At 40.1% G+C, this 57,671-nt stretch carries 45 protein-coding genes, 1 tRNA gene, 1 pseudogene and 1 riboswitch (1 of these 48 only partly in view); of the genes and pseudogenes, 17 read left to right on the forward strand and 30 right to left on the reverse strand.

What is annotated here, in order from left to right; genetic code table 11:
- Together WSC_RS0100875 and WSC_RS0100880 are read left to right on the forward strand one after the other, a co-directional pair.
- A protein-coding gene (locus tag WSC_RS0100875; RefSeq protein ID WP_016954026.1) for a type II toxin-antitoxin system YafO family toxin crosses the window boundary here: on the forward strand, positions 1-82 show its end. The gene continues 290 nt to the left of window position 1, outside the view; the window shows 82 of its 372 coding nt (coding positions 291-372); its start codon lies off the left edge, out of view; its stop codon occupies positions 80-82.
- A gap of 76 nt (positions 83-158) precedes the next feature.
- Complete coding sequence (locus WSC_RS0100880) at positions 159-866, forward strand: nucleoside-binding outer membrane protein (protein WP_026016593.1); 708 nt, start codon at positions 159-161, stop codon at positions 864-866.
- A 512-nt stretch (positions 867-1,378) separates the two neighbouring features.
- On the opposite strand, the gene WSC_RS0100885 is transcribed toward WSC_RS0100880, so the two are convergent.
- Positions 1,379-2,443, reverse strand: coding sequence for an MJ1255/VC2487 family glycosyltransferase (locus tag WSC_RS0100885; RefSeq protein WP_016954028.1), 1,065 nt, complete (start codon positions 2,441-2,443; stop codon positions 1,379-1,381).
- Between the two features lie 4 nt (positions 2,444-2,447).
- The gene (locus WSC_RS0100890) at positions 2,448-2,951 is read right to left on the reverse strand and encodes a phosphatase PAP2 family protein (protein WP_016954029.1); all 504 of its coding nucleotides are present in this window, start codon (positions 2,949-2,951) and stop codon (positions 2,448-2,450) included.
- Positions 2,952-3,139: 188 nt separating this feature from the next.
- Here WSC_RS0100890 and rraA point away from each other — a divergent pair, with 188 nt between their 5' ends.
- Together rraA and WSC_RS23805 are read left to right on the forward strand one after the other, a co-directional pair.
- On the forward strand, positions 3,140-3,640 hold the full coding sequence (gene rraA, locus WSC_RS0100895; protein ID WP_016954030.1) for a ribonuclease E activity regulator RraA: 501 nt from the start codon (positions 3,140-3,142) through the stop codon (positions 3,638-3,640).
- A gap of 106 nt (positions 3,641-3,746) precedes the next feature.
- Complete coding sequence (locus WSC_RS23805) at positions 3,747-5,114, forward strand: ATP-binding protein (RefSeq protein WP_050996070.1); 1,368 nt, start codon at positions 3,747-3,749, stop codon at positions 5,112-5,114.
- On the opposite strand, the gene WSC_RS0100900 is transcribed toward WSC_RS23805, so the two are convergent.
- Positions 5,074-5,149 (reverse strand) — tRNA-Arg (locus WSC_RS0100900). The genes WSC_RS23805 and WSC_RS0100900 overlap by 41 nt on opposite strands.
- A gap of 271 nt (positions 5,150-5,420) precedes the next feature.
- Here WSC_RS0100900 and trpS point away from each other — a divergent pair.
- From trpS to WSC_RS0100915, 3 genes are all read left to right on the forward strand, one after another.
- A complete protein-coding gene (trpS, locus tag WSC_RS0100905) occupies positions 5,421-6,431 on the forward strand; it encodes a tryptophan--tRNA ligase (RefSeq protein WP_016954031.1) in 1,011 nt (336 codons plus the stop codon).
- Positions 6,432-6,492: 61 nt separating this feature from the next.
- A complete protein-coding gene (locus WSC_RS0100910; protein WP_016954032.1) occupies positions 6,493-7,782 on the forward strand; it encodes a hypothetical protein in 1,290 nt (429 codons plus the stop codon).
- A 1-nt stretch (position 7,783) separates the two neighbouring features.
- A complete protein-coding gene (locus WSC_RS0100915; RefSeq protein ID WP_016954033.1) occupies positions 7,784-8,209 on the forward strand; it encodes a hypothetical protein in 426 nt (141 codons plus the stop codon).
- Here the strand turns inward: WSC_RS0100915 and WSC_RS0100920 are convergent.
- From WSC_RS0100920 to WSC_RS0100990, 15 genes are all read right to left on the reverse strand, one after another.
- On the reverse strand, positions 8,206-9,777 hold the full coding sequence (locus tag WSC_RS0100920) for a diguanylate cyclase domain-containing protein (RefSeq protein ID WP_237716261.1): 1,572 nt from the start codon (positions 9,775-9,777) through the stop codon (positions 8,206-8,208). The genes WSC_RS0100915 and WSC_RS0100920 overlap by 4 nt on opposite strands.
- Positions 9,778-10,050: 273 nt before the next feature.
- Positions 10,051-11,985 carry an oligoendopeptidase F gene (gene pepF, locus WSC_RS0100925; protein WP_016954035.1) on the reverse strand — a complete coding sequence of 645 codons (1,935 nt, stop codon included), beginning with the start codon at positions 11,983-11,985 and terminating at the stop codon, positions 10,051-10,053.
- Positions 11,986-12,012: 27 nt separating this feature from the next.
- Positions 12,013-13,731, reverse strand: a complete 1,719-nt coding sequence (locus tag WSC_RS25465) for an ABC transporter ATP-binding protein (protein ID WP_016954036.1) — start codon at positions 13,729-13,731, stop codon at positions 12,013-12,015.
- A gap of 15 nt (positions 13,732-13,746) precedes the next feature.
- Positions 13,747-14,658, reverse strand: a complete 912-nt coding sequence (gene oppC / locus WSC_RS0100935) for an oligopeptide ABC transporter permease OppC (RefSeq protein WP_016954037.1) — start codon at positions 14,656-14,658, stop codon at positions 13,747-13,749.
- A gap of 12 nt (positions 14,659-14,670) precedes the next feature.
- Positions 14,671-15,594 (reverse strand): oligopeptide ABC transporter permease OppB, encoded by a 924-nt coding sequence (gene oppB, locus WSC_RS0100940; protein ID WP_016954038.1) that lies wholly within the window; start codon positions 15,592-15,594, stop codon positions 14,671-14,673.
- A 53-nt stretch (positions 15,595-15,647) separates the two neighbouring features.
- The gene (locus WSC_RS0100945; protein WP_016954039.1) at positions 15,648-17,279 is read right to left on the reverse strand and encodes an ABC transporter substrate-binding protein; all 1,632 of its coding nucleotides are present in this window, start codon (positions 17,277-17,279) and stop codon (positions 15,648-15,650) included.
- Between the two features lie 111 nt (positions 17,280-17,390).
- Positions 17,391-17,945: a TMEM165/GDT1 family protein gene (locus tag WSC_RS0100950; RefSeq protein ID WP_026016595.1), complete on the reverse strand. Its 555-nt coding sequence runs from the start codon at positions 17,943-17,945 to the stop codon at positions 17,391-17,393.
- A gap of 82 nt (positions 17,946-18,027) precedes the next feature.
- Positions 18,028-18,138, reverse strand: a riboswitch (yybP-ykoY riboswitch).
- 490 nt (positions 18,139-18,628) lie between these two features.
- Positions 18,629-19,378, reverse strand: a complete 750-nt coding sequence (locus WSC_RS0100955) for a phosphatase PAP2 family protein (protein WP_016954041.1) — start codon at positions 19,376-19,378, stop codon at positions 18,629-18,631.
- Entirely contained in the window at positions 19,375-20,892 is a 1,518-nt protein-coding gene (locus WSC_RS0100960) for an ArnT family glycosyltransferase (RefSeq protein WP_016954042.1), read from the reverse strand. Before WSC_RS0100960 ends, WSC_RS0100955 begins: the two co-directional genes overlap by 4 nt.
- Complete coding sequence (locus WSC_RS0100965) at positions 20,892-21,680, reverse strand: phosphatase PAP2 family protein (RefSeq protein ID WP_016954043.1); 789 nt, start codon at positions 21,678-21,680, stop codon at positions 20,892-20,894. Before WSC_RS0100965 ends, WSC_RS0100960 begins: the two co-directional genes overlap by 1 nt.
- Positions 21,652-23,268, reverse strand: a complete 1,617-nt coding sequence (locus tag WSC_RS0100970) for an ArnT family glycosyltransferase (RefSeq protein ID WP_016954044.1) — start codon at positions 23,266-23,268, stop codon at positions 21,652-21,654. The genes WSC_RS0100965 and WSC_RS0100970 overlap by 29 nt, the downstream gene beginning before the upstream one ends.
- Positions 23,243-24,265, reverse strand: a complete 1,023-nt coding sequence (locus WSC_RS0100975) for a glycosyltransferase family 2 protein (protein WP_016954045.1) — start codon at positions 24,263-24,265, stop codon at positions 23,243-23,245. The genes WSC_RS0100970 and WSC_RS0100975 overlap by 26 nt, the downstream gene beginning before the upstream one ends.
- Before the next feature lie 70 nt (positions 24,266-24,335).
- Positions 24,336-25,226 (reverse strand): lysylphosphatidylglycerol synthase transmembrane domain-containing protein, encoded by an 891-nt coding sequence (locus WSC_RS21535; protein WP_016954046.1) that lies wholly within the window; start codon positions 25,224-25,226, stop codon positions 24,336-24,338.
- 316 nt (positions 25,227-25,542) lie between these two features.
- On the reverse strand, positions 25,543-26,655 hold the full coding sequence (locus WSC_RS0100985; RefSeq protein ID WP_016954047.1) for a DUF3083 family protein: 1,113 nt from the start codon (positions 26,653-26,655) through the stop codon (positions 25,543-25,545).
- Between the two features lie 75 nt (positions 26,656-26,730).
- Positions 26,731-27,876 carry an oxidoreductase gene (locus WSC_RS0100990; protein ID WP_016954048.1) on the reverse strand — a complete coding sequence of 382 codons (1,146 nt, stop codon included), beginning with the start codon at positions 27,874-27,876 and terminating at the stop codon, positions 26,731-26,733.
- On the opposite strand from WSC_RS0100990, the gene WSC_RS0100995 reads away from it, so the two are divergent.
- The gene (locus WSC_RS0100995; protein WP_016954049.1) at positions 27,875-29,116 is read left to right on the forward strand and encodes a malic enzyme-like NAD(P)-binding protein; all 1,242 of its coding nucleotides are present in this window, start codon (positions 27,875-27,877) and stop codon (positions 29,114-29,116) included. The genes WSC_RS0100990 and WSC_RS0100995 overlap by 2 nt on opposite strands.
- Before the next feature lie 460 nt (positions 29,117-29,576).
- On the opposite strand, the gene smpB is transcribed toward WSC_RS0100995, so the two are convergent.
- Positions 29,577-30,059 carry an SsrA-binding protein SmpB gene (gene smpB / locus WSC_RS0101010; protein ID WP_016954051.1) on the reverse strand — a complete coding sequence of 161 codons (483 nt, stop codon included), beginning with the start codon at positions 30,057-30,059 and terminating at the stop codon, positions 29,577-29,579.
- Positions 30,060-30,233: 174 nt separating this feature from the next.
- Here smpB and WSC_RS0101015 point away from each other — a divergent pair, with 174 nt between their 5' ends.
- Genes WSC_RS0101015 through WSC_RS0101025 form a run of 3 tightly spaced genes read left to right on the forward strand, consistent with a single transcriptional unit; the run spans position 30,234 to position 32,603 of the window.
- Positions 30,234-30,665, forward strand: a complete 432-nt coding sequence (locus WSC_RS0101015) for a type II toxin-antitoxin system RatA family toxin (protein WP_016954052.1) — start codon at positions 30,234-30,236, stop codon at positions 30,663-30,665.
- Positions 30,665-30,991 (forward strand): RnfH family protein, encoded by a 327-nt coding sequence (locus WSC_RS0101020; protein WP_016954053.1) that lies wholly within the window; start codon positions 30,665-30,667, stop codon positions 30,989-30,991. Before WSC_RS0101015 ends, WSC_RS0101020 begins: the two co-directional genes overlap by 1 nt.
- A 46-nt stretch (positions 30,992-31,037) precedes the next feature.
- The gene (locus WSC_RS0101025; RefSeq protein WP_016954054.1) at positions 31,038-32,603 is read left to right on the forward strand and encodes a SulP family inorganic anion transporter; all 1,566 of its coding nucleotides are present in this window, start codon (positions 31,038-31,040) and stop codon (positions 32,601-32,603) included.
- A 114-nt stretch (positions 32,604-32,717) separates the two neighbouring features.
- On the opposite strand, the gene WSC_RS0101030 is transcribed toward WSC_RS0101025, so the two are convergent.
- On the reverse strand, positions 32,718-33,026 hold the full coding sequence (locus WSC_RS0101030; protein ID WP_016954055.1) for a hypothetical protein: 309 nt from the start codon (positions 33,024-33,026) through the stop codon (positions 32,718-32,720).
- 219 nt (positions 33,027-33,245) lie between these two features.
- Here WSC_RS0101030 and WSC_RS0101035 point away from each other — a divergent pair, with 219 nt between their 5' ends.
- On the forward strand, positions 33,246-34,316 hold the full coding sequence (locus WSC_RS0101035) for a potassium channel family protein (protein WP_016954056.1): 1,071 nt from the start codon (positions 33,246-33,248) through the stop codon (positions 34,314-34,316).
- On the opposite strand, the gene rrtA is transcribed toward WSC_RS0101035, so the two are convergent.
- Both rrtA and WSC_RS0101045 read right to left on the reverse strand, forming a co-directional pair.
- Positions 34,304-34,936, reverse strand: coding sequence for a rhombosortase (gene rrtA, locus WSC_RS0101040; protein ID WP_016954057.1), 633 nt, complete (start codon positions 34,934-34,936; stop codon positions 34,304-34,306). The two genes, WSC_RS0101035 and rrtA, sit on opposite strands and share 13 nt — an antisense overlap.
- Positions 34,937-35,038: 102 nt before the next feature.
- Positions 35,039-36,319 carry a hypothetical protein gene (locus WSC_RS0101045; RefSeq protein WP_016954058.1) on the reverse strand — a complete coding sequence of 427 codons (1,281 nt, stop codon included), beginning with the start codon at positions 36,317-36,319 and terminating at the stop codon, positions 35,039-35,041.
- Positions 36,320-36,406: 87 nt separating this feature from the next.
- On the opposite strand from WSC_RS0101045, the gene ggt reads away from it, so the two are divergent.
- Entirely contained in the window at positions 36,407-38,194 is a 1,788-nt protein-coding gene (gene ggt / locus WSC_RS0101050; protein ID WP_016954059.1) for a gamma-glutamyltransferase, read from the forward strand.
- 214 nt (positions 38,195-38,408) lie between these two features.
- Here the strand turns inward: ggt and WSC_RS0101055 are convergent, their stop codons facing one another.
- The 3 genes from WSC_RS0101055 to WSC_RS0101065 form a co-directional block, all read right to left on the reverse strand.
- Positions 38,409-38,852, reverse strand: a complete 444-nt coding sequence (locus tag WSC_RS0101055; RefSeq protein WP_016954060.1) for a hypothetical protein — start codon at positions 38,850-38,852, stop codon at positions 38,409-38,411.
- 163 nt (positions 38,853-39,015) lie between these two features.
- Complete coding sequence (gene cysK, locus WSC_RS0101060; protein WP_016954061.1) at positions 39,016-39,981, reverse strand: cysteine synthase A; 966 nt, start codon at positions 39,979-39,981, stop codon at positions 39,016-39,018.
- Between the two features lie 202 nt (positions 39,982-40,183).
- A complete protein-coding gene (locus WSC_RS0101065) occupies positions 40,184-40,498 on the reverse strand; it encodes an isoamylase early set domain-containing protein (RefSeq protein WP_016954062.1) in 315 nt (104 codons plus the stop codon).
- Between the two features lie 316 nt (positions 40,499-40,814).
- Between WSC_RS0101065 and WSC_RS0101070 the strand changes: the two genes are divergently transcribed.
- Positions 40,815-41,978: an efflux RND transporter periplasmic adaptor subunit gene (locus WSC_RS0101070; RefSeq protein ID WP_016954063.1), complete on the forward strand. Its 1,164-nt coding sequence runs from the start codon at positions 40,815-40,817 to the stop codon at positions 41,976-41,978.
- Between the two features lies 1 nt (position 41,979).
- Positions 41,980-45,111 carry an efflux RND transporter permease subunit gene (locus tag WSC_RS21540; protein ID WP_016954064.1) on the forward strand — a complete coding sequence of 1,044 codons (3,132 nt, stop codon included), beginning with the start codon at positions 41,980-41,982 and terminating at the stop codon, positions 45,109-45,111.
- Positions 45,112-45,325: 214 nt separating this feature from the next.
- On the opposite strand, the gene WSC_RS0101080 is transcribed toward WSC_RS21540, so the two are convergent.
- From WSC_RS0101080 to priC, 3 genes are all read right to left on the reverse strand, one after another.
- On the reverse strand, positions 45,326-45,661 hold the full coding sequence (locus tag WSC_RS0101080) for an outer membrane protein assembly factor BamE (protein ID WP_016954065.1): 336 nt from the start codon (positions 45,659-45,661) through the stop codon (positions 45,326-45,328).
- An 88-nt stretch (positions 45,662-45,749) separates the two neighbouring features.
- Positions 45,750-46,244 carry a hypothetical protein gene (locus tag WSC_RS0101085; RefSeq protein WP_016954066.1) on the reverse strand — a complete coding sequence of 165 codons (495 nt, stop codon included), beginning with the start codon at positions 46,242-46,244 and terminating at the stop codon, positions 45,750-45,752.
- Positions 46,245-46,273: 29 nt separating this feature from the next.
- A complete protein-coding gene (gene priC / locus WSC_RS0101090; RefSeq protein WP_016954067.1) occupies positions 46,274-46,762 on the reverse strand; it encodes a primosomal replication protein PriC in 489 nt (162 codons plus the stop codon).
- A gap of 687 nt (positions 46,763-47,449) precedes the next feature.
- On the opposite strand from priC, the pseudogene WSC_RS25560 reads away from it, so the two are divergent.
- Positions 47,450-48,319 (forward strand): annotated as a pseudogene (locus WSC_RS25560) (TyrR/PhhR family helix-turn-helix DNA-binding protein); the annotation flags it as partial.
- 4 nt (positions 48,320-48,323) lie between these two features.
- On the opposite strand, the gene WSC_RS0101100 reads toward WSC_RS25560, so the two are convergent.
- Both WSC_RS0101100 and WSC_RS21550 read right to left on the reverse strand, forming a co-directional pair.
- Positions 48,324-49,424, reverse strand: a complete 1,101-nt coding sequence (locus WSC_RS0101100) for a GGDEF domain-containing protein (protein ID WP_026016597.1) — start codon at positions 49,422-49,424, stop codon at positions 48,324-48,326.
- 154 nt (positions 49,425-49,578) lie between these two features.
- Positions 49,579-54,120, reverse strand: a complete 4,542-nt coding sequence (locus WSC_RS21550) for an alpha-1,6-glucosidase domain-containing protein (protein ID WP_169315449.1) — start codon at positions 54,118-54,120, stop codon at positions 49,579-49,581.
- 246 nt (positions 54,121-54,366) lie between these two features.
- Here WSC_RS21550 and WSC_RS0101110 point away from each other — a divergent pair, with 246 nt between their 5' ends.
- Positions 54,367-57,567 (forward strand): TonB-dependent receptor, encoded by a 3,201-nt coding sequence (locus WSC_RS0101110; RefSeq protein ID WP_016954071.1) that lies wholly within the window; start codon positions 54,367-54,369, stop codon positions 57,565-57,567.
- Positions 57,568-57,671: the final 104 nt, after the last annotated feature.

Below are 57,671 nucleotides of genomic sequence, written 5' to 3' on the forward strand. Positions count from 1 at the left end.
AGACGCGCATCAGAAGTGCAGAGACATGAATAAAATGCGTGATTATGCCAGTGTCGCTGCGCTATTTAGAAATAAATACTAGATATCTTTTTTCTTCAAGTTTTTGTATATGAGCTAAACTTAACTCATCATTGTTTTCTTTAGGGAATCATTCCCACATGCGCTTTGTATTAACTTTCCTAATTGTTCCTCTATGTTGTTTTAATCTTCACGCCAAAATGTTGTGGTCGGACGCAAGTTTTACTTATTTAAATGGCAGTAATTACCAAGTGGGCGATAACAAGCGTGAGGTTTATACCTTTGAGCATGCGGCTAAAACCAGTTGGGGTGATAGTTTTTTATTTATTGAGCAGTTGCAAAGCAATAATGGCGATAAACAAATTTATGGTGAGATAAGCCCTAGATTTGAGTTGTTACAGTTGGATAATAGTGTTGCTGACGGTTTGTTCGTTGCGACGACTGTGGAGTTTAGTCAGCAGAATTTGCATGACGGAGCTGGGAGTGAATTTACTCATTATTTGTTGGGGTTGGGCACTAAGTTTACCCCGGAATATTTTACCTTTGTTAATTTGAATTTGTACAAGCGTTTTAATGATTCTGGTGATAGTAATTACCAACTTACTCTTGCGTGGGCGTTGCCGTTCGATAATTGGTTGTATGATGGTTTTATAGATTATGCGAGTGCGGTCTCGGGTAAGTCGCCAACTATGAATTTTACTTCGCAGCTTAAGTATAATTTAGCTTCTTTGTTGTCGGTTGATACTAAGGTGTTTTTGGGCATTGAGTATGTGTTTTGGAATGATAAATTTGGCATTGATGGGGTGAACGAGCGTAATGCGAATTTGCTTGTTAAGGTGCATTTTTAGTTTTTTGAAATCGCTGCTGGTTTAATGCGCGGCTAGATTTGTGGCAGGGAAGTCGAGTTGTTTGCGATGTATTTCTCAAAACCGCTGCAAGGCCATCCATGGCCCGCTCTCAAACGGTATCCCTACCGATTGGAAGTTTTGAGAAACACTATCTCAACCATCTCTCCTGACTATTGTATTGTGTGCCCACACAATGTTTGAAAAAGAGATTTTGCTCTAAGTTATTGCTCTAGCACTTTCCTGATAAATATATTGCTAGTTATTCAAACTCTACTAACAGCAATAAATAAGTTAGATAAAAGCGTACTTGAATGCTGGTTTTCTAAAACTTCAAAAGATAGGGACATCTTTTGGGAGCGGCCAGGGACTGGCGAACAGCGTTTTTAGAAAATCATGCTTCGAGTATGCTTGTAAGCACTGAGTTTAAAGCGCTGCCGATTGTATTCACAGCGGTTTTGCGAAAGTTATGGTCTGCCTATGCAACGTTTATATAGCTCTATCTTGGGTTGCTACTACGCCACTTTGCGACTTAATTTATTTTCAACTTGCTCGGGAAATTGCACTTGCGCCCACAGTGATTTAAGCAAAGGTTGAGTGTTATGGTAGTCGCCAGCCATAATCCAATTGATTAATGGTTGGGGATCTGACGGAAATATCACTCTGCCGCCAGTATTTTGCGCCAGCCAAGTTTCAACACTATCAAAATTTAAGCTAGGCATAACCGAAGCTAATCCCATAAGTTCAAGCGTATACGCGTTGCTAGCTTGCTCAAATTGACCATTTAATGGCTTAAGCAAAATACGTTTGCCATAACACAAAGCTTCGCTTGAAAGTTCAAAACCAGCGTTGGCGATTATGCCTTTGCTGTCGCATAAGTCTTGTTTAAAACCACTGCGGCTGAGTTTGCGGAGTTTTATATGTTCTTCGTCTTTATCTTCAGTGATGTCTGGGTGGTAACAATAAAATTGATAGTCACAAAAGTCAGCGAGCAACAGCTTAATTTGTTCAAGCGATTCAAATGGTAAATATACCATTATTTTATTGTCTTTACACTCAAGCTTTTCCGGTGCTTCAATAAAGGGCGGTATAATGTTGGCGCCAAAGTGATACCAATGCACACCTAAGTTGTGCTGACATGGCGCAAAGTATTTTAGGATTTTTTTATCTGCCCATTTTGCACCTTTGCTTGGAATATCCTGCATAAAAGCTGCTTGGTGAGAGATGTTGATGCTGGGTATGCCTTGGCGTTTTGCTGCCCATGCACTTATTGGCTCAAAGTCATTTAATACAACATCGTAGCTAGATAGATCTAAGCTTTTTACGTCTTTCCAAAATTTTCTAATTTCAACTTGTTTAAGGGTTGAAAATAAAGCTAAGTCGCCGTCTTTACTACTAAAAGACATACCTTTGCGAATTTGGTAGTCGCCAAACGGTTCCATATCAAAAAACTTGTCGGCTTCGCGACCTGAAAACAAATAATCTACTTTAATACCTAGTTCGTTAAAGCGGTTTGCCATGATTCTTGCACGGCTAATGTGACCATTCCCTGTACCTTGTACACCATAAAAAATCTTCATATATCTATAATATCCATCCTAAACTTAACCAAGCGCTGACCATTCCAAGTAAGGCGCCTGCTAAAATATCTGTCGGGAAATGCACACCTAAAAGTACACGAGATAAACCAACCATTGACGCCCAACTGTAGGCTAATAATGTGAAGCTTGGGTAAAATGCGCTAATTAAGGTAGCCATTAAAAACGCGGCTGCTGTGTGGCCTGAAGGCAAGCTAAATTTATCGCTTGGCTCTATATGAGCTGATACCAATAAGTCACTTGGGCGTGTGCGTTTAAAGGCTTTTTTCAGCATAAAGTACGATGGCAGCTCCATTAAAAATGCAACTAAACCTACGGCTAAAAACCAAATACCTTCTTGTTCAAGTAAGGCTAAAATAATGGCTAATGCAATATAAAAGTGTCCGTCACCGGTTTTAGAAATTAGGCGCACCCATTTCATATCGCGATTGTGCGTGTGCGAGAATATCCAGCCGAATAATTGTTGGTCTTTTTGGGTAATGATGTTCATAACACAGTGCCTAAATATTGTACTTTACTTGGCAAATATTATGATTTTTGTGTGACCTTATTTTGAACCAAATTGGTCAAAAATGTGACAGTGGTACTTGTTGATTTTTAACTGACTTTTTACATTGGATCTCACCCTATGTGCTGTTTATAATAGACGAAATTTCTTTTCCAATAAGGTAGTTAACCATGGAATTCAGTACCTCTTTATTATGCGACACCTACACAGATATGATTGATGTGGTTGAGCCAATTTTTAGCTCTTACGGCGGCATTACTAGCTTTTATGGTGTTATCACTACAGTTAAGTGTTTTGAGCATAATGGCCTTATTCGCCAAGTATTGTCGGAAGATGGCAGTGGTAAAGTATTATTGGTTGACGGTGGTGGCTCAAAACGCCGTGCGTTAATTGATGCTGAATTGGCTGAGTTAGCCGTTGCAAATAATTGGGAAGGTCTAATTGTTTATGGCGCTGTGCGCGACGTAGATGAACTAGAAGAAATTGATTTAGGCATTCAAGCAATCGCGTCTATTCCTGTTGGCGCTGATGATGAAGAAAGTGGCGAGCTAGACGCTGCAGTTAATTTTGCCAGCGTAACCTTTTTACCTGAAGATTATGTTTATGCCGACACCACAGGCATTATTTTATCACCAGAGCCGCTTGAGCTTGATGATTTAGTAGAAGAATGAGTTTAATGTAATTTTAATTACTGTAATTATTTTTACAGTAAGTTTGTTTACACTAACTCCTTTCTGTTTTATAGTTAACCTTCAATGCGCAAAAATTGGAGGTTAAATGCACAAATTTTATAACAGAGAAAATGAGCTCTTAACCCTCAAAAAAGTTTCTGAAAATCTTGAATATAGCAAAGGCCAACTAAGTGTAATGGTTGGCCGTAGACGGGTTGGCAAAACTCGATTGCTTAATGAAGCTTTTGCCCAAGGCTCACATCAATATTTATATTTCTTTATCAGCAGAAAAACTGAAAGTTCGTTAGTGGATGAATTTGCTCAGGTTATTCGCAGTGAACTGTCGGCCAAATTTTTTCACCCACAATCACTAAAAGATATTGTTGAGTTTTTGCTTGAGTATGCAATATCTCAGCCGTTAACTGTCATTTTTGATGAATTTCAAGATATAGATAAAGTAAATCCAGCTTTGTTTTCTGATATACAAAACTTATGGGACAGTTATAAAAGCAAAGCTAAGATGCATTTAATTTGCTGTGGCTCTTTATTTAGCATGATGGTAAAAATCTTTAAGGGCAAAGATGAACCTTTATTAAATAGAGACGATAGGTTTTTTAAAATTCAACCTTTGCAGCCTTCTTACATTGCCGCTGTAATGTGTGATCATAATCAATTTAGCCCTGAAAATTTGTTAACTTGGTGGTGTTTATCAGGTGGAATACCTAAGTACCTTGAGTGGTTAACTGTATTTTCTCAAGAGCGCAATGATATATTTGAAGCTGTCATTTCTGAATTCTCCCCCTTTGTAAAAGAGGGGACTCATAGACTTGTTGAAGACTTTGGCGCTGAACACAGAGTTTATTTCGATATTTTAGGTGCAATTGCTAAGGGTAATACTAGCCGCAATAAAATAGAAAATTATCTGGGAATGGGGGTTGGTGTGCATCTTGAACATTTAGATGTTAACTTTGATGTGATTAGCAAAAACCGCCCTATTACTTCAAAAGAAACGTCCCGAGACGTGCGCTACAGTATTACTGATCCATTTTTAAAATTTTGGTTTAGATTTATCCATGCCAACAAAAGTGCTGTTGAAATGGAAAACTATGCTTACATTCAACGCCATATTCAGCGAGATTTTGAAGTTTATTCAGGCGGCGAACTAGAAGCTTTGTTTAAAGCTATTTTGGTTGAGTCGAAACAATTTGGCCGTATTGGTGGCTATTGGGATGCAAAAGGCCAAAATGAAATAGATATTGTTGCCATCAACGATTTAGACAAACATATTTTAATTGCTGAAGTTAAACGCCAGCACAAGAAATATAATCAGCAAAAGTTAATTGAAAAGTCTCAAGGTTTGTTACAAAAGCTTAAGCTGAAAGATTACACGGTGAGTTATCACGGATTTTCATTAGATAACATTCAAGAGGTAATGGCAGCCCCACCAGGACTCGAACCTGGATCGGTCGCTTAGGAGGCAACTGTTCTATCCTGTTGAACTATAGGGCCATTTTGTGCCCTTTAGTATACTTATTTTTCCACAGTGTTGAACCCATTGTTTAACGAATTTACTTGGTGTTTGGGCTAATTTTTACTTTACCATGTTAGCCATATAGCTAACTTTGGGTTTTTTTATGACTATGTTAGCCATATGGCTAATGTGGTTTGTCTAAATGCTTTTTATCTCTTGCTGAAATCTCGCATCTTCAAGTAGCTTGGGTATATAATGCCTTTCATAACTTGCAAATTTCAGTACAAGATTCAGATTATAGAGGAAAATATGACTAAACCTGTGGTTTTTAGTGGTGCGCAGCCAAGTGGTGAGTTAACAATTGGTAATTACATGGGCGCGTTGCGTCAATGGGCCAGTATGCAGGGTGAATACGATTGTTTATTTTCAATTGTAGATTTACACGCTATTACTGTGCGCCAAGAGCCAGAAAAGTTACGTAACGCTTGTTTAGATGGTTTAGCTTTATATTTGGCCTGTGGCATTGACCCTGAAAAAAGCACCATATTTTTGCAGTCACATGTGCCTCAGCATACTCAATTGGCGTGGGCGCTTAACTGTTATACTCAAATGGGTGAGTTAAATCGTATGACTCAGTTTAAAGACAAGTCAGCGAAAAATGAGAATAATATCAACGCAGGTTTGTTTGCTTATCCAACTTTAATGGCTGCAGATATTTTATTGTATCAAGCTGACCAGGTGCCAGTGGGTAATGACCAAAAGCAACATTTAGAGTTAAGCCGTGATATCGCTACTCGTTTTAATAACGCCTATGGTGAGGTATTTAAGGTGCCTGAGCCTTATATTCCTGAAACCGGTGCGCGTATTATGAGTTTGTTAGAGCCGACGAAAAAAATGTCTAAGTCGGATGATAATCCGGGTAATTTTGTTGGTTTGTTAGAAGATCCGAAAAAAATCACTAAAAAAATTAAACGTGCGGTCACTGATTCAGATGAACAAGCGCGTATATATTTTGATGTGGAAGAAAAAGCTGGTGTGTCTAATTTATTAACTTTGTTGTCATGTGCAACAGGTAAGAGCATTGAAGCTTTAGTGCCTGAATATGAAGACAAAATGTATGGTCATTTAAAGAAAGACACAGCAGAAGCCGTCGTGGCATTATTAGAGCCAATTCAAACAAGATTTGCAGAAATGCGCAGCCAGCAAGATTTCTTAAATAAGGTGATGGCGCAAGGTGCTGAGCGAGCGTCAGAGCGCGCGCAAGTTATGCTTGATAAAGTTTATGACGCAATCGGCTTTATAGCAAAACCAAAAAACTAAGCTAAGCTTTAAGTTAAGCCACCGCACATATGGTGGCTAGATTAATTTATAGAGCACAATTATGTTAGTTAAATGCTTGCGAACTGATCTTCTGGTCATTTTGTTAATTTCTATTTTTTCTGCAGAAATCACAGCTAAAAGCAATACCCATATCTCTGGATTTGGCTCTATCGTTGGATATCATGCTGATGGCAGCGAACTGGCTTTTCGCTCAAATATTGCCTCAAGTCATAGTGGTCAGCGTGGAGAAATTGAGTTTTTAGATTTGAGTTTAGTGGGGTTTCAGCTCAATCATCAATTTAATGCGAATTGGGAGCTTGTTGGCCAACTTGTTGTGCGCAGTGAACCGACAGAAGATGTAACTGATCGAATAAAACTTTTTACGCTGAATTATAGTCCTAACGCTGACTGGTTAATTAGAGTTGGCCGCTTCTCTCCAAAGTTATACTTATTAAGCGATACGCGCTTTATTGGATATGCACAAGACTCGATTTATCCAGTTCATGATTTTTATGCGCAAATTCCACTCACGAGTATCGACGGTTTTGATATTGGCTATCAAAAACGTTTTGGCAGTATTTTATTTACTGCCAATGCCTACAGCGGTGTAGCTGATATATGGGCCGGCATTGATGGTGCGAGTGTTATTACTTCGTTAAAGGATATTTTAGGCGCTAATTTAGGTTTTGAATATGAGAGTTGGTTGGTTAGGTTTGGTTATACTCAGGCCTCGCATGATGGTTTTGGTGTAGATCAACGTGTTGAGCAATTTCTAACAAGCTTAGCCTTCCCTCCAGCGGAATTTGGTGTTGCAGGCTGGACTGACGCTCTGGCAATGTATGATGCTTATAAGATTAAAGATACTAAATTTTCATACTCATCATTGGCATTTGAGTACAACCACTTTGACGGTTTATTGCGTGGCGAGTTAGGTAAATTGTCGACCGACTCTTATTTAGCGCCGGATACCACTGCTGGGTATTTACAATATTCTTATCGAATTGACAAGTTTGCTCCTTTTATCATTGTATCTGCTATTCATTCTGAAGATGGGTATAAACCACAAACTTTGCCAGGTGCAGAGTTGTTGGCGGTTTGGTCGCAGGTGACCCAATCTGATTTTGCAGCCTCGTTTAATGCGCTGGAGCAATCGCTTAATATAAAATTTGAACAACAAAGTATTGCCTTTGGCGCTCGGTTAGATTTGTTTGCGGACGTGGCTTTTAAAGTGCAGTTTGAACGCAATTGGGTTGGTCAAAATGGTGGTGGTTTATGGATTCGAGAATCTATTTCCAGTAATGCTGCAACCACCATTGATACACTGACTTTTGGTATAGATTGGGTGTTTTAATATGCAAAAGCTTACCCAAAAAATACTAGCAGCTTCTATCTTTTTATCCTGTAGTTATGGTGCGGCTGCAGAGTTGGTGGTTGTGGTAAATAAAGCAAATCCAATCCATGAACTTAGCTTAACTAATGTTGTTGATATATACACAGGTCGTTATATGGCTTTCCCCAATGGAATCTCTGCCGAGCCCGTTGATTTACCAAACGAATCTAGCGAAAAAGAAAATTTCTATTATCAAGCGACAGGTCTATCGCTTGCTAAAATAAATAGTTATTGGGCAAGACTTAAATTTACGGGTCGTTATTTACCACCTATCCAACTAGAAACACCTGAGAATGCCTTGAACTATGTTCAACGAAACACTAACGCTGTCGCTTATGTAGACGAAAAATATGTAACAGGTCAAGTTAAAATTGTTTATCGTTTTTAGTCTTGCCACTGATAAATAGCGTAAGCGTTTTTGCCTTGTTTTTTAACTTGGTACATAGCGTGATCTGCATGATCAAATAATTTGTCGAAATCTTTACCTGATTGTGGATAAAGTGCAACCCCAATACTACAACCTATATACGCGATGTTTTGTTCATCTAATGGAATAGACACGGCAGTTGCTTGTACTAACTTTTCAGCAATAATTTCGACTTCGGCACGATTGACGTTAGTTAAAATAATTAAAAACTCATCACCACCCCAGCGGCAGACTATGTCGGATTTACGCGTCAGTTTACGGTATCTATTGGCAACTTCTATTAATACAGTGTCACCGGCATCATGACCATAGGTGTCATTAACGGCTTTGAAGCCGTCAAGGTCTATCAGCAGTAGGGCAAACTCCGGGGTAAGTTCGTTTGAATCGAGGATTTTTTCGATTATACGCCGTGCTGAGCGACGGTTTTTTAGGTGGGTGAGGGTGTCGTGATCGGCCTCAAATTCAGTTAACAGGAGTTTTTGTCTGGCTTCAGTAATATCGCTGATAATCACGAAAATATTAATTTCGCCGAACATATTCTCTGCTTTGTTATAGGTGAGGTTAAACCATTGTGCTTCCATGTCGGTGTCACTTGGTTTTCGGACTTCGATCTCAATGGTTTGTGAGGTGTTGAGTTTTGGGAAATCGAGAATTTTTTGTTTAATTTCGTCAACTTCAAAAGAAATTTTTTCTAACCAGTGACTATCGTAAATTACTTCGTGGTGGCCGCTATTCTTTAGCCACAGCTCTTTAAATTTAGGGTTAACCGACAGTAAGTTGAGGTTTTCATCGGTTACAACCAGTGCATTGGTTGAAATGTCACAAATCATCTTAAAGTTGCTGGCGAGTTTTTCTTTTTGTGCCGACAAATTGCGCTCGTGTTGTAAACGCTCATCGAGTTTGGCGAGCATTTTATTAACTATGCTACGAATTAGCCCAAGCTCATCATTACGAGATTGTTTTTTTAGCTTGTCTGTTTCTTCGTGTGTAAAGTCTATGTTTTCTAGCTCGTCTGCCAGCATAGCAATAGGGTGCGAAACCAATACATAAGTTGTGAATAAGGTACAAATCGCTATGATAAAAACTATGGTAAAAATATTAATTATGGTGCTGGTAACTTGGGTTAATACCTTGTCTTTGACAGAATTGGTATTTTTGTATATCAGCAAGGTTCCTATTTTTTCGTTGGCATTAAATGGTGAGTACAAAGGCTCAGAATATAGCTGGTTTTGGTTGCAATGAATACCACGCGCTTGTTTAAGTTTTGGGCTGGTAATGTCGGCGCATTCAACCACTGCATTTTTTAATAAACCAGATATAACGTCGTTTGCTAAGGGTTCATCATTTAAATAAGCTGCGGCTGATGCGGTATTGTATACAGTTGCGGCAAGCGACTTTATTGTTTTATCTGCCTCTTGCTGATTGCTTTTTAAGATATGTGAATACGACAGCAAGGAAATAAGTATGCTGGAAACAATTGCGACTAGAGCGACGAGTAGGGTTAGTTTTATGTTTATTTTCATACTCATGATACAGCTTTATAGGTTACCTTCGCTTTATATACAACTGGCATGTACTTAATATAGCCTAATTCAAACAATAGCGGAGTTTAATTTGATGGAATTTATTCACGTATTAAATAGAAAAGCTTTTCATTTTATTCGTTTATTTTTGTAAATTGTTCGTCCTTTGTATCCCTCGATATCTAAAGAGATGAGCTATATGCCCTTGAATTCATTACTGACAACAAGGGCATACTTAGTTGACTATGGCTCAATTTAAAGCCAATAGCAATTATCTTGCTACTTGGCTAAAATTCGTTCCATTTCGTCCATTATATTGTTCATACGCTTGACCAAAGCTCGATAAGGTTCGGCTGTCGCCATATCTACCCCAGCAGTTTTCATCAAATCATACGGATAATCAGAACCGCCTGCTTTTAGCATATCAATATAGGCATCTCGAGCTTGGATATCACCATGACCAATTTTTTCAGCTAGGCCTGCTGCGGCTGCAATTGAAGTCGCATATTGGAACACATAAAAATCGTAGTAGAAATGTGGAATATATGCCCATTCCATTGCGTAGGCATCGTCAATTGTCATTACGCCTTGGTCATGGCCGTGATAACGCTTCAACAGCTCTAGGTACATTTCAGACAATTTAGCTCCGGTTAAGATTTCACCCGCTTCGGCTGCATCATTAATTTTAAGCTCAAACTCTGCAAACATGGTTTGGCGGAAAAAAGTACCACGTAGTGCTTCTAATCCTATACCTAAATAGTAAAGCTTTTCTTGGTCGGTTTGTGCTTCGCTGATCACCATATCTTCCAATAGCATTTCATTCATAATTGAGGCTGTTTCTGCAATAAAGGTTGCGTAACCAGCTGTTTCCCATGGTTGGGTTTTATTACTCAATACAGAATGCACCGCATGCCCATATTCGTGTGCAAAGGTTGACGCACTCTGGAAATCATCATTATGGTTTAATAATACATAAGGGTGAACATCATAAGCTGCGCCAAACATGTATGCACCCGAGCGTTTACCTTCTTGTGGGTAAACATGCATCCAACGTCCTTCTACACCTTTATCGTATGCTGCTAAAAACTCTGCCCCTAGCGGTTTTAGTGCCCGGCGTGTAATGGCAATTGAGTCTTCAATGCTATAAGTTTTGTCTAATTCTACCAATGGTGGGTAAATGTCAAAGTAACGCATATCATCTTCAATATTCAACATGCGTTTTCGCAACTTAAAGTAACGGTGCAAGGTTGGTAAAGCATCATTTACTTCTTTAATTAATGTGCGGTAAACCGTTTCTGGCATATTGTCACCAAACAAGGCTCGGCTTACTGAAGTCTCATGGTTTCTCACTTGTGTATGAAATACTAAACCTTGAATATGCGAGTTTAGAATACTACCAAGTGTGGCTTCATAGTCTTTCCACGTACCCCAGAAAGTTTCAAAGACTTTTTGTCTGTCTTCACGTGAGCTAGCTTGGCGCAATTTTGAGTAACCAGCTTGATTTAGTAACTGGGTTTCACCTGTGCTTAGCGTGATTTCTGGCCAAGGTAAGTTAGCATTGGCGAGCACTGAGTAAATAGAATTTGGTGCACTGGTTAGTTTGCCTGTTTTGGCCAGTACAGCTTCGACTTCTTGGCTTAAAGTATGTGGGCTATTACGGAGAGTATTCTCTAATGAGTGCTGGTGTACTTTAAGTCTTGGCTCTTGCTTAAGAAATTGGCGGATTTTCTTTTCACCAATTGCCAGTATTTCAGGGCTATACCAACTTACTGCTGCTGAAAGATCGCTGAGTAAAGCTTTAGCTAGTTGTCGGCGTTCTTCATTTTCTGCAACTTTTAGATTTTCATCGGCTTTTAATGTTGCGTATACCAATAAGCGCACGGCATCTTTATAAACAGCAGATATTTCATTGCTCGCAATCAGTAAAGATTGAGCATTTTTACCTAAGCTGCCTTGTAGCGCCTTGAGTTTATCTATCTCGCCTTTAGTTTTACTATGGCTTTGCTGCCATTGTTCATCGCTAGCGTATAAATCTGTTAAGTCCCATATATATTTTTCATCTACTACTTTGGCTGATTTTTCTTTTTTGGCCGCCGAGATGGTTTGTTGGTTCGCTGGTTCACTTGCGCTTTCGGAACCTGAAAGCGCACTTGTTTGCGAACAAGCGGTTAATAAGTTGGCGCTGATAATTAAACTAAGGAGCTTAAGTTTCATTGTTATCATTTCCTTGTATTTTGTTTGTTAACCTGAGTAGTCTAAAACCGTTTTGTTTTTTTCTATGTTTGGATCTGGGATCGGCACGGCCGACAATAAAGCTTTAGTATAGTCATGTTGTGGTGCAGCATAGAGTTGTTCGGCATCTTCCAACTCTACTTTGTTCCCTTTATACATGACCAACACACGATCTGAAATATGTTTAACCACAGCGAGATCATGCGCGATAAAGATTAAACTTATACCTAACTCTTGTTGGAGCTGTTTAAGTAAATTAATTACCTGCGCTTGAATCGATACATCTAGTGCTGATACAGGTTCATCACAAACGATCAATTTCGGCTCTAATATTAACGCTCTTGCAATTCCAATACGCTGACATTGGCCACCAGAAAATTCATGTGGATAGCGATTGATAAGGTCGGGTTTTAAACCGACTTTGTTCATCATAGTTTGCACTTTTTGTTTGCGCTGACTACGGGTCAATTCTGGATAATAAGTTTTCAGTGGCTCTGCAACAATTTCCCCAACTGTCATTCTTGGGTTGAGTGAACCGAGCGGATCTTGAAATATCATTTGAATATTCTGTCGCTCAGCTCGCCATGCTTGTTTGTCAAACTGAGTTACATCTTGTCCTTGCCAGATTACTTTACCTGCTGTTGGTTTAATCAAGCCGATAATAGCGCGTGCTAGGGTTGATTTGCCGCTGCCTGATTCGCCAACTATACCCAAGGTTTCACCCGCATTGACTTGGAAAGAAATACCGTCAACTGCTTTTAAGGTTTCAGCTTTGCTCCAAGGTAACGCGTTTTTTGCAGCAATTGAAAAGTGCACTTTAATATCTTGAACATCGAGCAACACAGAGCTGTGGTCGTGTTGTTTTTTCGCTGCGGTTACGTCTAAAGAGGCGTGTTGACTTGCTGTTGTTGCGTGTTCGGTTAATGTTGGTAGAGACGCCAACTTTTTGTCTAGCCTAGGTACGGCTTGTAACAGGCGCTGGGTATATGGATGTTGAGCTCGGTAAAAAATATCATCAGCACTAGCGTACTCTTGCATTTCACCATTGTTCATTACCAATACATTTTGACAAATACCGGCTACTACACCTAAGTCGTGGGTGATCATGATAATTGCAGTATTAAACTCATTTTGTAGCTCGCGCAATAACTGCATTATTTTCGCTTGCACTGTTACATCTAACGCTGTGCTCGGCTCGTCGGCAATTAAGAGTTTAGGCTTACATAATAGTGCCATTGCTATCATTACACGTTGGCACATACCACCAGAAAATTCGTGTGGATATTGACCCATGCGTTGTTTCGCATGCGGAATTTTAACCGCATCTAACATGGCGAGTGCTTCATTATAAGCTTGTTGTTTAGACAAACCTTTGTGCAGTCTGAGTACCTCAATTAATTGTTCGCCTATTTTCATGTAAGGATTAAGCGATGTCATAGGATCTTGAAAGATCATTGAGATTTGTTTGCTACGAATTTGATTTAAGCTGTGTTCGTCTAGATTAAGTAGTTGTTGTTCGCCAAACAGTGCTGAACCAGTGACAATAGCGTTCGCTGGCTGTAAACCCATTAGTGCAAATGCTGTTTGGCTTTTACCTGAGCCTGATTCTCCAACTATGCCTAAAGTTTCACCTTGGTTTATGCTAAAACTTAGATTGTTAACCGCGGTAACTGTACCTTCTGGCGTGGTAAATTTAACGTGTAAATCTGTAACTTTAAGTAGTGACATCTGCTGCTCCTTAGCTTAGTGCTTTTGCTTTGGATCGAGCGCGTCACGTAAACCGTCGCCCAGATAATTAAAACAGAATAAGGTAGCTACCATAAAACTTGCCGGCACTAGTAGTTGCCAAATAGCCAGTTCCATAGTTTGTGCGCCCTCCTGTAGTAGCGCGCCCCACGAGGTCATGGGCTCTTGCACGCCTAATCCTAGAAAGCTTAAAAATGATTCAAATAAAATCATTCCAGGTACAAGTAAAGTAGCATATACAACCACTACACCAAGTACATTTGGCACAATATGCCGTGTGATGATTTTCCAGTTACTTACGCCGCATACTTGTGCTGCTTCGATAAAGGCTTTGCCTTTTAAACTTAAGGTTTGGCCACGCACTATTCGCGCAACATCTAACCAAGAGACACAGCCTATAGCAACAAAAATTAGAAAGATATTTCGACCAAAGAATGTTACTAACAGAATCACCAAAAACATAAATGGCATTGAAGATAAGATCTCAAGTACGCGCATCATTACCCGGTCTGTATTGCCACCAATAAACCCTGAAGTTGCCCCATATAAGGTGCCTATTAACACTGCAACTAACGCACCTAAAATCCCAACTAGAATAGATATTCGCCCGCCAATCAATACCCGCATATATAAGTCACGGCCAAGAGAGTCTGTCCCCCAGTAATGACCATTTTGCCAATTAGGGCCAGTGTGAATATTCGGCCAATCCGCAACATCAAATCCGTGCGCACCAAACAAGGGGCCGAATATAACAGCGCTGATGATAAACAATAGGATATAGGCACTAACCATAGCTGCTTTATTTGCTTTAAAACGCATCCATACATCTTGCCAAATACTGCGGCCTTGCACTTCTAGTTGTTGGCTAAAATTTTCGACTGCTTGGCTATTATTATTTTTAATGACCATAAATTAGTTTCCCTATTCGTAGCGGATTTTTGGATCAATTGCCGCAAGCAAAATGTCGACAATAGCGTTGAAGGTAATAGTTAAAAAGCCAATGAGTATAGTTAAGCCAAGTACCAAGGAGTAATCTCGATTTAAAGCGCCATTTACAAATAATTTGCCTAAGCCGGGCAAGCCAAAAATAGTCTCAATAACCACTGAGCCGGTAATAATACCAACAAAAGCTGGCCCCATATAAGATAACACTGGCAATAACGCAGGGCGTAAAGCGTGGCGTAATACTATGGTTGAATAAGGCAGGCCTTTCGCTTTCGCAGTACGGATAAAATTAGAGTTAAGGGTTTCTATCATAGAGCCGCGGGTAATACGCGCAAACGAAGCAATGTATAATAAAGACATACTTAACATAGGTAATAGAATGTTTTGCCAGTTGCCACCTTGCCAACCACCCGCCGGTAGCCAGCCGAGCTGAATGGCAAATATATATATCAACACAGGTGCTAATACAAAAGAGGGCATAATGACGCCTAGCATAGCGGTAGACATCATACTGTAATCAAGCCAGGTGTTTTGTTTGAGCGCTGCTAGAGTACCAATACCAACACCAACAATTGAAGTAAAAACAAAAGCCAGCAGACCAATGGTTGCAGAAACCGGTAATGCTTGCTCAATTAGCTCATTCACCGAGTAATCTTTGTATTTAAATGAAGGGCCAAAATTACCTTGTAAAATATTACCTAAGTAGGTGAAATATTGCTCGTGCATAGGTTTATCTAAACCATATTCGGCTTCTATTTTTTCCATTATTTGTGGTGGCAGGCCACGCTCAGTTGAAAAAGGGCTGCCCGGAGCTAAACGCATCATAAAAAACGATACTGTGATCAAAATCAGTAATGTTGGTATGGCTTCTAAAATGCGTTTAATAATAAATTTATACATAATTATTTATCTCAACCTTCGGATATATATGGCCAACAGGCTTAGCTTAATTGTTATTGTGCAACTTTGTACATCAATTTACTGGGTACAATATCCAGTGCGTTATTCATTGAATAACCACGAAGTTTAGGGTTAACTAAACGTGCTTTGACATAGTGATACACAGGAATTATCGGCATATCTTCAGCTAATATGGCTTCGGCTTCTTTGTACGCCTGTAATCTATCTTGGCTAGACCTTGCTTGTAGGGCTCTATTTAATACAGCATCGTATTCTTCACTTTTATAGTGGTTGTCATTTGACGAATTGTTCGACATCAACAAAGTTAAAAAGGTGGAAGGTTCGTTGTAATCGCCACACCAGCCTGCGCGTGTAACTTGGTAAGAGCCAAAACGACGGGTATCCAGATAGGTCTTCCATTCTTCATTGATTAACGACACTCTAACGCCTAAAGCTTGTTTCCACAGTTGGCGTGCTGCAGTTGCGATTTTTTTATGATTTTCACTGGTGTTGTAAAGCAGTTCGAATTCCAAAGGGTTGTCTTCGTCGTATCCGGCTTCTTTTAATAAACGCCTTGCTTCAGCATTACGTTGTTCTTGCGTCCAGCTTGCATATTCGGGCAACTCTGCTGCCATATCTGCCGTTTTATCAGGGGTGAAATAATATGCAGGAGCTTCACCTTTACGTGTAATGTAATGTGTTAGGATATCGCGGTCTAATGCGTAAGCTAAAGCTTTACGAACGCGCACATCGTCAAAAGGTGGGTTTGTTACACGGATGCCATAATAATAGGTACACAAAAACGGTGTGATAGTTAAAGCCTCACTATGCTCTTTGGCAAGGCGGGGGAAATGTTCATTTGGTACTTCGTAGGTAATATCAATTTCACCGCTCAAAAAACGGTTCATTTCGGCAACTTGGTTCTCAATAGGCAAGTAGGTAACCGTTTGAATAACAGTCTTATCTGCATCCATATAGTTTGGATTTTTTTCTAGCACAATACGTTCGTTAACTATCCATTCTTTTAATTTGTATGCGCCATTGCCGACATAATTGCCTGGTCGGGTCCATTTGCTACCAAACTTTTCAACGGTTGCTTTGTGGACAGGCTTCACTGGCGTGTGTACGAGCATTTTAGGGAAATAAGGTAGGGATTCGTTTAGTTTAACTTCTAAGGTAAAGTCATCAATTGCTTCTACTCCTAGGGTATCTGGACTTTTCTTTCCCTTTAGAATCTCAGCTGCGTTGAGCATAGTGGTCATTTCTATATACCAAGCATACGGTGACGCAGTATTTGGGTCAGCTAAGCGGCGCCAACTATAGACAAAATCATGCGCGGTAACTTGATCGCCATTTGACCATTTAGCGTCTTTTCGTAGGTAAAATCTAAAGGTTTTGTTGTCTTCAGTTGTCCAACGCTCTGCTATTAATGGAATTAAGTTACCTTCGTCATCTTCTGTCGTTAACCCTTCCATTAAGTCGTATAACACCATAGTGGCGGTTGAGCCTTCGACTTTGTGTGGATCTAAGGTGGCGACTTCGGCACCAGCTCCACGTACTAAGTGTTGCTCTTTGGCAAGTTTTGTCCCTTCTGGAACAGTCGCTGCGTTCAAGGATGAAAGGGGCATGGCCAATAGACTTAATAATACCCAGCGATGAACCCAGTTTAAGCGGTTGGTAGACATACTTGACCTTTGTTTTTATTAAACTTTTTATTTGTTCTAATGAGGTGAGTGACTTACCCCATAGTATTGGCAGAAAATACAGTTAAGGGCAAGTACCAAGGCGGTAAAAAATTAAATAACCAGTTGTAAAACACCAAATAAGATAAACAGTCCACCAGCAACAAAGCGCGTTACGTTTAACGGTAAACGCTCCATTATATAACTGCCGAACCAGATAACCGGAACGTTTGCTAATAACATACCTAAGGTGGTGCCTAAGGTGACTAACAATACATTCTGATATTCAACTGCAAGCAGTACTGTCGCGACTTGTGTTTTATCACCAAGCTCGGCAATAAAAAATAAAATTAGGGTAACAACAAAGGCACCATATTTATCTAATTTGCTGCTTTGTTGTTCGTCTTTATCCGGAATAAATAGCCATAGGCCAAGTAAAATAAAGCTAGAGGAGAGAATGATTTGTCCTGTGCCACTTTGTACATATTGGCTAGCCCACTGCCCTAAGTATGCGGAAGCTGCATGGTTAAGTACGGTTGCAACTAATAAACCTGCGACTATAGACCATTTGTTTTTAAATTTAGCGGCTAGAAATAAAGAGAGTAGTTGGGTTTTATCGCCTATTTCGGCAAGTGTAACTGCAAGGGTTGAGAAGAAAAAAGTTTCCATAAAATAACTCAGGTGGGAAGCTAAAACCAAGGCAAACAATAACCTCCCACCTATGGGGCTATTATTTACCTCAGGTCTTGCCAATACTGTGTTCAGTATGAAATTGCCATAAGCCATTGAGGGCTTAAGTATGTTGACAATTTCGCTTGTTGATTTAAAAAATCTAAGCAGGCTACTCCCCTAAGACTTGGCTATTATAAATGACTCTCCATCAACACACAATGTTTGAATCGAGCAGTCTCATAAATGCGAAGCTTAATGGAATATTATTCGCAAAAACGCTTCGAGCCCATCCTAGGGACGCTCGCAAAAGATATCCCTATCTTTTGAAGTTTTGCTCACAACATTTCCATCAACCTTCTTGGCATTTTTGTTGCTGACACGATTTCTTACAGCAATATCAAAGTTTGATAAAAGCATACTCGAATGCGGCTCAGTTGTTGAGGACTGTGATTAGATTTACCTAAGCAGAACGTCGTTTTCAGGGATGAAAAGGAGAGCGTACATGGAAGTATTTACAGCGATTCTGCGTGGTAAATGTAATTGCAGGCCGATTATATTGCAGTGACTTACAGCGATTTTAGAAAATGATGTTTCGAGTGTGCTTAATTGCACTGTGTTATACAGCGCCACCAATCACCTTTCACCAGTTCGATGTTGCTGCTTAATTGCACAAATCTTGATTAATACGGCTTTGGATTCAACTTATCCTCAACATGTGGCTGGTTTACCGTCGCTTCATTTTCAACCAGCGGATTCTCCAACCTAAACCAATAAGCTAATATCACATTAGTAAAATACACCACCCAAAAGGCAAAAACAGTATCACTCAAGAAGTGGCCACCTTTTGCTATTCGGGTAAAGCTAACCAAAATACCAATGGCTAAACCAAGATAAAACGCATTTTTGCGTCTAAATAACCAAGCTAAACCAATAAAATAAAAACCAACCGCGGCGTGTCCACTAACAAAAGAACAGTTAGTTTGGCAATAACCAGAATAAACAAATGCCGGGGTAAACTGTGCGTCCCCGCCATATTGCTCAATATGCACTGGGCGTGCTCGGCCAACTGAGTTGTTTTTTAAAACTTCATTGACTATTAAACCCGGCCCGACAATAAGTGAAGCCAATAAAAAGGCACAAACGTATTTTTTATGCCGTTTACTGTGACATCTTTTGCGGTAGCGCAGGTAGCAGAATATCGAAAACAAAATGAGCAGTGGTAATAAAACAACTTGAGGTTTGGCGAATAGTTGATAAATGCCATCAACTAACCAATGTTCAGCAAGATAAAAATTTTGCTCAACTGTATCGTAAAACCAGTTAGATACGATTAAGTCTATTTGTGGAAAGATCACAAAAATAAGCGCGAGCAGTAAACAAGCTAATGTATCTTTACGCAGCAATATTTGCTTGGCGCTTATCTCATTCATTTATTGTTCTCCTGCTTGAACCCACCAACTTGGTACAGGCGTACCTCGCGGTCAAAGTTTTTATAAACTTTAACCTTTTGTTGTTTAATTAATTTGACTGATTGAAAGTGCGTTTGTAATTCTTGTTCTGTCCAATCTTGTGTCACAAAAAAGTACTCGTTTGCAGGCTGTTTTGCAATGGCGTATTTTAATTCGTAATGATCACCTATGTGTTCGCTGCCATCTAAGTGTGCGCCCTGAAAGTCTTGGTTGGTTAGGTAATAACCAAAATAGGCCAGCAGTTTTCGTGAATCGCTGGCAAGTTTCATTTGGGGATTTTGCTGAAAATCAGCGTCAAATTGGCGAACTAATTCCGGCCACTTTAAGATGCGTTTGTACGGATCATTATGTTGAGTACGCTCAACACCAATCAGCTGAGTAAAACCATTAAAATGGTAAAAAGCCAGCATCAAGAATAGGTTTATAGCCACAGCGCTGGCGATTACAAGTTTAGTACGCTTGTTTGATTGCCACATTTGCGCAAAATAATAACCAGCTAACAAACTCGCGCCGACAAAAGCAGCGGCTGCCCAGTTCATGTTGGCGCGGGCGGTTAAAGCTTGTAGTGAAATAACAAGCAAAGTTGGTAAAAATAAACACCAGAGTAGTTTTACTGAATCTTTAGTTTGTTGATTTTGTTTAGGTTCTGGCGAGGTTTTTTTACTCAATCCACAAGCTATTAAAATAATTAATGCGATTGGACCAAAAACAATCAGTTGCAGTGCCAAAAACTCAAACATGCGAGCAAAACTTAGCGTGTTTTCAGCGTGTTTGGATATTTCAGATGTATGCTGAAAGCTAATAAAGTCGTGGTGATAATTCCAAATTAAATTGGGTAGTAAAATACTGATGGCTAATGCACAGGCTAGCCAAAATCGACTATTGGTTAATATTGCCCGGCCACTTTGGCTGATAATTGCATACAACAAAAAGGTCACTGGCAATAAAATAAAAGTGTATTTTGACAATAAACCACAACCACCTAGTACACCAGCTAATAACCAGTATTGCCATGCGTTGCTGCTTTGTGCGCGTAAAAAAGCGTAAAAAGCTGCAGCCCAAAAAAATAACTGGGGCGCATCAGTGGTGACAAATAATGAGTTGAGACTGACCAAAGGCATAATCATAAACATCAGTCCAGCCCAAAAACCAGCTTTGTCGTTAAATAGGTGTTTGTTTATTGCAAAACATAAGAGTGCTGTTGCAGCGTACAATACTGGCGCAGAGAGTTTTACCGCCCATTCGGCCATACCAAAAATCGCTGTGGTTGTGGCAATTAACCAAGCAACCATAGGTGGCTTAGAGTAATAACCCCAATCTAAATTTTGTGCCCATGATAAATAATAGGCTTCGTCATAAAACAAAGTAATTGGCGTATTGATAGTTACTGAAATACGGTAGGCAAATACGCAGCTAACGATAAGCAATAACCATTGCCATGCACTTAGTTTATTTGAGTATGCGTTTATTTGCATTAAGCTCTGCCTTGAACAAATTTTAAGTTTTTTGCGTGGACGAAAATAAAGTAGCTGATCGCAAATAATATAATTGCACTGATATAAGGGTGGCCTAATGGGTAGCCACCATTGTGTTCAATAACTTTATAACTCGCGTAGATAGGAAAAACTAACAGGATAGCTTGGCTATATTTGTGTTCACCCAGTTGATATCTGGTTGCTATTTTATACCCGAGCAGTGAGCAGAGTAAACCAATGGCCGCACCAACCATGACATCTATCGGCCAGTGTGCACCGACCATAATTCGGCTTAAACCTGCAAGTAATAACAACACAGCTAAAGTGTAACTAACCCAGTTTTTGCGAATAAACAGCATAAATAAACCAACCCATACAGCTGCTGTCATGGTGTGGCCTGATGGAAAACTGCCCATTTCTAATAGTCTACCTATTTGTACATAACTGTCTTCTGGCAAAACTGAAAATGGTCGGTCGATTGGCATGCCACGTTTAAAACTTTGTGCAACTATGGTCGCGGGTATGGTGGCAATCAGCGCAGCTGGCAATAACTGTTTATGCTGCGATATTAAAAATAAGGTGAGCGCGACTGCAACATGGGTGTCGCCAAGTAATGTGATAACCGACCAAAAAGTAGCAGGAAAATAGCTGCTCGTTGAATTGATAAGCGTAAATCCAAAATGATAGCCAGCAATTACAAATATGCTGGCTGCCAACCCAAGTAATATGACTGCAAACAGGCAAACAAAATGTTCAGTATTATTTAACTTCACTTGAGCCAACTTCATAGTTTGTATCCTTTTGTGCAAGTTTGTTGCCGGCTATTTGGGCTAATACAATGCCACCTTGTTGATAGAAGATATCAACTGCTCCAGCACCAAACTTTTCTTCTAATTGGCTAATGCGATCTGCCCGTGTGTATACATAATCGCCAACTGTGACTTCGCGACGGTGAGTTATTTGCTCTCTATAGACACTAAAACTAGGCATGTGCATTTTATACGCAACAAACTCCTGTTTGATATCTTTGGCAAATTGCGCTGCTTGTTTAATTGGCTGTTGTTGAATTTGTGCAATAGCTGGCAGTAAAACAAGGTAACAAAAAACGCTTTGGCAAAAAGCAAAACTAACCAACTTTTGCCATGATTTGGCTGGCAAAATAATCAGTGTTAGCAGCAGTAAGCTAAGTAGTATGCTGTTAAATAAGTAGCTGTTGTTAAATACTTTATCTGCATTCGCCAGCATTTGTTGTTGGTAGGAATTACTGTTGTTGGCTAAATCGGGCGCTAGGTAAATCAATACAAATTGAATTAAGCAAAACAGCATAGGAAAAAGCAATTGCCACTTACCGGCCAGCAGACTATTGCGGTATTTCGCCATTAATATAATAACGGGTGTCACACCGTATAAAACATAGTGGGGCAGTTGGGTTTGCGAAAACGAAACTAAAATAAACACCACAACAAACCATATGACCAGTAGTCGGTCGAGTGGATCTTTAATTAAACTTTTACTCAAGCTGATTTGTTTAAATAAGCCACCACTAAATGGCAGCAAAATCAGTGGCAATACGTAGATGTAGTAATACCATTGGCCACCATGGCCTTCTTTAGTGTCGGTAAAGCGCTTTAGATTATGCTCAACTAAAAATCCATGGAAAAAACCGCTGCCTTGTTCCAGCCACACCATATATAACCAGGGTGATACAACCGCGAGTAAAATTAACCAACCAACCGGATTAAAAATAGCTTTTAGCCAGAGATTAAATTGTTTATTCGAGACAAACCAAATTAAGCTGGCTGCACCAGGTATGGCGATGGCAACTGGGCCTTTGGTTAATACGCCCAAACTCAACCATAACCAAGCACAGTAACAATGCCATTTATTTTGTGACTGTGCGTAGCGGTAAATATCAAAAAACGTCAGGGCAATAAATAAGTTAAGCAAAGCATCAGCAGTTGCGGCACGGCCAATTAAAGTGATCCATAAAGTAGAACTGAAGATCAAGGTGGCAACAAACGCACTTTTGCGGCTAATAAACTGTTGGCAAAAATAAAATATCGCGGCAGCCCAAAGCAGTGCGCTGGTCACTGAATGCATACGCAAGGCAAATTCATTTAAACCAAAGGCTTTTACAAATAAAGCCTGAAACCAGTAGGTTAAGATAGGTTTGTCGTATCTTGGTTGGCCATCCAAATAGGTCGCCGACCATATACCTGAGGTGAGCATTTCACGGGTGGCTTCTGAAAATGCGCCTTCATCCACATCAAATAAAGGCACTCCCCACACATTTAAGATAAATCCAGCTGCTAAGAATATTGCAAGTGTAGTTGGCTGATAAAATAGCCCACTAAGGTTTTGTTTGGTTAACGTCATGGGTTATTTGCCAAGATTTATCCGTTTCCGGCTCGCAGATATTGCGCACAACAAAGTTTTTGCCTTTGTTGTTTTGAAAGAAAATTCGAGTCAGCATTTCCGCCACGACACCCGTGGTGATAAATTGTAATGCCATCACTAACATGAGTATGGCGACTGACAACATTGGACGATGGCCAATGTCTTCTCCGAAAATAAATTTAACCGCCAATAACCAAGTCATGAGCAGTGCACCAACCGCGCCGGTGAATAGACCGATTGAGCCGAAAAAATGCCCAGGACGTGCTTTGTAGCGCAAAAAGAAGAAAACTGACAGTAGGTCAATAATTACTCTAAATGTTCTGCTAATGCCGTATTTTGATTCACCAAACTGGCGGGCGTGATGGGTTACAATAGTTTCACCAATTCTATGTGGTGCGGTAACACCCGCAACCCACACAGGAATGAATCTGTGCATTTCACCAAATAATCTAACTTGTTTGAGCACATTAGCTCGGTATATTTTTAAGCTACAACCATAGTCATGTAACTTAACGCCAGTAATTCGGGCGATAAGTTTATTGGCTATGCGTGATGGCAATTTACGCTTTAATGCTGCATCTTGGCGGTTTTTACGCCAGCCTTGTAATAAATCTAAATCGCGTTCGAGTAATTCATCAACCATACGTGGAATATCGTTTGGATCGTTTTGTAAATCACCATCTAGGGTTGCAATTAAATTACCGCGTGCTGCATCTATACCTGCTTGCATCGCCGCTGTTTGGCCAAAATTTCTTTGCAATTCGATAATTCTTACATGTTGACCAAAAGTCTGTTGAGCTTGTTTGAGTGCTCTTAACGTGCCATCTGGACTACCATCATCAACACATATTACTTCCCATGGGGCGGTATAATTGGCGAGTCCTTGATGAATGCGCTCAAGCATAAGTTGTGCGTTTTCTTGTTCTTTGTACATAGGAATGACAATAGATAAACTTTTTGGATGACTTGCTGGCATATCTCTGTTTTCTCAATTTAGTTGCAGCAAGGCTAACCTTACTGGCTTAAAAATTTATGACATCTGTGTGTTACTTTTGTTTAAAACACAGTGCGACCGGTACGCTTAATAGGGTTACTACCAGTACGTAAATATGTAGATTGATCGCGGCAGATAAAACTTGCTGTTGATTTATCCCTAGTGGCAGAAGCGCTGCGAGAATGGCTGCTTCAAAAGTACCACTGCCCGCAATGCCATGTATGGGTAATATACTGCTTAAGTCTGCGCTGATAACTGCAAACAATGCTTGTGCCGAAGGCAGCGGGATAAAAAACTGTAAAATTAAACATAAAGCCGAGAGTTTAACTAACCAAATTAATACTGTGAGTAGGTATATTCGAGCCAAGAATTTAGGCGTTAGCTCGGCATGTTCTGTTATTTGTATTAGTTTTTGTTTGATTTTTTCCGGTGCCACTTTGTGCAGATAATCCCAGCAATTGGGCAGCATCAAGGGAACTAGTATAAGAGGTATGAGCAGCCACAATGCATGTTGGCTGATTTGTTGGCTAGCAATAACCACCAGCAGGACTAATAACCAGTGTAAATCCATTAGTCGAATAACCAATAAACCAGCGGTGCTTTTTAGTAGTGGAAATGCAAAACTCTGCTTCATAAACAGTGGAAAAGATGCTTCACCAAGTCGCATGGGTAAAAAGTTGTTGAGTGCATTGTGGAGTAAATTAATGCGAATATATGGTGAAAATGGGTGTTGAGTTTTTTGGCCAAAATAACAGTATACGCGCCATGCCCTTAACCAATAACTGGCAAAAGTAACCAGCGTAAGTAAAACTAACTGGCTGGGTGAGACGTTTTGCCATTGCGCAAATACACTTTTCCAGCCTATGTATAGCTCTATTCCATAGATAACAGCGATAAATATACTGGTGGCGATTATCCAGCGTAAGGTTTTATTCCAATCCATGCTCGACCATTATTGTTGTTAGTTGGCTAATGGTTAGCTTACGGATTAAATGTTACAAAGTAAATTTGTCTACGAAAGATAAAGAGGCGCTAGGCTGGTTCGAAGCATAATTTTCTACAAGTGCAGCGAGACAAGGCGAAAAAAGAAGAATGCGCCAATGTGTTGTAAGGGCGGTGCAATGCAAAGGAAAGGACTAGAGCATAACTTTCGCAAAAACGCTGTAAATACATCCTTGTAAGCTTCGCTTTTTCATCCTTGAAAAAGAGATTTTGCTCTAAGTAATTGCTCTAGTACTTTCCTTGAGTCCATATCGCTGCTAGCGATTAAAACCAACGTGCTGATGTAAGCGAACCGACATAGTTTCAGCTTTGTGTTGATAGTTCAATTTACCAGCAAAGCTGCGCATCGCAGAATGTACTTGGTTTAAGAATTTGCCGTAACCATAACTCGACATATCATTTTTCGCAGCGACAAAAACAAACTGTACCGAGTCAACTAAACGACGGCGAGAGTAGTGCGCTGAAAAACTATTGTCTGGGGCATTTTCATTAAAGTCGATAGTTTGCAATTCACCATTTTCAGAGATTACCGTGTCGCGCTTGCTACGCACAACAGGTACTAAACCATTGGCTATCATAATGCCTTGGTCGATACCATTTTGTTTGGCACATTCAATAAATTGTTTTTCTAAGCTGGTGTATAAATCTTCATACGGGCATTGTGCTTGTTTATCAATATCAAACAAAGCTTGGATGCGTTTGGTTAATGGCATGTCAACAACAGCATATGTTTGTTGATCAAATTCACCTTCCAATGCAACGTCATGTGCTTTGAATCGATTTTCGATAGAACGCAATTTATGCGCTTGTGTACCTTCAACCCCTTTTTCTTTCGCGAATAAATCGTAGGTTAAATGCTGGTGGTCGCATAAACGAATGCTGCCTGCATCTAATTCTAGTAAACGACTAAACTCAGCAACTGCCTTTTCTACTTTAGAATGGAATTTAGCTGAGTTATGACGAATTTCTTCACCGCTTGCTAAGAATAGCAATTTGAGTTTGCGTACACGCTTTTTACTATCAACAAAAGCTTTGTGGCCTGAGTGATATTTAGGGTTGTATAAAAAGATAATTTGTTGGTCTGTCTGTGCAGTGATTTTTTCAGGGCTATAACGTACACGGATAAATTTGTCGTTAGCAACAAATTGGCCACTTTCGATGTCGTGTTTGTCACACACATCAAAAAATAGATTTGCCAGAGTTTGATAGAAATCGTGGTAAGGCTGTTCGCTACCTGAATCAATTTGCTCGGCGAATTTTGCCAACAAAGCATCTGGCAATTCAAACTTAGCTAACAAATACTGATTTTCGCGGGCGTTAGACGGAATATAAACTTTGTGCTGAGCACTTCTATCACGAGTTATGGGCATTTTTCGTACCTTTTATTTATGCGGTTGTTCTTGTAATTTTACAATAAATAACATTGTTATAACTTTACTGCAAATCTAAATCTTAATCGTTTTTTGCTCAAGGCTACTTTGCATCGCCAATTCAATTATTTTTATCGACTTCAATGCGTCGGCAGCATCAACAGGTGGTTGAGCATTTTCGCTTATGGCTAAGTTAAGTTTTTGAAAAAATGCTTGGTAGCCTCCTAGCTCGGTTGGTAACGGTCTGGCGCTGTCGTCTGTGTATAAAGTTCCGTAACTTGCTTCAACTTCAGCCGCCCACTGTGAAGTATTCGGCGTAACACCTGCTTTTAATCTATCTTCTTGTGGGTCTAAACCGAATTTTTCGTAATTGGCTTTGTCACCTTGTACTTTGTAACGCAAATTTGGCCCTGCACAATGCAAACTTGCTTGTAAATTGGCTAGCATGCCAGCGTAGTGCAGTGTAATACTAAAGTAGTCAATATTGTTTGATTTAGGTCTAGTTTTTTCACAAATCGCTGTGATTTTGTCTGGCCAACCAAATAAGTTTAAACATTGGTCAATTAGGTGCGGGCCTAAATCAAACAAAATGCCGCCACCTTCGCTTGCTTGTTCGCGCCAGCGATCTCGTACCACTGGGCGGAATCGGTCAAAATGACTTTCAAAGTATTTTATGTCGCCAAGTGTTTGTTGCTCGATTAATTTTTTTACCGTTAAAAAGTCACCGTCCCAACGTCTGTTGTGGTAGACAGTTAAGACTTTTTGTTGTTTTTCAGCCAACTCAATTAAACTTTGGCCCTGAGCGCTATTGGTTACAAAAGGTTTTTCAATGACCACATGTTTATTGTGTTCTAGCGCCAATTTGGCTAACTCGAAGTGCACATCGTTCGGTGCAGTTATCACAATTAACTCTACATTTGAGTCGGTAATGAGGGCTTGTGCGCTTGCGTATATTTGTGCTTGTGGCAGTTGTTCTTTTACTTGTTCAGGTTTTGAGCTTGAAACTGCGGTAACGGCAAAACCATTATCTTGGGTTAAAAAAGGCAGGTGAAAAGTTTGTGCGGAAAATCCAAATCCTATGAGTCCTGTGTTAATTATTTTATTTGCTTGCATTTTTCCTCCATTGGGGTGGCTTATCTGCCAGCTTTGATGAATACTAGTATATATGCCATTGCAGTTTGTGGCTTCAATATCTTGTTTATTTTCAGAAGGATTTTTCATGTCAGATAAACGCCAACAAGCCCTCGATTATCATCAGTTTCCTGTTCCGGGAAAAATTAGCGTTGAACTTACTAAACCAGCTGAAACCGCATATGATTTGGCTTTAGCCTACAGCCCTGGTGTTGCTGAGCCAGTTAGAGAAATAGCGGCTAATCCAGACGAAGCCTACAAGTATACAGCCAAGGGTAATTTGGTTGCAGTGATCTCCAATGGTTCGGCCATATTAGGTTTGGGCAACTTAGGCCCGTTGGCTTCAAAACCAGTAATGGAAGGCAAGGCACTGTTATTTAAAAAGTTTGCCGGCCTTGATGCGATTGATATCGAAGTTAAACACAGAACAACTGAAGAGTTTATTCAAACGGTTGCGAGTATAGCGGACACTTTTGGTGGCATTAATTTAGAAGATATTAAAGCACCTGAATGTTTTGAAATTGAGCGAGCTTTAGTTGAAAAATGTAATGTGCCAGTATTTCATGATGACCAACATGGAACTGCAATTGTAACTGCAGCTGGTATGTTGAATGCGTTAGAAATTCAAGGCAAAGATATTCGCGAAGTGATTATTGTGTGTATGGGCGCAGGTGCTGCTGCGGTTGCCTGTATGGAGTTGCTGATTAAATGTGGTGCGCAGCGTGAACGCATTTATATGTTAGATAGAAAAGGTGTTATTCATACTCGCCGTGAAGATTTAACTGAGCATAAGAAGTTATTTGCCAATAATACTGATAGACGCACTTTGGAAGATGCTTTGACTGGCGCTGATGTATTTGTTGGTGTGTCTGGCCCTGATGTATTGCCACCCGAAGCGTTGGATTTAATGAACGAAAACCCTGTTGTGTTTGCTTGTTCTAATCCAGATCCTGAAATTAAACCTGAGCTTGCTTTAGCACAGCGTAGCGACATTATTATGGCGACCGGCCGTTCTGACTATCCCAACCAGGTAAATAACGTGTTGTGTTTCCCATTTATTTTTAGAGGTGCATTAGATGTACGCGCAACTGATATAAATGATGAAATGAAAGTGGCCGCTGTTCATGCAATTCGTGAACTGGCTAAAGAACCTGTGCCAGATAGTGTAATTAAAGCCAGTGGTGGCCAAGATTTAATTTTTGGCCGTGAGTATATTATCCCTAAACCTATGGATCCTCGTTTGTTGGAGCGTGTTGCTAAAGCTGTTGCTGTTGCGGCTGTTGAATCGGGTGTGGCACAAATTGAGTTGCCAGAGCGTTATTTGGGATAAAAATTTAAGCTGGTCGCGAGATCTTTCTCAAAATCGCTGTGGATAACGTGGCATGGAAGCTCAAGCTGGTTGCGAGTCCTTTATCGCTGCGTATCTAGCGTATATTTTTAACAGACTTAGCTTCATCGATTTTCCCTTGCTGAATGTCGCTTTTTTTGGTCGCATGAAAGCTTTAAAAAATAAACTCCCAACGATCTTTTTGTTTTATCTAAATTGCAAGTGAGAGCGTTAGTTAATCGAAGCTATTGGAAGCGATAAAAATGTTTGAGGCAAGTATGCGCAAATGCTCATTTTCTAAAACTTCAAAAGATATGGATATCTTTTGGGAGCGGCCATGGATTGGCGAACAGCGTTTTTAGAAAATGATGCGTTGCGTGTGCTTGATTGCACTGAAGTGGCGGCCTATCCTGCACATAGTTAAGATATTGGTACTTAGCACAATTCGTACTTTATCCGGTGGCTATCGAGCGCTGTGTTTCATCACGCGCTCTTTCTGGCGTTCCCAGTCACGGTCTTTAATATCATCACGTTTATCATGCGACTTCTTACCTTTAGCTAGGTGAATGGCAAGTTTTACCCAGCATTTGCTCCAGTACATAGAGGTGGCAACAATAGAATAACCTTCACGTTCACGCGCACCGATTAACCTATCAATTTCACGGCGTTTCAGTAATAAGCGGCGTTGACGGGTTGGGTCGGCAATAACATGAGTTGATGCTGTATTTAATGGCTGAATGGTTGCGTTTAATAAAAAAGCTTCGCCATCTTTCAAATGGATATAACAGTCAGAAATATTCACTTTACCTTCGCGAATACTTTTAACTTCCCAGCCTTGTAACTCAAGCCCAGCTTCTAACTTGTCTTCTAAAAAGAATTCGTGTCGAGCTTTTTTATTTTGCGCTATCGTGTTTGATGGAGCGCCTTTTTTCTTACCTTTTGCCATAAATACTAACTTGCCTATGCCACATGAACGCCAAACTGACGGGCTATTATACTCAAGCCTGTTGAAAATGCGAGAATTCCACGACTTAGAAAAAGTATTTTGCTACTAGATTGATTGAGTAAAATGGCCAATTTTATGCTAGCATGCGCGCTCAAATTTGAAAGGGGAGTGAGGATGCCTAAAATCCACCGCCATGCTCTAGTCATGCATAGCGCAGAGCAAATGTACAACTTGGTTAATGATGTTAAAGCGTATCCAGAATTCGTACCGGATTGTTTAGGGGTAAAATTACTTGAGCAGTCAGAAAACGAATTAAAAGCGTCGTTACAAATTGGCAAGGCGGGTATTGGTAAATGGTTCACCACTCACAACACTATGGTGAAAAACCACTCGGTTAAAATTGAATTGGTTGATGGCCCGTTTAAAAAATTAACCGGCTTGTGGCAATTTCAAAGTTTAGATGTTGATGCATGCAAAGTTGTGCTTGATCTGGAATTTGAATTTTCTACAAAATTGATTGAAGCCGCGTTTGGCAGTGTATTTAACCACATGGCGAACCAGATGGTTAAAGCCTTTACCACACGTGCGAGTCGGGTTTACGCCTAATGAACGAACAATTATTTAAGATAGAAATTGCTTATGCATTGCCAACTGTACAAAGTTTGTTGGTGTTGCATGTGGCTGAGGGTGCGACAATTCAAGATTGCATTGAGCAGTCAGGCATTTTGTTAAAGCATCCAGAGATAGACTTAAAATCCAATAAAGTAGGGATTTGGAGTCGAACTCGAAAACTTACCGAGCAAGTTGAAGATGGTGACAGAATTGAAATCTATCGCCCTTTAATTGCTGATCCAAAAGATGTTCGCCGTCGTCGCGCTGAAAAAGCTAAAGAAGAAGGTCGAGCAAATAAAATTACTGGCGGACGTCCTTAAACGCCAAGTTCTTCATTTATATTGATAGTTAATTACAGAGATACTCATGTTTAATTTAATTAATTCAAACCAGAGTAATGTAAAAAACGACCTTCTATCAGGTATTACCGTAGCCCTTGCTTTGGTGCCTGAAGCGGTTGCTTTTGCATTTGTTGCTGGTGTCGAGCCTATGGTTGGTTTGTACGCTGCATTTATGATGGGGTTACTAACCTCTATTTTTGGTGGTCGACCAGGTATGATTTCTGGTGCAACTGGCGCAACGGCTGTTGTAATGGTTGGTTTGGTTGCTGTATACGGTGTGCAATACTTGTTTGCCGCTGTAGTGCTGGCTGGTATTCTGCAAATTCTTGCTGGGGTATTTAAACTCGGTAAGTTTATTCGAATTGTTCCCCATCCAGTTATGCTTGGCTTCGTCAATGGTTTGGCGATTGTGATTTTCTTGGCGCAGTTGAGCCAGTTTAAATCACCGGATGAACTTGGCCACTGGCAGTGGATCCAAGGTGAAAATTTAACCTTAATGCTTGGTCTAGTTGCTTTAACTATGGCGATAGTGCACTTTTTACCTAAGTTAACCACAGCAGTACCATCAGGCTTAGTTGCTATTGTTGTAGTGTCTGGCATTGTTATTGGTATGGATTTAGACACGCGCAACGTTATTGATTTTGTACGTGAAATGTTGCCAGCAGAGCAAGCCGCTGATGCGTCGTTAAAAGGTGAGCTACCTTCGTTTGCTATCCCTATGGTGCCTTTTACTTGGGAAACTTTAGTCATTATTTTCCCAACGGCTTTAGTTATTGCGGCAATTGGTTTAATCGAATCGCTATTAACTTTAACCTTGATTGATGAAATAACCAACACGCGTGGCCAAGGTAACCGTGAATGTATTGGTCAGGGTATTGCTAATACTACCAATGGTTTCTTTGGTGGTATGGGTGGCTGTGCCATGATTGGTCAAAGTATGATCAACATAAACTCGGGCGGTCGTGGTCGTTTGTCTGGTATTACTGCTGCGTTGGTCTTGCTTGGTTTTATTTTGTTTGCAGCTGAATTAATTGAAATGATTCCGTTGGCTGCGCTTGTTGGCATCATGTTTATGGTGGTACTTGGCACTTTTGAATGGTCGTCATTTAGAATTATGCGCAAAGTTCCAGCGTCAGATGCCTTCATTATTGTACTGGTATCAGGTGTTACAGTTGCGTTTGACCTTGCAATTGCGGTTGTGGTTGGTGTGATTGTGTCTGCACTCGTATTTGCGTGGAAACATGCTAAACATATTCAAGCCAATACTTACATTGATGATAAAGGGTATAAAGTTTACGAGTTACGTGGGCCTATTTTCTTTGCATCTGTGACAAGTTTTAAAGAGTTGTTTACCCCTGAAGATGATCCTGAGCACGTGGTAATCGAATTCCAACGCTCTCGCGTGAGTGATCACTCTGGTATTGAAGCTTTGGATGGTTTGGCAGAAAAATATCAAGCTTTAGGCAAAAAACTGCATTTACGTCATTTAAGCCCTGAATGTCGTCAGTTGTTGAGCCGTGCTGATGATTTATGCGAAGTGAATATTATGGAAGATCCTGACTATCACGTAGCAAGTGATAAGTTAGGTTAAGTTAAACGCTTTGAATAGCGTAAAAAAATAGAGGCCGATATTCGGCCTCTTAATCAATACCTTTATGCACTTAAGCTTCTATGGTATTGCGTTCAGGGAAGATTCCAGTACAAACTAGTTTTGCGTCTTTTCAACCGTTTTATTGGTTAACGCAACAACTTCAATCGACAAATCTTTTGGATTCATCTTCATCATAGCTAAAGCCATTGGTTGATTAAAATTGGCGGCATCTTGTTCGATTAGCGCAATTTCTTGTTTAAGCTGAGCATTATTACTTATAGTATTAGCAATACATTCAGCATTTTGTTGTAACGTGGTTTTATCTACACAATCGTAGATGTTAGTTTTCAGTTGGGCATTGGCGGTAAATGATGCTGCTGCCGCTGACAAAGTTACCACTAGCGCACATAGTTTATTGTTCATAAGACCCATCCTACTCGTTAAAGGTTATGTATATACATAATGGGCTAAAATCGCTGAATTTACTAATTTTTAACAATTGTTTTTTAAGTGGAAAATTAATGACCGTAAATATAAGTTTACAAAAAAATGGTTTTTTTAGCAGGATATGAAAGTTTTGACATTTTATTGTCATAATTGTTTTATGCGCTTGAATCAAATAAAAAAGGAAATGGTTGAACTATGATTTTTAATAAACTGATTTCTATTGTTCAACGCCACATATACCAATTTACCTGGCCTTTGTTGGTGGTGTTAGTGATAAGCCATTTTGTTTTAACTTGGTTTGGTTTATACATTACCAATGAAGTCGATTTAGCAAATTGGTTGGTGTATCCCTACTATTATGTGGTGACAACTAGTACAGTTGGTTATGGCGATTATAGTCCAGTTACGGATGGTGGCCGTATATGGGTGTGGTTATTTCAAATTCCTATCGGACTTGCGTTATTTGGCGCATTTTTAGGTAAAGCAGGGCAGTCGATTGCTCTTTATATGAGGCGAAAAATAATGGGTACGGGAAAATTCGAGCACCTAGCAAATCATATTGTATTAATTGGTTATCACGAGCAAGTGACGCCTAAAGTTGTGGAACAAATCTTGGCGGATAAATACCGGCAGGGTAGAAAAATATTGTTGTGTGATACTTTTCAGTCTGAACATCCACTACAACAATATATGGAATGGCTGGAGTACGCTCGCGTTTCAAGCTACACCTTAGACGGTGAATTAACTCGTATTGCGTTAAATCGCGCTGATAAAGTGATTATTTATGCCAATGGTGATGATCAAACCTTAACGACAGCGCTTAAATTAAGCAAAGTAGTCAAAGCCGATTGCCATATTACTGCATGGTTTAACGATGAATCGAAAGTGGAGCTGTTACGAGAGCATTGTCCAAATATTGAATGTTTTAGTTCAAAAGTCGCCGAGTCGCTAGTTCGCTCGATGCAAGATCCTGGTGCGAGCCGAGTGCAAGAGCAGTTGTTGTCTGGCCTATTTGGTGATACTCAATACGCTCTGCAACTGCCGACGAATTTGCCTAAGTCATTTAGTTATGGACAATTATTCAGCGCTTTTAAACTTAAGCACGATGCCACGTTATTAGCGATAGCTAAAGAGCGTAACGGTAATCGATTAGAAGTGAACCCTGAGTTAAGCGCTATTATTAACCCAGGTGATTATTTACATTATATTGGCAACAACAGAATAGATGTTGCCGATATCGATTGGCATGGATTTTACGAATCTTGATTTGATTTAGTTGTTTGGTTTTTTTGTTCCATTTGTCGCTGTTTTTCTTTAATTTGTTCGCCAAAACAGTAGAGTAAACCAGCGATAGCGCCAGCCAAATGCGCTTCAACTGCTACATCTGCTTGGATCATAGAGGCTGTTGATGCACTTGCGCCATATATTTGTTCGTATATTACCTTGGCAAATACACCTAGGAGTAATAAATATCCTGTTTTATCTTGGTGCTGAATATCTTTAATTGCACCCCAAACGATTAAGCCATGCAACACGCCTGAAAAGCCTGAATAAATGCTAATGTCGGTAAAAAAGTATACATAAGCTGTAATTAAACAGGCATTCATTATCACCACACTAAAGAGCTTACGTGCTTGGTAAAATTTTCCGTGTAGTGCCCACAACGCAATAAAAGCGGCTGTATTCATTAGGTAATGATTCCAATTGGTGTGGATAAAATGCCCAGTAATGATGCGCCAGCTTTGTTGATTTTGTAGTTCAGTGTAGTTGTAACGCAACCAAGTTTGCGCTTGTTCAGGAATAAGCATCATCAAAGTAAAAATTATTATGAAGATGGCGACAATAGGTAATTGTTTCCAAGGTAGGTTTTGAATAAATTGGCGCATAATAAGTAGTTAATAAATGTTGATGCGTTGCATTATAAAGGAAAAATTTATCGAGGAGAAAGGCTGCTTGTGTCAGCAGCCTTGGTTGAAGTATAAGTTACTCTACTGTTGGCTTTGTGGTTCAAAAGCAACCATGATGCCGTTTTCCGTGGTTCCTTCGGTTGCAAAAGTAAAGTCTTGACCAAGTTTTTGCCGCATAATTGCAGTTGAATAGTCGTTGGTTTCTGCAATATCAAATGGAATAAATAACAATAAACCCATGTTGCCATCTAAGGTCATAAACTTTGATAGTTCGTCTAATGCGATGTGATTTGTCATTGGCATAGTCACTATTTCCGCATAACTAAATGCACCATTGTCATCGTTGTAAGTGGCAACTACTTCAATAAAATCGAAATCCATTAAGTTATCTCCACTGATATTAATGCCGTCATCGGTCAACTCAATATCGAGAGAAGAATTACTTGGCATTAGTGGGATGCTTGTTGGCGTTAAATCAACACTGGTGAAATTTTGGAAGTTACCAACCCAAGTTGGACTTAAATATGCCAAATCAAAAGTGTTATTGTTTATGCCTTGCATAAAGGCCATGCTGTCATTGCGATAGTTAAATTGAACGACATCGTAATCAGCTTCGGCAACAAAGTGATAAGCATCGTTTGCATATTGCACATGTGCATAACTGCCATTATTTGCATCAAAGTAGTTTGTTTGAATGTGAGCAAGGGTCAAACTTGTGTTGTCAACTGTTGGTGCTAGAGACTGCAGTTGTTTGTCTAATGTAATGCTGGTATCAGCCGCAATTACACCGGCATCAGAATAGCTATACATGCCTAGGCTTGGTGCTGAAACTATAATGGCATCGTCTGGGCATATTTCTACGTGGTAAACCCATTCACCTGCATTTGTACCTGCGCTGCCAGTTTGGCTGCCAAATTTGGTTGAGAAGGTGAGTTGGTTAATGTCGGTTATGTTTGTTTCATTGACAGTAACTGAATAGCTTGGGCAGCCGCACGTACTCGCATCATCTCCCCTAATGGTGAGCGTATAAGTCTCATCGTTGAGTAAGTCTGTATAGGTTCGTGTATCTACGCCTGTTTCATAGGCCAATGTATAAGTATCACCAGGCACATCTATTTCTATAGTATTGGCTTCACCGTCGTGTGTGTAAGTAAATTCATCAAATACTGCACCTGTGTCGTCGTAAATTGTGATTGGTACATCAGTCGCCGAAAAATTGCCGCATACATCTTTAAATTCAGCGAAGTTTAAATAGGTTGTGAAATCTGTATTGTCATCTTCATCGATCTGAACTTCTATATTACAAGCTGAGAGTGCTAAAGTAGCCGCTAAAGCGGTTAAATAATGGTGTTTCAATTGCATTGTCCTTCACCTTTTAGTTGTTAAAATTTGATCCTAAGCGCGTTAAGATTAAGCTATAAACATAGTTGAGTGCTTAAGGATTGCCAAATGATAGTTTTTGCATACGTATGCAATTTAGTGTTTAAACGCTTTTTTACTTATTTATCTGTTTGTTTTTTAGTTACTTTTTTATCGTCTTGCAGCTCTAGTTCTAGCTCTAAAATTGAAGTTACTGCTATTGAAGCTAGAGATCCTGAAGCTGCAACTGGCTTAAAACCCAAAAACTTAGTGACAAGCGAGCACGCAATGGTGGTTGCGGCTAACCCATATGCAGTTGAAGCTGGCTTAAAAGTGTTAAAATTGGGCGGCAGTGCTTTTGATGCGGCAATTGCTGTGCAAATGGTGTTGACACTAGTTGAGCCGCAATCATCTGGCATTGGTGGTGGTGCATTTATTTTGCATTGGGATGAAGAAAAGCAAAAACTGACCGGATTAGATGGCCGTGAAACAGCGCCTAGTCAAGCAAACAGTGAATTGTTTTTTGAAAACGGCAAGCCTGTGAGTTGGCACCAAGCCGTGGTTGGTGGCCGCAGTGTGGGTGTGCCCGGGATTATTGCTGCGCTTGAACTGGGGCATAAAAAATACGGTAAACTACCTTGGAAAATATTGTTTAAATCAGCCATTGAATTATCTGAACAAGGTTTTGTGGTATCACCTAGGTTAGCCAGTTTGCTCGACAAGAATTTAAATCCTGGGGTAGAAACCTTGTCTGTCAGTCGAGATTATTTCTACCCGAAAGGGCAAGCTTTACAAGCCGGTGCTGTAAAAACCAACCCAGAGTTAGCTGCGAGCTTACGACTAATTTCCCAGCAAGGTGCGCAAGGCTTTTACCAAGGCCAGTTAGCCAGCGATATAGCGAATGCTGTGCAGGGCAGTAAAATAGCCCCCGGATTATTATCGTTAACAGATTTAGCCAATTATCAAGCTAAATGGCGTGAGCCAATCTGTCAGCCATATCATAGTTATAAGGTGTGTGGTTTTGCTCCTCCAACATCAGGTGGAACGACAGTTTTATCTACGCTCAAATTATTAGAGCCGCTTCACTTAGCTGATTATGAGGTTAATTCAACACAAGCTTTGCATTTGCTCACGCAAGCTTGGCGATTGTCTTTTGCTGATAGAAATCACTATGTAGCAGATTCTGACTTCGTTAATGTACCGCTTGATAAGTTATTTTCGGATAGCTACTTGAATAAACGACGCCAACTAATTGATAAAAATAAAGATATGGGATTCGTAGAAGCTGGGTTGTTTACTGTTGATTCTGGAATTTCTTATCAGCAACCAAGCACTACGCACATCAGTATTGTTGATCAGTGGGGCAATGCCGTATCTATGACCAGCAGTATTGAAATGGCTTTTGGCTCAGCGGTTATGGTTGGTGGTTTTCTATTAAATAATCAACTTACCGATTTTGCTTTCACTGCGGAAAAATCTGGTCAGCTGATTGCTAACCGAGTTGAAGCAAATAAACGTCCGCGCAGCTCTATGGCGCCTACTATTGTGTTTGACCAGCAAAATAACTTTAAAGGTGCGTTAGGCTCACCTGGTGGCGCGCGTATTATTAATTATGTTAGCCAAACCTTAATTGGCTTGATTGATTGGCAATTAGATATTCAATCTGCGATTGATTTGCCAAAAATTACTAATTTAAACGGCTCGACAGCTGTTGAAGCAGGAACGAATTTAGCTGATCAGGCTGACTATTTTTCGGGTTTAGGCCATGAGGTGGTTGTGCGTGATTTAAATAGTGGCTTGCATGGAATTTGGCTTGAAAGTGGTAAATTAACCGGTGGGGCTGATCCGCGACGTGAAGGTGTCGCTATGGGGTATTAGAGGCTAGGGCTGTCTTAGCTATAACTCAATTGGTTGGAAAATGCTGGGGCAATAACTTAGAGCAAAATTTCTTTTTCATGGATGAAAAAGCGAAGCGTACATGGATTGTATTCACAGCGGTTTTGCGAAAGTTATGCGCCAGAAGTTTCCGAGTATAGCACTTGATTTCAAGCTATTAGTGGAATGCCGCTAGCACCAAAGCCCAGAAAATTTATTATCTATAAACATCCGCTTTTAGTTTATCTACCAACCATTTACCTTGTTGTTTAACCATAACTACATACTTGATATCGCGGTAACGGTTGCCATCGTATGTGCCATCAAACATCAGCGATACAGTGGCATTTTTAGCGCTAGCTGGAATTAACGAACGACCCATTTGCGCTTTGTCTTCTTCAATTTGTACTGAATCGTAACGGCGATTAAATAAAACGCTCTGTACTCGTTTGGAACTGTGATAAGACTCTAAAATACGGCCATACTGAGGGGTTGCCAACTTAACAGCTGCACTTAAATCATCTTGATTATAAATTGCTTCAAAAAATGCGATGGCGGCTGGACCTGGTTGTTCGTTTTCTGGTGTTTTGTCACCACAAGCCGTAAGTAATAGAGTTAAAGCAATTAAAGTCGAGATAGGAAAAAAATTAGGTTTTAACATTGCATCCAAAGCTTATTTTTTAAGTACCGTGACTTTCATTGTCGTAGCAACTCGTAAGATTGTAAAGCCTATAAAACAAAAACCTGTAAGATAAAAAATAGCTAATAAAAAAGCGACTCAATTGAGTCGCTTCAAAAAATATTTTTCGATATAAAATAGAGTGTTATTGCACTAGTTCAGCATCAGTGAATACTTCAGCAAATAAAGGGCTGCTTAAATAGCGCTCGGCAGAGCTTGGTAAAATAACAACTATATTCTTGTCTTTGTTTTCTGGTTTTTCAGCTAAACGAGCGGCTGCAACAACAGCAGCGCCAGAAGAAATACCCGCTAAGATGCCTTCTTCTTTCATTAGTCTGTGTGCCATTGCCATAGACTCTTCGTTAGAAACTTGCTCAACTGAGTCAACTAAATCTAAATCTAAGTTGCCAGGGATAAAACCAGCACCAATACCTTGGATTTTGTGTGGACCAGGTGTTAACTCTTGGCCTGCTTTCGCTTGAGCAATAACTGGAGAATCTGTTGGCTCTACAGCGACAGATTGAATTGCTTTACCTTGAGTGTTTTTGATGTAACGGCTAACACCAGTAATAGTTCCACCTGTACCAACACCAGCTACGAAAATATCGATTTGGCCATCAGTCGCTTCCCAAATTTCAGGACCTGTGGTTTTTTCATGAATTTCAGGGTTAGCAGGGTTTTCGAATTGTTGTAATAAAACGTATTTGCTTGGATCTGAATCACGAATTTCTTCTGCTTTAGCAACAGCGCCTTTCATGCCTTTAGGGCCTTCAGTTAATACAATGTTTGCACCCAAAGCTTTTAATAACTTACGACGCTCTAAACTCATGGTCGCTGGCATAGTTAAGGTTAATTTGTAACCACGTGATGCCGCTACGAAAGCTAGTGCGATACCTGTGTTACCAGAAGTTGGCTCAACAATTTCTTTACCAGGCGCTAATAAACCTTTTTTCTCAGCGTCCCAAATCATATTTGCGCCAATACGACACTTAACACTAAAACTTGGGTTGCGAGCTTCTACTTTAGCGTAAACATTACCAGAAGTTACGCGGTTTAATTTTACTAGCGGGGTATTACCAATAGATAGTGAATTATCTTCGAAAAATTTCATTTGAATATATCCTTCGTTGTCGTTATTGGAAGATGTATTGGTTTCTAAGCTTATACCTAAAGTGCAGAAAAAGAAGTGCTTTTTTGTTATAACAAATAGCTATTTGCTTGAAACGAATTGATATGTTGACAAACAACAGTAGAAAAGCAGGCTAGCTGTGTGTTACTAGCCTGATGCGAGCATAAAGTATTGCGGCTAATCTTTAAGCGTTGCAGTTTACAACTGAATTGTCAGTACCGCCGACTGGAGATGGCGCGTAGTTATCCGCATCCCAGTCGTTTTCCCAAACACCACCGTCTAACAAGTATTTGAATTGGTATTCTTTACCAGACTCCAAATCCATGTTTAAGCTGAAATCGCCATTTTTAAGACGTTTCATTGGGGTAGATTGCTCGTCCCACTCATTGAAGTCACCAACAAGAAAAACATTGTCCGCTTGTTGCGCTTGCTCTGCTGTTAAGCGGAAAGTCACTTTACATACAGGCTTAGATTTTAAAAATTGTTTCTTCAGGCTCATACTCGATCCCTATAGTTTATTAATGGAAGACTTTGATACATTTAGCGTGCAATTAAATTGATACAATTAATATACCAGTTCTACACCATGAGCAAGGTCTAGCTGATGCTTTATCACGCGAAACCAAGTTTAGTATAGCAATAAATTTAATTTGCGCACTAGGCTGATTTTTATCCAGTTTATCTTTTTTCGCGATTATTTCAGCCAAGTATTACTTATAGATGAAAATAAGGTTATAAATAAGCCAAAACTCATTACCAAACGTATTGAGTTAGCTATGACTGTATCGAATTAAGCTTCATTAAGGAAAACTGTCTTGAATACTAAAAACCTTCCTTGGCGATTTATTTGGCCTATTCTCATTCTTGCTTTCGCTGCGATTGTTTTTAAAATTTTACAAATGCAGGCTACGCCGCCTGAACAAAAACCTTTGGAGCATGCGCCGCCATTAGTTGCGACTGAGCAGTTAAATAAACAAGCTTGGCCGTTTGCAATCGACAGTCAAGCAATCGTTCAAGCGAAACAATCTACAATCGTCAGCAGCGAAATTAGTGGCAAAATAAACAAAATAGCAACTCAGTTTGATGCGGGTTTTTTCCTTGAGAAAGACACGATTTTAATTGAAGTTTCTGAATCAAATTATCTTGCTGATGTTAAATCAGCCAAAGCGAATTTGAGCCTAGCACAAGCTAATTTGAAAGAAGAATTAGCCCGTGGTGATGTGGCTAAAATTGAGTGGCAAGCATACAGCGAACAAGCAAGTGACTTGGCGTTGAGAAAGCCGCAAATTGCAGCGCAAACGGCTAATGTTGAATTTGCTAAAGCACAATTAGAACGAGCTGAGCGTGAACTCGCAAGAACCAAAATACGCATGCCGTATACTGGCTTGGTGGTTGAACGTAAAATAAGCCTTGGAGATTATGTCACCACAGGTTTTGCTGTCGCAAAAGTGATAGCGACTGATGTGGCTGAAATTCGTTTACCACTGACTTTAGCTCAATACCAAAAGCTCAAACCCAACTTACCACAAACAAATGCGGTGCAAATTGCACCAATATCAGTCGAGTTGTCTAATAATTTGGCGCAGCCGCAAAGCTGGATTGCTGAGTTAGATAGGATTGAACAAGTTGTTGAAAGTGATACGCAGATTATTTATGCAGTGGCGAAAATATATGACCCATATAATTTAGCCAACACCCATTTATCTCCACTGGCTGTCGGACAGTTTGTTAAAGCGCAAATTACCATTGAACAATCAACTCAATCGTTTCGTATATCTCGAAGTTTGTTAACGCCAAGGCAACAGCTGTTGGTGGTCAATGGCGATAAGTTACGTATTAGAACACCGAATATTATTCATCAAGACCAAAATTACATATATGTTGATAAGGGGCTAGAAGCTGATGATTTATTAGTTATATCAGCTCTGAGTAAGCCAGTAGATGGTATGCGCATTCGTGTAGCTAAAGAGGTTAAGTAAGATGACAACTCAAGCATACAAAAGAGGATTGATTGCTTGGTTTGTCAATAACCCAGTAGCAGCTAACTTATTGATGATTAGCATTGTTTTAGCCGGAATCTATTCAGTATTTACCATTCGAAAACAATCTTTTCCGACCATTCAGCTAGATGAGATTCACGTACAAATTCCGTATTTGGGGGCGGCACCGCAAGAAGTAGAAGAGGGTGTTGTTTTAAAAGTTGAAGAGTCGGTTAAACGTATAGAAGGTATCAAAAAAATAGAGTCGATTGCTCAAGAAGGGCTCGCCCGAGTCATTATTGATGTGGAAGAAGGATACGATGTTGTTGAATTGCTCAACGAAGTTAAAGTACAGGTTGATGCGATACCGAGTTTGCCCGACAACACCGAGAAACCTGTTATATACAGAGTGAAGCCTGAACAAGCAGTGTTATGGCTGCAAGTGTATGGGCAGATTTCTGAACAGAAAATGAAGGCTTACGCGAATCAATTACGTGACGAAATAGTCCAGTTACCAGGGATTTCATCGGCCAAAGTGGTGGGAGCGCGTGAGTATGAAATAGGCATTGAAATTAGCCAAGAAAAGCTGGTGGCTTATGGCTTAAGTTTAAATCAGGTGGTGCAGAAAGTTAGAGCATCATCTTTAAAAATGCCTGGTGGCACCATTAAAAGTAGCAATGGTGACATTTTAATTCGAACAGACAACCAAGCGTACAATGCAGCTGATTTTGCCAAGATTGTTATTATTCAGCGAGCCAATGGTACTAAAGTTGTATTGGCCGATGTTGCGACAATTAAAGACGGTTTTGTTGAACGAGAGGCTTTTTCTAATTTTGATGGACAACCCAGTGTTGGTATTCAAGTGAACTCTGTAGGCAACCAAAACGACTTGCAGATTTCGCAGACGGTTAAAGATTATATTAAACAGGCAGAGCCAAGTTTGCCGAGTGAAGTAAAATTAGCGGTTTGGGGAGATAGCTCTTATTACTTAAACGGTCGCTTAGAATTAATGTTAAACAACATGCTGATGGGCGCTTTGTTGGTCTTTTTTATCCTATCGATTTTTCTCCAGTTAAAACTCGCTTTATGGGTGATTGTTGGTTTGTTTGTGTGTTTTTTAGGCGCGTTAGCACTAATGCCGCATGCAGACGTCAGCATAAATATGATCAGCTTGTTTGCGTTTATTTTGGTGCTGGGCATAGTGGTAGATGATGCGATTATTATTGGCGAAAGTGTCCACAACACAGTGCAAACACATGGGAATACCGCACAAAACGTTGTTCGTGGAGCGCATCAAGTCGCTGTACCTGCTACTTTCGGTGTACTAACAACCATAGTCGCTTTTATACCCATGTTGATGGTGCCAGGGGCATCGTCCCCTATATGGGGCTCAATTGGTATGGTGGTGATCTTGTGTTTAATTTTTTCTTTGGTTGAATCTAAATGGATTTTGCCTTCGCATCTAGTCAGCCGCAGTTATAAAGTTGCAAGCGACGCTGAGAAGAAAACATTATTAGCTAAAGTGCGTGACCGGGTTAATGGCCGGTTAAGTTATTTTATCGACAATATATATTCACCGTTTTTAAGCAAGTGTATCCACTTTCGTTATACGGTATTGGCTGGCTTTCTAGCATTTTTAATTATTACTGTTGGTATGGTTGCATCTGGTGCTGTGCGGTTTGTATTTTTCCCTAACCTGCCAAGCGATTATGTACAAGCTAGCATTACCATGGAAGACGGCACCCCTGATGTGGTTACGAATCAAGCACTCGCGCGTTTAGAGCACGCTTTATACCAAGTTCATCAAGCACATTATGCCGATTTGGATCAGCAGGTTATTGCTCATAGTTCTGCATTTAATACCGGGCAAACTAGCGGACTGATTTGGGCTGAATTAAACAGAGACTACAGCGGTAAAATAGATGGTGTAGATGTTGCGAATTTTTGGCGAGAGCAATTTGGTGAAATGGCAGGTGTGCGCTCAGTCAGTTTTAATGGTTCTATACAAGGGGGCGCGGGCGCTGATTTAGAGTTTTTATTTAGAAGCGACAATACAGCACAAATTGCCGCGGCAGCACAAATGCTCAAAGAGCGTTTGCAAAATTATCAAGGTGTTTATGATGTTGATGACTCTTATTCAGGTGGTAAAGATGAAGTGCAGTTGTCGGTAAAACCAGCCGGCATAGCTTTGGGGTTAGAGTTAGCAGATTTATCTAATCAAGTGCGAGCTGCATTTTATGGGGCTGAAGTGCAGCGCATACAGCGTGATGATGAAGAAATTAAAGTTATGGTCAGATATCCACGCGAACAACGCCAATCTATCCAGAACCTAGAGCAAATGTGGGTCGACTTACCCAATGGCAAACGCGCTATTTTCGCAACTGTCGCCGAATTTCACATGGCAAGTGGTTATTCTTCTATCCAGCGCATTGATTACCAAAGAGCGGTTAGTGTGACAGCGAAAGTAGATAAGGCAGTTGCTGAGCCTGGGAAAATTGCCACCGAAGTTTCAGAGCAGATTATCCCTGATATTTTGCAAGAATATCCTGAAGTTAAGTTTGAATTGTTTGGAGCATCGAAAGAAGAACAAGAAGCTATGGTCAGTTTAGGTATCGGATTCTTATTTGCACTTGTGGCGATTTATGCACTAATGGCCATTCCACTTAAATCTTATAGTCAGCCTTTTATTATTATGTCGGTCATTCCTTTTGGCATTTTAGGTGCTGTGATTGGTCATATGATTTTAGGACTGTCGGTCAGTATATTGTCGTTTTTTGGCGTCATCGCTTTGGCTGGCGTTGTGGTCAACGACTCGCTTATTTTGGTTGATTTTATTAATAGATCACGTATCCAAGGGGAAACTTTGTTGAATTCAATTCAGCAAGCGGGCGCTAAACGTTTTAGAGCGATATTGTTAACTTCGCTGACCACCTTTTTTGGTTTGATTCCAATAGTATCTGAGACTAGTTTACAAGCGCAAATTGTAATCCCAATGGCTGTGTCGCTTGCATTTGGCATACTCTTCTCAACTGTGATCACTCTTTTGTTATTGCCCGTACTGTATGCGATATTAAGTGATATCCATAGGTTAATTAAGTTGTTAAAAAGTTGGATTTTTGTAAGGGAAATTTAAACTTGTCGGGCTGTGGTACGATGTCTTAATTCATTTTGAATATAAGTGTTCCATTTTTGACTGACTTTCATTATTATAGTTATCGACTTAAACGATTAATCCTATTTAGTTGTTTAAGTCTGTTGTGTGTAAGTGTGAGGGCGGTTTTTGTGTGAGTCGTTCTCGGGCAAACCAGTTTGTGTGCTGGTTTGCCGTTTAACTTATCTGCTGCAGATTACTCGTCGATTGATTGGGTAAATTCTTCTGGTTTGTCTACTGTCCCTGACATATCTACTAACTTGCCATCTTCAAAGTTTAGAATTAAATCCATTCGTTTGGTTTCGCGGCCATCGCCATAGTCAACTTGGTATACGTAGTACCATTTATCGTCACTAAAAGTATCTTTTAATACAGGTTTGCCCAAAACAAATATGACCTGATCTTTGTTCATGTTTTGACGTAATTTAGCAACATCGCGTTTTTCAATATAGTTTCCTTGGCGAATATCAATCTTATATGCACATGCAGACAAGATGCAGATAGCGCCAACACAGATTAGTTTTTTTAACATAACTTTATTCAAATTTCTTAATTACAGCCAAATAGTTTTAGGGCAATGAGTATAGCGACTATAGACAGTGCTATAAAGTAATAGTTTCCTATTTAAGTTGACCAATGTTTTTAATCGCACCACGTGGCACAATACGCTTAATGCCTTCATTGCTAAAAATAAAGTCGAGCTGAATGGTGTTGCTATCAAACAATGAGATTTTTCCATCGATCACCAACTCGTATTTTCCTTTGATACTTCGTTCTGGTGCTTTACGTAATTCAATTAAGTGATCGCCAATCTTATAAGTAAAGGTTGAGAAGTAGCCCTGCGAAAACTCTGAAACCCAAATAAATTCTTCCTTATGTAAATAAAGGGCTAAAGTATACTGCTCAGGCACTTGGCTAACCGAAACGCTAGCAGTACCCGCACTAAATTTTGTACCTTCGTCAGTCATTTTGAAGCTGAAACCGAAATCTACGGTTTTTTCTAGCCCTGAAGGGTAAACCAAAGTTGCTTTGCCGGGCAGATCAAATTCAGCACGAGCCGGTGTGCACAAAAATAGGGTTAAAGTAAATAAACAGATTAGCGTACGTGTAAACATGTGAAGACTCCGGGTTCCTTTTTCGCAGGTTAATAAAAATTACGTTTTTGTTCAAATCGACTGATTTGTGTTTCCAATTTCTCAATCGCATCTAAACAGCGCTGACGGCGGACTCTTAATTGGTGATTGTCTGGTAGTGTTGGATTTAATCGAATTTGATCATCAAATTTGGTTAAATACTGGCGATATTCAGCCAATTTTTTATGCATTTGCCCAAGTCGACTCGCATAATTACTTTTATTCGAAATATCTTCTATTTTTTGATTAATAGCACACTTAGCCAATAATTCCAGTTGGTCGTTTAGGCGGTCGAATAACCTTTCGTTATTGTGTGCAAAACATTGTTCAATTAACTGTTGGGTTTCGTTTGCGTAGTCTTGCAATTCTTCCGATTGACAAGCGTAGCTCGAATGAAACTGTAACAAGCTGATGATTTTTTCTTGGTAAGCTAACTGGCTAATTTTATTAATCAGCTGATTCAATGTTTGTTCAACTTTTGTTTGTAATGGCTCAGACATATAGCGCAAATAGCGAATTTTAATTCAATGAACTAAGCTTAAACTAATTTTGGTATTTAGGCATTAGTAGAGTCAAGTATGCGACTTGAAATTCGATGTGAAAACAGATTAGGTATTACGCAAGATGTACTTGAAATCTTGGTACGCCACCAAATCGATTTACAAGGTATCGAGGTTCACCCTAACAAACTATTCATCCATTTTCCAAATATTGAATTTACTGAATTTCAACATTTGATGCCGGAAATTCGCCGTATTAAAGGTGTGTCGGATGTGTTAAAAGTTACTTACATGCCACTGGAATTAGAGTCTGTAGAGTATCAAAACCAATTATCGGCAACGACGGAAAAATGGTTAACGGTTTCAGCAACCGGTGAACTTATTCGGTTAAGTAACAGCGCAAATGGTTATTTTTCTCGTTTATTGAAGCAAGATTTAACCCATGTATTTGATTGGGTTAAAGGCTTCAATTTACAAAAATGGTTAGACAAGCAACCCAAAGAGCGTTTGTTAGCAGTAGCTGAAGTGGCTGAACAGACGTTTCAACTAGAGCTACAGCCAATGTGGTTAAACAACAATAAAGGTTTAAAAGGGTTTGCAGGGGCGACTATTCGTTTCATCAATGGCCACGCGCAATATCCAAACGAACAAAAAGCACATGCAATTTGTAATTCAATTGTGCAGCAGTCGGCCGCGATGCGCAAAGCGGTGCGTGATAGCAAAAAATTAGCAACCAATTTACAGTCTGTTTTATTAGTGGGTGAGATTGGCGTTGGTAAAGGCTTAATGGTGGAGTTAATGCATGCCTTAAGCTCAACTAACAATAGAGCTTTGGTTGTAGTGGAACTAACGACCAATGATTTAGCGTTACAGCTGGATAAGGTAAACCTAGATGTATGCGGTGGTTTGTACCTCAAACATATTGATAGGTTAGGCGCTATGCAGCAAAAAAATTTGTTAACTTGGTTATTAAGCAATAGGAATAAATTACAAAAGGTTAAATTATATGCCTCAGCCAATAGCAATTTAACTTTAGCTTTGCAGCAAGGAACCTTTAATGAGCATTTGTTTTATCAACTTGCTGACAGCAAGTTGCTGCTGCCGGATATGCGCCAGCGTAAGGATGATGTTGCCGAATTAAGCCATTTGTTTGTTGAACAAATTTGCCAAGATTCAGGTATGTCTCCTATTACAATTGCTGACGAAGCGCTCAAGCGATTACAAGAATATGCTTGGCCCGGTAATGCTTCTCAGCTATATAACGTATTGCGTCAAGCCGTCGTTTTGTCCGACCAACAGTGCATACAGCTTGCAAATATTCACATTGAGGAAGATCAGCAAGAAGACGAGTTATTAACTGTGCAAGATTATTTGGAAAATGGCTTAGACGATGCGGTTAAACAATTTGAAAGTACTTTATTACGTAAGTTATATCCGTATTATCCGAGTACTCGGCAACTTGCTAATAAACTTGGGCTAAGTCATACCGCGATTGCTAATAAGTTGCGCGAATACGGAATTAATCGTTCAACGGTTAAAGTTGCGAGACGCTCATAGGGGTTTATACAGGTTCTATTACCTCAAAACACACTTTATTCCGGCCACTTTGTTTGGCTTGATATAGGTATTTATCTGCTCTTGCAATCGCACTAGTAATGGTTTGTTGATTGTGTAATTCAGTTACACCAATACTTATGGTAACTTGCCTGCGAAAATGCTTTACTTCAAAATCGTGTGAAGCCACCTTGTTTAGTAGTTTTTCAGCAACATCAACAGCTTGTTGGAGATTAGTTTCCGGTAACATAACTAAAAACTCCTCACCGCCCCATCTGGCGACTAAATCATGTGCTCGTATATTGTTGGCAAGAATTTTCGCTAGGTGTTGCAGAACAATATCTCCGATATCATGCCCATAGCCATCGTTAATTGATTTAAATCTATCTACGTCTATCAGTAATAGCGATAAAGTATCGTTGTTGCGATTAATACGAGCGTATTCTTTTTGTATTTGTTCCATCATTTCTCGGCGGTTGGCCAAGCCTGTCAGCGAATCGGTTTTCGCCATCAATTCAAACTTGTCGCTTAAACTCTGGATATGTTGATACGAAGCTTTGCGTGAGTACTCATAACAACATGACAAAAAGGTTACGGTAAAAAAAGACAAGATAAACCTAAGTTTATAGCTGTCTGAATAGTCTGCTGCCATTAACGACCCTCCATGAAAGTAGAGTAAAAATGAGCTTAAACAGCTAAATAGTATGATATTGACTAAACCAGTTGATAAGCCACCTAAGAATAGTGCAACTGGTGGCAGAATATAAACCCAGAGCAGCCCTGTGTTATCAACCCCACCTGAATAAACTAGATAGAGCATAAGCATAGTTAAACAATATAAAACTAAGCGTGCGGGCAACTGATAATTTGATGAAAATCGAATACATAAGTGGGCAAGTAAAAATACTACAGCTGCAATATTTAAGACTATCGCTAACAAAAAGTTGTCTTCAGACCATGCGCGTAATCCCATTACCAAGGTGAGGCTACTGCCAACCAACGCAAATAAATTGATGATCATTATACGCCGACGATCTTCCGTATCTGCATATTCAGGGATGCCACTTTGGCAATATTTGATGAATTGTTGTTTGATAAAACTGAACACGCCAACTCGTTTATAGTTTTTTCCGTTTAACTTAAGTCTAGCGGGAATTTGTTAACTATCTAGACAAAATAGTAAAAACCAATAAAAAAGCGCTAAATTTATTAGCGCTTTTTGGAAGTAAGCATCCATGCTCGGGGGATTTCCAAAGTTTCGATTAGTAGTCGTACTCAGCGATATTGATGACTTGTAATGTTGCTGCATTACTAGCGTCGTCAGTAACCTGCATTATCATGCGTAAGTCTGTATCGCCGGATACATTAAGGTTAATATCTGCCCCTCCATTTGCAAGGGCTGAAGTATTACCAAATGTCCCTGTGTGCCACGTATAGTCCATACCAAAGTTTATGCTTGCCCAGCTTGCGTCAGCAATCTTAAACAAGGTATTAGACGTTGCTTTAAGGTCTAACCCATAGTAACCAGCACCATAGTAGGTGAAGCTGTATGGAGTACCCCAGTCGCCATTAAAGCCACGTAAATGCGCTGCAGTACCTGAGTAAGGTAGGGTTTCTTTGCTTACGGTCAATATTGGTGCTGCTGGGTTAGCTGCATCCACCTCAAATACATAGTCACCTGATTCTGTAATTGGTAAGGATATATTGTCATTGTCTGTGCTGCTTAGGGTTAGCGCTTGACCCAAAGTCACACTAGAACCTGTTGCACCGAAGTTAATTGTGCCCCAATCTTCCGATGCTAGTTTAAACATGTAGTTGTCATCACTAGATTCTAGATATATCGAGGTTACATATTTACCATTGCCAACATACAACATTGGATCTTCTGTATTCCAGCCGCCGTTCGCATTTACCGTTCCACGGATATAAGCGGTTGCTGCAAATTTAGGTTTATCAGCTGCAGGTTTAACTATAATGCTTGGTGCATTGCGGTCAGAGCCGTTTAAGATAAAGGTGTAAGTTCCGGCTTCCTCAATAGTTATTGCTACATTGTCGCCATTCGTTCGTAAAATATGAGATTGTCCAAGAGTTACATCAACTTGACCTATATCACCACCATCGCCAATATTTGGATATCCCCATCCAACAGGCGCCACTTTGAATTCATAACTACCAGCCTCAAGTGTTACATTTATTGCATAGCTTGAGTTGCCTACGAATGGGATTTTTGGTGCAACATTGGTTTCACCTTCTACCCCTGTTGGATGATCCCAACTGGTAACTGTACCAACTAAGTATAAATCAGTGGCCCCATAAGGCGGTACATCAGGGCGACCAACTGTTGCAAGCGCACTTAAACCAGCACCTTGAACACCATCTTGGTTTTTAACAAATACAGCGGTTGTTAACGCTGGTACAGTAAAATATCCGTTGTCTGCATCTGAGCTAAAGCTAGACGATGCAACTGTGTTATCTGCAGAGCCTTGTTGTACTGAATGTAGCTCAAAGTCAGTTGCAGTTGGAATCGTCATAGTTTGTTCAGACTGAGTTCCATTAAAGACAACAACCATTGCATCGTAATTGGCATCTAAGTCCGCTCTTAAGTTGTCGGTATTCGTTTGGTCACAGTTGCCTTCAAAGTCTTGGACTGCTAACAAACAACCAGCACCATCATCAATACTCATAACAATTACACCGTGAGTTTGACTAGCACCAACATTGTGGAACCCAACTCGGTCTTTAATTTGCTCAGCGGTATTTAAACGGAATAGTTTGCTACCAGAGCGGATTTTTAATAACTCTTTATATGCATCAGACGCGAAACTAATTTCACTATTGTCGACTTGAATATTTGAGTTTTGAAGTAATTCGACCGTTCTGTCGTAGTTAGTTACTTCAACAGGTAGTGACACACCCCAATTATTAGTTGTTTTGGTGAAATCAACTTTATTTAAATAATCGGTTGAGTTGTAAGTATTTCTGTCCATTGATTTTGAACGCAGTAGGTCAGAACCCATTTGCATAAATGGAATACCTTGGCTCAATAATGGGAATGAACCAGCTACCACATGGGCTCGTGCACGATCCCAAGCACTCCAGTCGTCACCTAATGAATACTGCAATTGATCCCATAAAGTTTCATTGTCGTGTTTATCTACATAGTTGATGGTATCTGCTGGATCTTGCGACTGACCCGGTTTGTTAAAGGTATTTGCTTCAGCAAATACACCACTGGCAGATTTAAAGGTGTAATCAGAAATGTTACCCGCTAAACCAATGCGAATGTTGTCTACATCATTGCCGTTGCCGCCTGAGGTAAACAATGCACCGTTACGTACGCCGTCACGTTGTACATCAGAGAAGGAACCAATAGACGTACCAGCCATAGTTGCCTGAGTGGCGCCTTGAGCTTGTACTGGGCCAAACGGCCAACCTTCGCCATAAAAGTAGGTGTCTGCATCAACGGCTGTTACTGCGTCTCTTGCATCCAACATAGCTTCTTTCATTACTAAGTTCATTAAGTCGAAGCGGAAAGCGTCAAACTTAAAGTTAACAGACCAAGACACTAAAGTATCAGTCATTAACTTAGCCGCCATTTTGTGTTCAGTCGCTGTATCTTGGCAGCATGAATCGCCTAAAACGTCACCAGTTTGAGTATTTAACCTTTGATAATATCCCGGGACGATTTTGTCTAACACAGAGTTGTCCCATAAACCAGAAGAGCTAGTGTGGTTGTAAACAACGTCTAACGAGGTACGTAAACCCATTTCATGTAACGCTTGCACCATGGCACGCATTTCAACTATGCGTGAAGTATCTTCTGGGTTAGTTGCATAACTACCTTCAGGTGCGTTAAATGCGTACGGGTCGTAGCCCCAATTAAAGCCATCTAAGTCCTTTATATCGTTCAACAATTGACGGCCACGTTCACTGGTAGGTGAGTAATTATCGAGCAAGTCGCGGATCACGACATTGTCTTGAGCAATTGAACAAATTTGTGCATTGGCATTAATTGCACATAAGTCACCAACTGTATCGTCTAGTTCGATACGATTTGCGGTATTTTCATCAATTGATGCAATATCGTTAGCTGGTAATACTTGGAAGTGGGTTAACCCAGCGTCAGCTAAAGATTTTAAGTGCTGAACTGGCGCTGAGTCGTTGTGTGTAAATGCAAGGTATTTACCTCTGTGTGCGGCAGGGGTAGATTCATCCATAATTGAAAAGTCGCGAATATGCCCTTCATAAACAACGGCATCTTCAGGGTTTTCAATTGTTGGGATTGTGTGTGTGTCCCAATTTTCTGGTTTTAAGTCAGCGTCGTTTAAGTCAACAAAACGCGCATAACGGCCATTTGTGGTTAAACTGATCGCGTATGGATCTATGACTTCATAGTTTTCAAAGTTATCGTTTAAGTGGTGATAAACGCTGATGTTGTAGCGGAATAGTTTTCGGTCTAAATCAGCTCGAGTGCCTGTGTATGACCAAATACCAGTGGTATCGTCAAAGGTCATTGCCATTTCACCAGTTGAGCTATAGTTACCACTGCTATCCATATCATTGTAAAGTTTTAACTTAACGTCAGATGCAGTTGGCGCCCATACCGAAGCTGTTACGTTATCACCATCGTAAACAATGCCTAAAGTTGCTTCATCGGCGTCGTTATCACCCATGGTATAAAGTGCGTCTAGTACACCTGCTGTTTGCACTAGGTTTCCTGTATATTGGTCACCATTGGCATCTAAAGCAACCGCCACAAGACGCGATTTGAGCATTTGTTTGGCAACTGCCTCGTCAATTGGCTCTGCTGTTTCAAAGGTGGTCATACCGCTGCGATACATAGCTCTGCTTTTTTGTTCGTCTGTTAAAGCATTTTCGCTACGAACAAATTCAACATAAGGTACGCCGCGGTAACCATCTCCAGGGAATAGTTTAGGTTGGGTTTGTGAGTAATATAAACGTATGCTTTGCGCTTTATCGTCATTTAACAATAAGACGTCGGTGTCAAACCAATGTGCTGCAAGCTCTGTGTTTATAGCTCGTAATCCATCAACTGGATCAGATGGTAAGCTGAAATATGGATCAACTGCAGCGCCAGTTTCTAAACTCGTTTCGCCAAGTTTTATATATGACAATTTATTTGGGTTTGTATCGCCCAAAAAGGCTTTCATATCACCATCTGGGTATTTGGTTGAGTCGCGGTGAATGATAAAGTTTGCACAGTCGTTATGGCCGTCAACTAGTTTAAACTTCCAGAATAAACCATAGTTATCGTCGTAACCTGTAGGCAAAATGCCGGTTGCCCAATCTGTTGCCCAATAAGTGTCTTGGGTCAAATCGTTACTGTCACCAGGTACTATGCTGTTTGGATCAAATGCATTACAGTTGGCGTTATTCCATGCATGGATAATAATTTGATTACCAGGATCGGATAAATCATCTGCCGATAAACCATCCATAGTAAAGAAGATAACAGCGTAACCATCCTCAGCGAGCGCTAAGTCAGTTTCTGGCGCTTGTTCGTGACGTCCTTTACCTTCACAGGCGTTTAAGATTGGATTAAAAGCCCCACCCAAACAGGCTTTTTCTACTATTTCACAGCTCTTTGCACCATTTTCATCTAATATTGCCGTACCAAAACTGTCTACTTTTATTGTGGATGGAGCTTGGCAAATCAACCCTGTATCTACATGGTTGATGTTGTCGACTTCATCCAGCCCTTTTTCGTTTGACACGTTACATCCTGCTAGTGCAGCACTAACCGTTGCTGCTACTAGAGATATCTGTATCTTTCTTTCTATCATGTGTTGTACTCCAGTGCTGAAACTCAGTTCGGAAAATCGCGCCCATTTTGGACATTGTGCATAGCTTACAAAAACACTGGTTAAGAAATGGTTAAGGAAAAATGTTTTTTTCTTAACCATTTCTTAACCACGGCTTAGTTATTATGCAATTAATCAAGAATCCATTTGCTTAATTTTCTTTAATGAGTGGGCAGGTGGAACACATTTTAATTCGACAATATAAAAAGAGTTTGAGGATAGATGCATATGAGCCAATTCAAACCAAGCTTGTTAACCTTAGCCTTGTTAACCAGTGGTATGACCATGACTTCTTTACATGCACAGGAAGTACAAGAAGCTGAAACGGACGTTGAGCAAGTAGAAGAGCAAGCAGAGACCGAAGTTATTCAGGTAACAGGTATGCGCCGCAGTTTAATTGAGTCGGTAAATATCAAACGATTCTCAGATACTATGGTGGATGCTGTTACTGCGGATGATTTAGGCTCGTTACCTGATTTATCCATTTCAGATGCATTATCTCGCTTAGCTGGGGTAACTGCCATTCGTAACGGTGGACAAGCGAGTGAACTAAATATTCGTGGTTTGTCTGGCCAATATGTATTTGCAACTTTAAATGGTCGTGAGCAAGTTTCAACAGCAGGGGGCCGCAGTGTTGAGTTTTCGCAGTTTCCTTCAGAGTTAATTACGACAGCTAAAGTGCATAAATCACAAAAAGCATCTCTGATTGAAGGTGGTGTTGCTGGTACGGTTGACTTAGAAACGGCAAATCCTTTGTCATTGACTGACGATACTAAAATGAATTTTAATCTTCAGTTAACTGGCAATTCACGTTCAGGCGATCACCCTGATGCAGAGTCTGTTGGTCATAGACTGAGCTTTTCATATCAAACTAAGTTTCTAGATGACACTTTGGGTTTAGCTGTTGGTGCGGCACGTTTATTCCAACCACGTGTATCAACTCAATTTGTTGGTTATGGTTACAGTTATGACCAAGTACGTTACGACGGTTTACAAGGTTTAAGCAATTGTGGCAGCCCAACTTCAGACCCTGACTGGCGTGAAAATGGTTGTTTTGCTTATAGCGGTGGTTTCGAAATGATGTCGCGTGGTGGTGAAGATGAGCGTAACGGTTTTATGACTGCGCTTGTATGGCAACCAACCGATGATTTTTCAATAAAAGCGGATGCATTTTACTCCACTTTTGAATCTCAAGCTTGGGATCGTGGTTTACAAGTACAAGGTTTAGGTGGGATTAATTCGACCAATCATTTGCGCACTATCGAAATGGAAAACCCAACTGTGGTTGGCAATGACGAAATTGGTTATTCGATTATTGGCGGTACTTACTACTCTTCATTAAATACACCTTTTGCAAGCTATGACGACCCTGCTAATCCCTGCAAAGCAACATCTGATGGGAAAATTCAAGCCCCTTGTGTTGATAATTTGTCTAATTCAGGGGTAAATCCATTACACATCACCAATATGGCCGATGATGCAACGACCAAAAGTGATACACTTACTTTAGGTTTAAATGCAACTTGGGTGATAGATAATTTAACTATTTCTGCTGACTGGTCACACTCAAAAGCGTCGGAAGACTCTTTTGACCGCACTGTTAGTTTAATTATGTTTGAAGACTCTGCGGTAGCGACGCCAAAAGTCGAAACAGACTTAGTGCTTGATTACCACATGAATGGCTTAAAAGTGCCAACTGTGAATATTACAAATAAAGCGGGTGAGACTGTAGATTTTACCGACACCAACAAAATGATGGTATCTAGCTATTCACAATTCCCTCGTTATGAAGAAAATCAAGCGGATGCTCTGCGCCTTGATTTAAAATATGAATTAGAAAATGACTATATTCGCTCGCTAGAAGCAGGTGTACGCGTTTCTGAGCGTAAACACTTGTTAGAGCGTGGTGTGTGGTCATACGGTGGCCCTGGTCATTTTGAAAATGGACAGCACTTAAATAAACGCTCTTGGGATGATATGCGTCAAGGCAATTATATTGTTTTTGAAGGTGGTCAAGAGGTGATGCGTTTTCAGCCATATCAGTTGAGCGCGGATGAAGTTAAAGTTGTGAATTTAGGTGGTGAGTTCTCATCGCTTCCATCATTTATTGCGATTGACAATGAAGCCATTGCAGATAAATGGTTGGTTGATAGCCAAGGCAACCCACTTGATCGCAGTGCGGTTGATGTATGGGCGGCTGATTGGACTATTACCAATGACAGAGAAATTAAAGAAGAAGTTAAATCAGCTTATGTCATGGCGAATATTGATACAACAGTTTTTGATTTACCATTAACCGGTAATATAGGTATTCGGTATGTAGATACTGCGCAAACAGCAATAGGCGTATCGTCTGCACCAACTTCTCGCCGCATTAAAACTGATGAAAATGGAGAGCCAATTATCGCCAGCGATGGTCAAGTAGCCATGGAAACCATAGATACAGGTGATGCGATTACCGATGATGTTGGTCGCACAGAGTCAACGCATTTGCATCGCGAAATTACCCATGAATTTGATAATTGGTTGCCGTCGTTAAACTTAAACTTGTCCTTAACCGATAATGATAATTTGAAGTTTGCAATTGCTAAAGTAATTGCTCGCCCGGACATGGCACAAATGGCGGTGAGTGGTAACTTTAACTACGAATATAATCGCGGCCGGGATGGTAAAGATGTAGTTCATATGGATATGAGTACCAGTCCATATTTAGAGCCATTCCAAGCAACACAGTGGGATATTGCGTATGAGCATTATTTCACTGAAACTGACGGTACTTTCTTCGTCGCTTACTTTAACAAAGAAATTCAGTCGTTTACGGATACTGTAACCATTTTTGATTTCCCATTTGCCGATGCTGGTATTGATCTACCTACATTCTCGGATAGTGGCCGTCCAGTTGAGCCTGGGGATTTAACTGTAACCGTGAACAATGATACCGGCGGGTATATCCGTGGTTATGAAATTGGTTATACCCAAACTTTCGACTTTTTACCTGAGCCGTTTAATGGTTTAGGTTTCTCTGGCAGTTATTCGCACACTGAAAGTGAAATTACCACTGTGGTCAATATTGGTAATGGCCAAGGTGATTTAGAAACACCAATTGAAGGTTTATCGCCAAGTATTTATAGCTTCACTTTGTTTTATAACTACGACAATAAGTTTGAAACTCACTTAAATGCTAAATATCGTGAATCGTACTTAGGCCGTCAGGTTGCTGTTGGTTCTGATCAATCGGCTTTCTTCGCTGAAGAAACCATTATTGATTATCAAGCTAAGTACAATATTAACGATAATATGAGTGTGATTTTCTCTATTAATAACTTAACCGACGAAGCGAATCGCTCGTATTTCGGTGATGAAAGCAAAACTGGTACGATCCAATACTTTGGTCGTAACTACTTCTTTGGTTTCAACTACAGTCTGTAATTCTCTGTTCTTTGTCATCCTTGGATAAGGATGTTTGACGCCAAGCCCATATACTTGTAGCCATGTATATGGGCTTTTTTGTTTGTTAAGTTTAACCCCAGAAA

Source organism: Catenovulum agarivorans YM01 (assembly GCF_000281085.1).
In the GTDB taxonomy this organism is placed as follows: Bacteria; Pseudomonadota; Gammaproteobacteria; order Enterobacterales; family Alteromonadaceae; genus Catenovulum; species Catenovulum agarivorans.

Excerpts from the sequence above, each read along its gene's own strand:
- WSC_RS0101020 (WP_016954053.1), top strand. The coding sequence starts at position 30,665 with ATGAACGAACAATTATTTAAGATAGAAATTGCTTATGCATTGCCAACT.
- WSC_RS0100915 (WP_016954033.1), top strand. The coding sequence starts at position 7,784 with ATGCAAAAGCTTACCCAAAAAATACTAGCAGCTTCTATCTTTTTATCC.
- WSC_RS25465 (WP_016954036.1), bottom strand. The coding sequence starts at position 13,731 with ATGTCACTACTTAAAGTTACAGATTTACACGTTAAATTTACCACGCCA.
- WSC_RS21535 (WP_016954046.1), bottom strand. The coding sequence starts at position 25,226 with ATGGATTGGAATAAAACCTTACGCTGGATAATCGCCACCAGTATATTT.
- priC (WP_016954067.1), bottom strand. The coding sequence starts at position 46,762 with ATGTCTGAGCCATTACAAACAAAAGTTGAACAAACATTGAATCAGCTG.
- cysK (WP_016954061.1), bottom strand. The coding sequence starts at position 39,981 with ATGAAATTTTTCGAAGATAATTCACTATCTATTGGTAATACCCCGCTA.
- WSC_RS0100880 (WP_026016593.1), top strand. The coding sequence starts at position 159 with ATGCGCTTTGTATTAACTTTCCTAATTGTTCCTCTATGTTGTTTTAAT.
- WSC_RS0101110 (WP_016954071.1), top strand. The coding sequence starts at position 54,367 with ATGAGCCAATTCAAACCAAGCTTGTTAACCTTAGCCTTGTTAACCAGT.
- pepF (WP_016954035.1), bottom strand. The coding sequence starts at position 11,985 with ATGAAACTTAAGCTCCTTAGTTTAATTATCAGCGCCAACTTATTAACC.
- WSC_RS0100920 (WP_237716261.1), bottom strand. The coding sequence starts at position 9,777 with ATGAGTATGAAAATAAACATAAAACTAACCCTACTCGTCGCTCTAGTC.
- WSC_RS21540 (WP_016954064.1), top strand. The coding sequence starts at position 41,980 with ATGACAACTCAAGCATACAAAAGAGGATTGATTGCTTGGTTTGTCAAT.
- WSC_RS21550 (WP_169315449.1), bottom strand. The coding sequence starts at position 54,120 with ATGATAGAAAGAAAGATACAGATATCTCTAGTAGCAGCAACGGTTAGT.
- WSC_RS0101045 (WP_016954058.1), bottom strand. The coding sequence starts at position 36,319 with ATGCAATTGAAACACCATTATTTAACCGCTTTAGCGGCTACTTTAGCA.
- WSC_RS0101055 (WP_016954060.1), bottom strand. The coding sequence starts at position 38,852 with ATGTTAAAACCTAATTTTTTTCCTATCTCGACTTTAATTGCTTTAACT.
- rraA (WP_016954030.1), top strand. The coding sequence starts at position 3,140 with ATGGAATTCAGTACCTCTTTATTATGCGACACCTACACAGATATGATT.
- smpB (WP_016954051.1), bottom strand. The coding sequence starts at position 30,059 with ATGGCAAAAGGTAAGAAAAAAGGCGCTCCATCAAACACGATAGCGCAA.
- WSC_RS0100995 (WP_016954049.1), top strand. The coding sequence starts at position 27,875 with ATGTCAGATAAACGCCAACAAGCCCTCGATTATCATCAGTTTCCTGTT.
- WSC_RS0100960 (WP_016954042.1), bottom strand. The coding sequence starts at position 20,892 with ATGCAAATAAACGCATACTCAAATAAACTAAGTGCATGGCAATGGTTA.
- rrtA (WP_016954057.1), bottom strand. The coding sequence starts at position 34,936 with ATGCGCCAATTTATTCAAAACCTACCTTGGAAACAATTACCTATTGTC.
- WSC_RS0101080 (WP_016954065.1), bottom strand. The coding sequence starts at position 45,661 with ATGTTAAAAAAACTAATCTGTGTTGGCGCTATCTGCATCTTGTCTGCA.
- ggt (WP_016954059.1), top strand. The coding sequence starts at position 36,407 with ATGATAGTTTTTGCATACGTATGCAATTTAGTGTTTAAACGCTTTTTT.
- WSC_RS0101030 (WP_016954055.1), bottom strand. The coding sequence starts at position 33,026 with ATGAACAATAAACTATGTGCGCTAGTGGTAACTTTGTCAGCGGCAGCA.
- WSC_RS23805 (WP_050996070.1), top strand. The coding sequence starts at position 3,747 with ATGCACAAATTTTATAACAGAGAAAATGAGCTCTTAACCCTCAAAAAA.
- WSC_RS0100965 (WP_016954043.1), bottom strand. The coding sequence starts at position 21,680 with ATGAAGTTGGCTCAAGTGAAGTTAAATAATACTGAACATTTTGTTTGC.
- WSC_RS0100950 (WP_026016595.1), bottom strand. The coding sequence starts at position 17,945 with ATGGAAACTTTTTTCTTCTCAACCCTTGCAGTTACACTTGCCGAAATA.
- WSC_RS0101065 (WP_016954062.1), bottom strand. The coding sequence starts at position 40,498 with ATGAGCCTGAAGAAACAATTTTTAAAATCTAAGCCTGTATGTAAAGTG.
- WSC_RS0100910 (WP_016954032.1), top strand. The coding sequence starts at position 6,493 with ATGTTAGTTAAATGCTTGCGAACTGATCTTCTGGTCATTTTGTTAATT.
- WSC_RS0100955 (WP_016954041.1), bottom strand. The coding sequence starts at position 19,378 with ATGAATGAGATAAGCGCCAAGCAAATATTGCTGCGTAAAGATACATTA.
- oppC (WP_016954037.1), bottom strand. The coding sequence starts at position 14,658 with ATGGTCATTAAAAATAATAATAGCCAAGCAGTCGAAAATTTTAGCCAA.
- WSC_RS0101025 (WP_016954054.1), top strand. The coding sequence starts at position 31,038 with ATGTTTAATTTAATTAATTCAAACCAGAGTAATGTAAAAAACGACCTT.
- WSC_RS0100970 (WP_016954044.1), bottom strand. The coding sequence starts at position 23,268 with ATGACGTTAACCAAACAAAACCTTAGTGGGCTATTTTATCAGCCAACT.
- WSC_RS0100945 (WP_016954039.1), bottom strand. The coding sequence starts at position 17,279 with ATGTCTACCAACCGCTTAAACTGGGTTCATCGCTGGGTATTATTAAGT.
- WSC_RS0100985 (WP_016954047.1), bottom strand. The coding sequence starts at position 26,655 with ATGCCCATAACTCGTGATAGAAGTGCTCAGCACAAAGTTTATATTCCG.
- WSC_RS0100890 (WP_016954029.1), bottom strand. The coding sequence starts at position 2,951 with ATGAACATCATTACCCAAAAAGACCAACAATTATTCGGCTGGATATTC.
- WSC_RS0100885 (WP_016954028.1), bottom strand. The coding sequence starts at position 2,443 with ATGAAGATTTTTTATGGTGTACAAGGTACAGGGAATGGTCACATTAGC.
- WSC_RS0101015 (WP_016954052.1), top strand. The coding sequence starts at position 30,234 with ATGCCTAAAATCCACCGCCATGCTCTAGTCATGCATAGCGCAGAGCAA.
- WSC_RS0100975 (WP_016954045.1), bottom strand. The coding sequence starts at position 24,265 with ATGCCAGCAAGTCATCCAAAAAGTTTATCTATTGTCATTCCTATGTAC.
- WSC_RS0101035 (WP_016954056.1), top strand. The coding sequence starts at position 33,246 with ATGATTTTTAATAAACTGATTTCTATTGTTCAACGCCACATATACCAA.
- trpS (WP_016954031.1), top strand. The coding sequence starts at position 5,421 with ATGACTAAACCTGTGGTTTTTAGTGGTGCGCAGCCAAGTGGTGAGTTA.
- WSC_RS0100990 (WP_016954048.1), bottom strand. The coding sequence starts at position 27,876 with ATGAAAAATCCTTCTGAAAATAAACAAGATATTGAAGCCACAAACTGC.
- oppB (WP_016954038.1), bottom strand. The coding sequence starts at position 15,594 with ATGTATAAATTTATTATTAAACGCATTTTAGAAGCCATACCAACATTA.
- WSC_RS0101085 (WP_016954066.1), bottom strand. The coding sequence starts at position 46,244 with ATGTTTACACGTACGCTAATCTGTTTATTTACTTTAACCCTATTTTTG.